52 protein-coding genes, 1 tRNA gene and 1 other RNA gene (1 of these 54 only partly in view) are annotated in these 57442 nt (G+C 59.0%); 27 read left to right on the forward strand and 27 right to left on the reverse strand.

Translation table 11 applies throughout. The features are described 5' to 3' along the window. The 3 genes from FB593_RS08890 to FB593_RS08900 form a co-directional block, all read left to right on the forward strand. Positions 1–447 carry the end of an adenosine deaminase gene (locus FB593_RS08890; RefSeq protein WP_145166468.1) on the forward strand. It extends 531 nt beyond the left edge of the window, so only the last 447 of its 978 coding nucleotides appear in the window; the start codon falls outside the window, past its left edge; it ends in the stop codon at positions 445–447. A gap of 96 nt (positions 448–543) precedes the next feature. Next, on the forward strand, positions 544–1173 hold the full coding sequence (gene upp / locus FB593_RS08895) for a uracil phosphoribosyltransferase (protein ID WP_003493096.1): 630 nt from the start codon (positions 544–546) through the stop codon (positions 1171–1173). 134 nt (positions 1174–1307) lie between these two features. Continuing rightward, positions 1308–1829 (forward strand): TIGR02281 family clan AA aspartic protease, encoded by a 522-nt coding sequence (locus FB593_RS08900; protein ID WP_013635250.1) that lies wholly within the window; start codon positions 1308–1310, stop codon positions 1827–1829. On the opposite strand, the gene deoA is transcribed toward FB593_RS08900, so the two are convergent. The 10 genes from deoA to FB593_RS08950 form a co-directional block, all read right to left on the reverse strand. After that, positions 1822–3138, reverse strand: coding sequence for a thymidine phosphorylase (gene deoA / locus FB593_RS08905; RefSeq protein WP_145166469.1), 1317 nt, complete (start codon positions 3136–3138; stop codon positions 1822–1824). The genes FB593_RS08900 and deoA overlap by 8 nt on opposite strands. Next, positions 3135–3908 carry a deoxyribose-phosphate aldolase gene (deoC, locus tag FB593_RS08910; protein WP_145166470.1) on the reverse strand — a complete coding sequence of 258 codons (774 nt, stop codon included), beginning with the start codon at positions 3906–3908 and terminating at the stop codon, positions 3135–3137. The genes deoA and deoC overlap by 4 nt, the downstream gene beginning before the upstream one ends. Before the next feature lie 2 nt (positions 3909–3910). After that, positions 3911–4711: a purine-nucleoside phosphorylase gene (locus tag FB593_RS08915; protein WP_003514406.1), complete on the reverse strand. Its 801-nt coding sequence runs from the start codon at positions 4709–4711 to the stop codon at positions 3911–3913. Beyond that, positions 4711–5100 (reverse strand): cytidine deaminase, encoded by a 390-nt coding sequence (locus FB593_RS08920; RefSeq protein ID WP_019564546.1) that lies wholly within the window; start codon positions 5098–5100, stop codon positions 4711–4713. Before FB593_RS08920 ends, FB593_RS08915 begins: the two co-directional genes overlap by 1 nt. 19 nt (positions 5101–5119) lie before the next feature. Next, positions 5120–6091, reverse strand: a complete 972-nt coding sequence (locus FB593_RS08925) for an ABC transporter permease (RefSeq protein ID WP_003514401.1) — start codon at positions 6089–6091, stop codon at positions 5120–5122. Positions 6092–6097: 6 nt separating this feature from the next. Next, a complete protein-coding gene (locus tag FB593_RS08930) occupies positions 6098–7201 on the reverse strand; it encodes an ABC transporter permease (RefSeq protein WP_003514397.1) in 1104 nt (367 codons plus the stop codon). Positions 7202–7208: 7 nt separating this feature from the next. Continuing rightward, positions 7209–8714: an ABC transporter ATP-binding protein gene (locus FB593_RS08935; RefSeq protein ID WP_003514394.1), complete on the reverse strand. Its 1506-nt coding sequence runs from the start codon at positions 8712–8714 to the stop codon at positions 7209–7211. A gap of 83 nt (positions 8715–8797) precedes the next feature. Beyond that, a complete protein-coding gene (locus FB593_RS08940; protein ID WP_003514392.1) occupies positions 8798–9790 on the reverse strand; it encodes a BMP family lipoprotein in 993 nt (330 codons plus the stop codon). Positions 9791–10004: 214 nt separating this feature from the next. Beyond that, positions 10005–10655 carry a peptide-methionine (S)-S-oxide reductase MsrA gene (gene msrA, locus FB593_RS08945; RefSeq protein ID WP_065659749.1) on the reverse strand — a complete coding sequence of 217 codons (651 nt, stop codon included), beginning with the start codon at positions 10653–10655 and terminating at the stop codon, positions 10005–10007. 77 nt (positions 10656–10732) lie between these two features. Next, positions 10733–11050 (reverse strand): hypothetical protein, encoded by a 318-nt coding sequence (locus FB593_RS08950; protein ID WP_013635245.1) that lies wholly within the window; start codon positions 11048–11050, stop codon positions 10733–10735. 220 nt (positions 11051–11270) lie between these two features. On the opposite strand from FB593_RS08950, the gene FB593_RS08955 reads away from it, so the two are divergent. From FB593_RS08955 to dnaJ, 3 genes are all read left to right on the forward strand, one after another. Further along, positions 11271–11360: transfer RNA gene (locus tag FB593_RS08955), tRNA-Ser, on the forward strand. Positions 11361–11647: 287 nt separating this feature from the next. Beyond that, on the forward strand, positions 11648–13549 hold the full coding sequence (gene dnaK / locus FB593_RS08960; protein ID WP_003514373.1) for a molecular chaperone DnaK: 1902 nt from the start codon (positions 11648–11650) through the stop codon (positions 13547–13549). A gap of 90 nt (positions 13550–13639) precedes the next feature. After that, positions 13640–14773: a molecular chaperone DnaJ gene (gene dnaJ / locus FB593_RS08965; protein ID WP_003514371.1), complete on the forward strand. Its 1134-nt coding sequence runs from the start codon at positions 13640–13642 to the stop codon at positions 14771–14773. Positions 14774–14841: 68 nt separating this feature from the next. On the opposite strand, the gene FB593_RS08970 is transcribed toward dnaJ, so the two are convergent. The 10 genes from FB593_RS08970 to polA form a co-directional block, all read right to left on the reverse strand. Continuing rightward, positions 14842–15393 carry a DUF924 family protein gene (locus tag FB593_RS08970; protein ID WP_145166471.1) on the reverse strand — a complete coding sequence of 184 codons (552 nt, stop codon included), beginning with the start codon at positions 15391–15393 and terminating at the stop codon, positions 14842–14844. Between the two features lie 13 nt (positions 15394–15406). Beyond that, entirely contained in the window at positions 15407–15619 is a 213-nt protein-coding gene (locus FB593_RS08975) for a SlyX family protein (RefSeq protein WP_013635242.1), read from the reverse strand. A gap of 153 nt (positions 15620–15772) precedes the next feature. Next, positions 15773–17278, reverse strand: a complete 1506-nt coding sequence (locus FB593_RS08980) for a tripartite tricarboxylate transporter permease (protein ID WP_003514356.1) — start codon at positions 17276–17278, stop codon at positions 15773–15775. A 9-nt stretch (positions 17279–17287) separates the two neighbouring features. After that, entirely contained in the window at positions 17288–17749 is a 462-nt protein-coding gene (locus tag FB593_RS08985; RefSeq protein WP_003514354.1) for a tripartite tricarboxylate transporter TctB family protein, read from the reverse strand. A gap of 100 nt (positions 17750–17849) precedes the next feature. Continuing rightward, entirely contained in the window at positions 17850–18833 is a 984-nt protein-coding gene (locus FB593_RS08990) for a tripartite tricarboxylate transporter substrate-binding protein (protein ID WP_145166472.1), read from the reverse strand. 197 nt (positions 18834–19030) lie between these two features. Then, positions 19031–20377, reverse strand: a complete 1347-nt coding sequence (locus FB593_RS09000; protein ID WP_038489372.1) for a sigma-54-dependent transcriptional regulator — start codon at positions 20375–20377, stop codon at positions 19031–19033. Then, positions 20374–22227: a sensor histidine kinase gene (locus tag FB593_RS09005; RefSeq protein WP_083211587.1), complete on the reverse strand. Its 1854-nt coding sequence runs from the start codon at positions 22225–22227 to the stop codon at positions 20374–20376. The genes FB593_RS09000 and FB593_RS09005 overlap by 4 nt, the downstream gene beginning before the upstream one ends. Positions 22228–22361: 134 nt before the next feature. Then, positions 22362–22547 carry a 50S ribosomal protein L32 gene (gene rpmF, locus FB593_RS09010; protein WP_003514347.1) on the reverse strand — a complete coding sequence of 62 codons (186 nt, stop codon included), beginning with the start codon at positions 22545–22547 and terminating at the stop codon, positions 22362–22364. Positions 22548–22740: 193 nt separating this feature from the next. Then, positions 22741–23460: a DUF1868 domain-containing protein gene (locus FB593_RS09015; RefSeq protein ID WP_145166473.1), complete on the reverse strand. Its 720-nt coding sequence runs from the start codon at positions 23458–23460 to the stop codon at positions 22741–22743. A gap of 85 nt (positions 23461–23545) precedes the next feature. After that, on the reverse strand, positions 23546–26533 hold the full coding sequence (gene polA / locus FB593_RS09020; RefSeq protein ID WP_145166474.1) for a DNA polymerase I: 2988 nt from the start codon (positions 26531–26533) through the stop codon (positions 23546–23548). A gap of 414 nt (positions 26534–26947) precedes the next feature. On the opposite strand from polA, the gene FB593_RS09025 reads away from it, so the two are divergent. Next, a complete protein-coding gene (locus tag FB593_RS09025; RefSeq protein WP_003514340.1) occupies positions 26948–27382 on the forward strand; it encodes a MarR family winged helix-turn-helix transcriptional regulator in 435 nt (144 codons plus the stop codon). A 239-nt stretch (positions 27383–27621) separates the two neighbouring features. Then, entirely contained in the window at positions 27622–29013 is a 1392-nt protein-coding gene (locus FB593_RS09030; RefSeq protein WP_112291073.1) for a dipeptidase, read from the forward strand. Positions 29014–29428: 415 nt separating this feature from the next. Here FB593_RS09030 and FB593_RS09035 read toward each other — a convergent pair whose 3' ends face one another. Beyond that, a complete protein-coding gene (locus FB593_RS09035; RefSeq protein ID WP_003514335.1) occupies positions 29429–29638 on the reverse strand; it encodes a cold-shock protein in 210 nt (69 codons plus the stop codon). Between the two features lie 480 nt (positions 29639–30118). Here FB593_RS09035 and FB593_RS09045 point away from each other — a divergent pair, with 480 nt between their 5' ends. From FB593_RS09045 to FB593_RS09055, 3 genes are all read left to right on the forward strand, one after another. Continuing rightward, on the forward strand, positions 30119–30577 hold the full coding sequence (locus FB593_RS09045; RefSeq protein ID WP_112291076.1) for a YbaK/EbsC family protein: 459 nt from the start codon (positions 30119–30121) through the stop codon (positions 30575–30577). A 138-nt stretch (positions 30578–30715) separates the two neighbouring features. Beyond that, positions 30716–33019 (forward strand): transglycosylase domain-containing protein, encoded by a 2304-nt coding sequence (locus FB593_RS09050; protein ID WP_025592033.1) that lies wholly within the window; start codon positions 30716–30718, stop codon positions 33017–33019. Between the two features lie 302 nt (positions 33020–33321). After that, on the forward strand, positions 33322–34050 hold the full coding sequence (locus FB593_RS09055) for a sugar transferase (protein WP_065661518.1): 729 nt from the start codon (positions 33322–33324) through the stop codon (positions 34048–34050). Positions 34051–34128: 78 nt separating this feature from the next. Here FB593_RS09055 and FB593_RS09060 read toward each other — a convergent pair whose 3' ends face one another. Further along, positions 34129–34701, reverse strand: a complete 573-nt coding sequence (locus FB593_RS09060) for a c-type cytochrome (protein WP_003514328.1) — start codon at positions 34699–34701, stop codon at positions 34129–34131. A 150-nt stretch (positions 34702–34851) separates the two neighbouring features. Here FB593_RS09060 and FB593_RS09065 point away from each other — a divergent pair, with 150 nt between their 5' ends. Both FB593_RS09065 and FB593_RS09070 read left to right on the forward strand, forming a co-directional pair. After that, positions 34852–35607, forward strand: a complete 756-nt coding sequence (locus FB593_RS09065) for a 3-deoxy-manno-octulosonate cytidylyltransferase (RefSeq protein WP_065661519.1) — start codon at positions 34852–34854, stop codon at positions 35605–35607. A gap of 11 nt (positions 35608–35618) precedes the next feature. Beyond that, on the forward strand, positions 35619–36494 hold the full coding sequence (locus tag FB593_RS09070) for a prephenate dehydratase (RefSeq protein ID WP_025592029.1): 876 nt from the start codon (positions 35619–35621) through the stop codon (positions 36492–36494). Positions 36495–36509: 15 nt separating this feature from the next. Here FB593_RS09070 and nudC read toward each other — a convergent pair whose 3' ends face one another. Next, positions 36510–37472: an NAD(+) diphosphatase gene (nudC, locus tag FB593_RS09075; protein ID WP_145166475.1), complete on the reverse strand. Its 963-nt coding sequence runs from the start codon at positions 37470–37472 to the stop codon at positions 36510–36512. Continuing rightward, the gene (locus tag FB593_RS09080; protein ID WP_162760790.1) at positions 37472–37900 is read right to left on the reverse strand and encodes an HIT domain-containing protein; all 429 of its coding nucleotides are present in this window, start codon (positions 37898–37900) and stop codon (positions 37472–37474) included. Before FB593_RS09080 ends, nudC begins: the two co-directional genes overlap by 1 nt. Before the next feature lie 65 nt (positions 37901–37965). On the opposite strand from FB593_RS09080, the gene ffs reads away from it, so the two are divergent. From ffs to FB593_RS09095, 3 genes are all read left to right on the forward strand, one after another. Then, positions 37966–38062, forward strand: an RNA gene (gene ffs, locus FB593_RS09085) — signal recognition particle sRNA small type. Positions 38063–38224: 162 nt separating this feature from the next. Next, complete coding sequence (locus FB593_RS09090) at positions 38225–40102, forward strand: DNA polymerase III subunit gamma/tau (RefSeq protein ID WP_113472985.1); 1878 nt, start codon at positions 38225–38227, stop codon at positions 40100–40102. Positions 40103–40129: 27 nt separating this feature from the next. Further along, on the forward strand, positions 40130–40453 hold the full coding sequence (locus FB593_RS09095; RefSeq protein ID WP_003514318.1) for a YbaB/EbfC family nucleoid-associated protein: 324 nt from the start codon (positions 40130–40132) through the stop codon (positions 40451–40453). A gap of 13 nt (positions 40454–40466) precedes the next feature. Here FB593_RS09095 and FB593_RS09100 read toward each other — a convergent pair whose 3' ends face one another. Continuing rightward, positions 40467–41102, reverse strand: a complete 636-nt coding sequence (locus FB593_RS09100; protein ID WP_186447900.1) for an MOSC domain-containing protein — start codon at positions 41100–41102, stop codon at positions 40467–40469. A 37-nt stretch (positions 41103–41139) separates the two neighbouring features. Here FB593_RS09100 and recR point away from each other — a divergent pair, with 37 nt between their 5' ends. After that, on the forward strand, positions 41140–41745 hold the full coding sequence (gene recR, locus FB593_RS09105; RefSeq protein ID WP_003514308.1) for a recombination mediator RecR: 606 nt from the start codon (positions 41140–41142) through the stop codon (positions 41743–41745). 123 nt (positions 41746–41868) lie between these two features. Further along, positions 41869–43107, forward strand: a complete 1239-nt coding sequence (locus FB593_RS09110) for a lytic murein transglycosylase (protein WP_414896258.1) — start codon at positions 41869–41871, stop codon at positions 43105–43107. Positions 43108–43197: 90 nt separating this feature from the next. Here the strand turns inward: FB593_RS09110 and FB593_RS09115 are convergent, their stop codons facing one another. Next, a complete protein-coding gene (locus FB593_RS09115; protein WP_076843882.1) occupies positions 43198–44826 on the reverse strand; it encodes an MFS transporter in 1629 nt (542 codons plus the stop codon). 287 nt (positions 44827–45113) lie between these two features. On the opposite strand from FB593_RS09115, the gene rimP reads away from it, so the two are divergent. The 9 genes from rimP (at position 45114) to FB593_RS09160 (ending at position 56326) form a co-directional block, all read left to right on the forward strand. Then, positions 45114–45710 (forward strand): ribosome maturation factor RimP, encoded by a 597-nt coding sequence (gene rimP, locus FB593_RS09120; RefSeq protein ID WP_003514299.1) that lies wholly within the window; start codon positions 45114–45116, stop codon positions 45708–45710. Between the two features lie 64 nt (positions 45711–45774). After that, on the forward strand, positions 45775–47391 hold the full coding sequence (nusA, locus tag FB593_RS09125; protein ID WP_003514298.1) for a transcription termination factor NusA: 1617 nt from the start codon (positions 45775–45777) through the stop codon (positions 47389–47391). After that, positions 47388–48089, forward strand: a complete 702-nt coding sequence (locus FB593_RS09130; RefSeq protein ID WP_003514297.1) for an RNA-binding protein — start codon at positions 47388–47390, stop codon at positions 48087–48089. Before nusA ends, FB593_RS09130 begins: the two co-directional genes overlap by 4 nt. A 102-nt stretch (positions 48090–48191) precedes the next feature. After that, the gene (infB, locus tag FB593_RS09135) at positions 48192–50939 is read left to right on the forward strand and encodes a translation initiation factor IF-2 (RefSeq protein ID WP_065688455.1); all 2748 of its coding nucleotides are present in this window, start codon (positions 48192–48194) and stop codon (positions 50937–50939) included. 75 nt (positions 50940–51014) lie between these two features. Then, positions 51015–51431, forward strand: coding sequence for a 30S ribosome-binding factor RbfA (gene rbfA, locus FB593_RS09140; protein WP_003507167.1), 417 nt, complete (start codon positions 51015–51017; stop codon positions 51429–51431). A 3-nt stretch (positions 51432–51434) separates the two neighbouring features. Then, positions 51435–52382 (forward strand): tRNA pseudouridine(55) synthase TruB, encoded by a 948-nt coding sequence (gene truB, locus FB593_RS09145; RefSeq protein ID WP_038489324.1) that lies wholly within the window; start codon positions 51435–51437, stop codon positions 52380–52382. Positions 52383–52545: 163 nt separating this feature from the next. Further along, the gene (gene rpsO, locus FB593_RS09150; RefSeq protein WP_003514294.1) at positions 52546–52815 is read left to right on the forward strand and encodes a 30S ribosomal protein S15; all 270 of its coding nucleotides are present in this window, start codon (positions 52546–52548) and stop codon (positions 52813–52815) included. Positions 52816–53086: 271 nt separating this feature from the next. Beyond that, the gene (gene pnp, locus FB593_RS09155; RefSeq protein WP_145166477.1) at positions 53087–55234 is read left to right on the forward strand and encodes a polyribonucleotide nucleotidyltransferase; all 2148 of its coding nucleotides are present in this window, start codon (positions 53087–53089) and stop codon (positions 55232–55234) included. A 75-nt stretch (positions 55235–55309) separates the two neighbouring features. Next, positions 55310–56326, forward strand: a complete 1017-nt coding sequence (locus FB593_RS09160) for a class I SAM-dependent methyltransferase (protein WP_003514275.1) — start codon at positions 55310–55312, stop codon at positions 56324–56326. Positions 56327–56341: 15 nt separating this feature from the next. Here FB593_RS09160 and FB593_RS09165 read toward each other — a convergent pair whose 3' ends face one another. Next, a complete protein-coding gene (locus FB593_RS09165; RefSeq protein ID WP_112291079.1) occupies positions 56342–57286 on the reverse strand; it encodes an AEC family transporter in 945 nt (314 codons plus the stop codon). Positions 57287–57442 lie beyond the last annotated feature (156 nt).

Consider the following 57442-nt stretch of genomic DNA (forward strand, 5'->3'; position numbering starts at 1 on the left):
ATTGCCCGCGATGCCGGCCTTGGGCTGACAATCCATGCGGGTGAGGTCTGCGGACCGGAAAGCGTCGTCGATGCGCTCGATCTCGTAAAGCCGTCGCGCATCGGCCATGGCGTGCGCGCCATCGAAGACGCCGCTCTCGTCGATCGGCTGGTTGAGGCGGGAACAGTGCTTGAGGTCTGCCCCGGATCAAATATCGCGCTCAACGTTTATCCCGATTTCGGCAGCCATCCGCTGAGGGCGTTGCACGATGCCGGGGTGCGCGTCTGCATCAGTTCCGACGATCCGCCATTCTTCTTTACCTCGCTTGCCCGGGAATATGCGCTGGCTGCGGATGCTTTTGGTTTCAGCGATGCCGAGATTAACCGCATGACCCGAACCGCACTGGAAGGCGCCTTTGTGGATGAAGTCACACGCGCCCGGCTGCTTGCAAAACTCGATAGCCACTAGGCATCGGTTGGCGGGGTAAAACCGCGAAGAAGGCTTGCGAAAAGCCTGCTTTCGGTGAATTACAGGGGCACAGGATAAAAAAGGAAGGCCAGTTTCATGGACGGCGTTACAGTCATCGAACATCCGCTGGTGCGGCACAAACTTACCATCATGCGCAAGAAGGAAACCTCGACAGCCGGCTTCCGCCGCCTGCTCAGGGAAATCTCGACGCTGCTCTGCTATGAAGTGACGCGCGACCTTGAAATGACCATGGAAACCATCGATACGCCGCTCGAAACCATCGAGGCTCCGGTGCTGGAGGGCAAGAAGCTGGTTTTCGCCTCCATCCTGCGTGCCGGCAACGGCCTTCTGGAAGGCATGCTCGAACTCGTGCCTTCGGCGCGTGTTGCGCATATCGGTGTGTATCGCGATCACGATACGCTGGAGGCGGTCGAATATTACTTCAAGGCTCCTGAAAGCCTCGATGCCCGCCTTATCATCGTCGTCGATCCAATGCTGGCGACCGGCAATTCCTCCATCGCTGCGGTTGAAAAGCTGAAAGAGCGGGGCGCGAAGAACATCCGCTTCCTGTGTCTGCTGGCTGCACCCGAAGGCATCAAGAATTTCCGTGAAGCGCATCCCGACGTGCCGATCTATACTGCCGCAATCGACAAGCAGCTGAATGAAAAGGGTTACATCGTTCCCGGCCTCGGCGATGCGGGCGACCGCATGTACGGCACGAAATAACACCGTTCATCATCGCTTAACCGTTTGAGCCATTCGCCGACCAATAAGCGGCGAATGGCTTTTTCTTTTAAGATTTCAGCACGTTTTGCGTCTATTCTGCATAGGGATAACCCTGCCTTCTCAGGAGCGACGACTTGCTGGCGCGTACGATTTTTCTGCTTATCGGTCTTTCGGTCAGCGCCACGCAGATTCCGGCGCTGGTGGAAAAATTTCAGCCGCGCCCGGAAGCCAAGGTGGAAAAAGCGGAAGTCAAATCGGAAGCCGTCAAACCGGAACCCGTTTCGCTTGGTGGCGTCAATCTGAAAGCGGACGCACGCGGCCACTTCAACGCCGCCTTCCGTATCAACGGCAAATCTTTCGACGGGCTTGTCGATACCGGCGCCTCCATGGTTGCCATCAATGAGACGATCGCCCGGCGGCTCGGTTTCGGCGTCAACAGCCTCGATTTCAAATATCCGATCTCAACCGCCAACGGCCAGACCATGGCGGCCTATCTGAAGCTCGACCGGGTGGAAATCGGCACGATCCGCGTTCAGAATGTCGACGCCATGGTGCTGAAAGATAATGCGTTGAGCAACATGCTTGTTGGCATGAGCTTCCTGAAACAACTATCGTCATTCAAGGTATCGGGTGGCGAAATGAGGCTGGTCAGGTAATTCGCTCGAGGACCACAGTGCTGGTTTCCATCGCAGTGTCAGCAACCCCATAGCAGGCCGTAATCCTTTTGACGGCAAGTTCCGCTTCTTGCTTAGAGGCCGCATGGACGCAGGCGATTGGTTCGCCTTTTTCCACTTTTGTGCCGAGCGGCAGGATATCGGAGATTCCAACCGAAGGATCGATCTTGTCTGACGGCATTCTTCTGCCGCCGCCAAGCTCGACAACGACCATGCCGAGATCGCGCGTCGCACAGGATGCCAGCCAGCCGCTGCGCTCAGCCGAAACCGGGAGAATAACCGGCGTCGATGGCAGGTAACGCGATGGATGATCGACAAAGTCCGCAGGCCCGCCAAGTGCCGCGACCATTTTCGCAAAGACTTCCATGGCACGCCCGGAGGAAAGGGCGGCCTCAGCCAGCGCCTCGCCTTCATCCAGAGTGGCCGCGCTGCCCGCTTGCACCAGCATTTCCGCAGCGAAGGCAAGAACCACCTTTTCGAGACGTGTTCCCGCCTTGCGGCCAGCCAGAAAGTCCAGGCAATTGACGATTTCGACCGCATTGCCTGCGGCATCGCCAAGCGGCTGGTTCATGTCGGTTATAAGAGCCGTCGTCGGCAGGCCTGCGCCATTTGCCACATCGACCAGCGCGACGGCGAGATTACGGGCATCCTCCACACTCTGCATGAAAGCGCCGTTGCCGACCTTCACATCCAGAACCAGCGTCTGAAGTCCGGCCGCAAGCTTCTTAGACAGAATGGAGGCGGTGATCAACGGGATGGAATCCACCGTCGCGGTCACGTCCCTGATAGCATAGAGGCGCTTGTCTGCGGGGGCGAGATCGCCCGTCTGGCCGATGATGGCACAGCCGACCGTCTTGACCGTCCGGCGGAACAGGGCTTCGTCCGGCATCACATCGTAACCGGGGATCGCTTCCAGCTTGTCTAGCGTGCCGCCGGTATGGCCAAGACCCCTGCCGGAAATCATCGGCACCGCAAGACCGCAGGCGGCAACGATCGGGGCGAGCATCAGGGAGACGTTGTCGCCGACGCCGCCGGTCGAGTGCTTGTCCGCCACCGGCCTGCCAATATCGTTCCAGGACAGGACATCGCCGCTGTCGCGCATGGCGAGTGTCAGCGCCACCATCTCGTCGCGGTTCATACCCCGGAAAAATACCGCCATGGCAAAGGCAGCGGCCTGGCCTTCCGATATGCCGTCCTTGGACAGCGCCTCGATAAAAGCGGCAATCTCCTGCGGCGCAAGAGACAGGCCATCACGTTTGCGGCGGATGATTTCCTGCGGGATCAAGCTCAATACCCGCTGGCGGCCTTGGCCGGTTCGCCACCGGCCAGCACGTTCAGGACATCATCGAGAACGCCGGAAGCGCCGAAGCGGAACGTGGACGGCATGGCCCAGTCGGGCGCCATGATGGTTTCCGCCAGCCGCAGATAAAGCGTGGCGTCTTCCACCGTGCCGACACCGCCGGCAGGCTTGAAGCCCACCTTCTGCCTGCTATCGCGGATCGCCTGCAACATGATATCGGCGGCTTCCAGCGTGGCGTTGATGGCGACCTTGCCTGTTGAGGTCTTGATGAAATCGGCCCCTTCGGCAATGGCGAGTTCGGAAGCACGACGAATGAGAGACTTGTCCTTCAGCTCGCCGGTTTCGAGAATGACCTTGAGAAGAACGGGTGCGACGCAGACCTTGCGTACGGCAGCCACCATCTCGGAAACAGCCGTTTCATCGCCTGCTATGAACTTACGATAGGGGATGACCAGATCGATTTCGTCGGCACCGTCGCGGATAGCCGCCTCGGTCTCCGCCACCACGGTCGCAACATCCAGATCGCCCGAAGGAAAATTGACGACCGTGGCGATACGGATCGCATGGTCTTTTCCGAAAGCGGCACGCGCCTGGGCGACGAAACGCGGCCAGATGCAGATCGCGGCCGTATTGCCGTATTCGGTATGAGCCCTCTGGCACAAAGCAGCAATCTGCTCGGGCGTGCAGTCTTCTTTGAGGTTGGTCAGGTCCAGCAAGGATAGTGTCAGGGCAGCCGCTTCGCGCGGACGCTGGAGTTCCATGGTCACGCTCCTCCTGCGATCATTTCTTTCAAGATGGCGGCAAGCCTCTTGCCGCCTACCGGGGCCATGTCCTTGGTTTCCTCATGGCTCAGTTCAGCGCCAGTCATGCCGGCACCGTAATTGGTAATAACCGATGCGGCGGCAACGCGCATCCCGAAAAAGCGGGCGAGGATGACTTCCGGCACGGTGGACATGCCGACGGCATCCGCACCCAGCAGCCGCGCCATGCGGATTTCCGCCGGCGTTTCGAAGCTCGGGCCGGAAAACCACATATAGACGCCGCCGAACAAGGGCACCGTCGCGCGGATCGCGGCATTACGCATCGCGAGCATCAGGTCCGGATCATAAGCCGTGGTCATGCCGACGAAGCGGTTGTCGCTCTCTTCGCCAATCAGCGGGTTCATGCCGGAATAATTGATATGATCGGTGATCTGCATGACCGAGCCGGGCGGTATGTCCTGCCTGACCGAGCCTGCCGAATTGGTGAGGATGAGCGACTGCACGCCAAGACCAGCGAGCGCCTCAATGACCGCGCGCATGGCGGCCGGATCGCCTTTTTCGTAATAGTGCACCCGGCCGGACAGCATCATCACCGGCTCGCCACCGAGATAACCGGCCACCAACTCGCCCGCATGGCCAGAAACGCCGCTTGCAGGGAAACCGGGAAGTTCGGCGTAGGGCACGCGGATCGCATCGCTGACCTCGTCCACCAGCGACCCCAGGCCTGAGCCCAGCACGATGGCGATGCGCGGCATCAGGCCATTCAGACGCTCCACCAGAATATCGATCAGCGTATCCGGCATCAGGGCAGCTCGGTCTTGAAGCTGAAGGGCAAAAGTTCATCCATGGTCATGACCTTCTGAACACCAGTTTCGTCACAGAGATAGACCTTGGTGTCTGGCGAGGCGAATTCGGCGATCTTCTGCCGGCAGCCGCCGCAGGGCGGGCAAAGAGCAAGCTTTTCCGCGATGACGGCGATCTCGCTTATCTTCTTTGCTCCACCCATGATCATGGCGCTGATGGCCGAAGGCTCGGCGCACCAGCCTTGTGGGAAGGAGAGGTTCTCGATATTGGCGCCCTTGTAGATCTTACCGTCTTCAGCGCGGATTGCCGCACCGACAGGGAATTTCGAATAGGGCGCATGGGCAAAGGCCATGGCCTCCACCGCTGCCTCGAACAACTGATGGGACATTGGTTCACGGGACATGGATTTAACGCTCCTTCGCATAGGCAACGCCACCGGCCTTGGGGGGCTTGGCGACGCCGATGAAACCGGCAAGCAGGATGCAGGTCAGAATATAGGGCATGGCCTGGAAAATCTGCACCGGCACTTCACCGATACCCGGCACGGATTTGCCCTGCATGAAGTTGGCGAAAGCATCCAGGAAACCGAAGAGCAGGCATGCGAACATGACCGGCACCGGCTTCCATTTGGCGAAGATCAGCGCGGCGAGTGCGATATAGCCCTTGCCGGCCGACATGTTGGCGATGAAGGCCGCCGATTGCGCAACGGCGAGATAGGCGCCCGAAAAACCGCAGAGGAAGCCGGCAACTATGACGGCGCGGTAACGCATCCATGTCACCGAAATGCCCGCCGTATCGACCGCGCCCGGATTTTCACCCACCGCGCGCAGGCGAAGGCCGAAACGGGTGCGGTAAAGCACCCACCAGGACAGCGGCACCGCCAGAAAGGCGAGATAGGTCAGGATGTTGTTGCCGGAAATGACATTGGCGTAGAGCGGGCCGATGAAAGGCACTTCGCGCATCGCATCCGCACCGGGCAGGATGATCGGTGCGAAACGGCCTTCGCCCGGCAATTGCGGTGTGCGCCCGCCCTGCCCAAACCACGCCTGCCCCAGAACCACCGTCAGACCGGCGGCAATGAAGTTGAGCGCCACGCCCGAAACGATCTGGTTGCCGCGATTTGTGATGACGGCAAAGCCGTGGATCAGCGAAAACAGGATGGAGACGGCAATGCCCGCAAGCAGGCCGGCCCAGGGATTTGCGGTGAGATAGGCGACACAAGCCGAAGCAAAGGCTGCGGCCAGCATCTTGCCTTCAAGGCCGATATCGAACACGCCCGCGCGTTCGGAAAACAGCCCGGCAAGCGCCGTGAACAGAAGCGGGATGGTGAGACGGACGGTCGAGCCGAGAATGCTGACCAGCATATCGAAGAAATCCATATCAGCTCACCCCTTTGCCAAGCGCTGGTAGATGCGGACGATCGCCGGCCGGTACATGTATTCGAGCGCGCCGGCAAACAGGATAACCAGACCCTGGATGACGACGATCATCTCACGGGTAATATTCGGCATCTCGAAAGAGAGGTCTGCACCACCCTGATAGAGAATGCCGAACAGCAGCGCCGAAAACAGGATGCCGAGCGGGTGGCTTCGCCCCATCAGCGAGACGGCGATGCCGACGAAACCCGCACCGCCGACAAATTCCACCTGCAGGCGGGCGGAAGCGCCCATGACCGGGTTCAGCGCCATCATACCTGCCAGACCGCCGGAAATGAGCATGGCAATGATGACGGTGCGCGCATAGGGAATGCCGGCATAGACGGCGGCCGAGGGGCTGACGCCGAGCGTGCGCATCTCATAACCGAGCTTGGTGCGCCAGATCAGCACCCAGACGAGAAAACACATGACCAGTGCGATGATGAAGGAGACGTTGAACGGCGCCGGCCCGAGCTTCAGGCCGAACAGCGCCATCAGCCAGTCGAGCTTCGGCAATTGCCCACCTGGCAGAAAGGTGCGCGTTTCCGGCGCCATCTTGCCCGGCACGATCAGCACGTTCACCAGCAGATATACCATCAACGCCGCAGCGATGAAGTTGAACATGATGGTGGTTATGACGACGTGGCTACCGCGTTTTGCCTGCAGCCATGCCGGAATAAACGCCCAGGCCGCGCCGAAAACCGCAGCGCCGATGATGGCGAAGGGCATCGTCACATACCACGGCACATAACGGTCGAGCGCCAGCGCCACCAGCGCCGCGCCCAGTCCGCCAATATAGGCCTGACCTTCAGAGCCGATGTTGAACAGACCGGCATGGAAGGCGACCGCCACAGAGAGGCCGGTGAAGATGAAACTCGTCGTATAAAACAGCGTGAAGCCGATGGCATCGCCACGACCTAGCGCACCTTCGATGAGCAGGCGAAGCGCCGCGAGCGGATTTTCACCGATCGACCAGACGACGAGGCCGGAAATCAGAAATGCGGTAACTACATTTAAAAACGGCAGGAGGCCGTAGGTGATCCAGTTTGGCAGGGGTACGGAAGCGGTGCTCATTCATGCCTCATGCGGCGATGCCGGCCATCATCAGGCCCAGCGTCTGTTCTTCGGCTTCCGCCGTTTTTTCTCCAACGACACGCCCGGCGAACATGACCATGATCCGGTCCGAAAGGGAACGGATTTCATCGAGTTCAACCGAAACCAGCAAGATCGCCTTGCCGGCATCGCGCATTTCGATGATGCGGCGATGGATGAATTCGATGGCGCCGATATCCACACCGCGGGTCGGCTGGCCGATGATCAGCATCTTGGGGTCACGCTCGATTTCGCGGGCGACGACGATCTTCTGCTGGTTGCCGCCGGAAAAATTAGCGGTCTTCAGCTGCGGGTTCGGCGGGCGGATATCGTATTTCTCGATCTTTTCGACCGCATCCTTGCGGATGGCCTCGGGGTTGAGGAAAGGGCCTTTGCCGTATCGCTCGTCATGGTGATAGCCGAGGATGGAATTTTCATATTCCTCGAATTTCAGCACCAGCCCCATATGGTGCCGGTCTTCCGGAATATGTGCGAGACCGAGTTCGCGCAGAATGGACGGATCGGGCCGATCAACCTTCTGCCCGGCCACCCATATCTCGCCCGAGTAAGGCTTGCGGATGCCTGCGATCGCTTCGAGGAGCTCAGACTGGCCATTGCCGGCCACACCGGCGATGCCGACGATTTCACCGGCGCGGACATCCAGCGAGACATCGTCGACCATGGTGACGCCGCGGCTGTCCTTGACGGTCAGATTACGGATGGAAAGGAGAACCTCGCCCGGCGTCGTCTCGCCTTTTTCCACCCGTAGCAGCACGCGACGGCCGACCATCAGTTCGGCCAGTTCCTCAACGCTGGTTTCGGAGGTTTTGCGGGTCGCCACCATTTCGCCGCGGCGCATGACGGAGACGGAATCCGTGATCGCCATGATCTCGCGCAGCTTGTGGGTGATGAGGATGACGGTTTTGCCCTGCTCACGCAGGACACCGAGGATCTTAAAAAGATGATCGGCTTCCGCAGGCGTGAGAACGCCGGTCGGCTCATCGAGGATCAGGATTTCGGCGCCACGATACATGGCTTTCAGGATTTCGACGCGCTGTTGCAGGCCGACCGGCAGTTCCTCGATCACAGCATCCGGATCGACTTCCAGCCCGTAGTCGTCTTCAAGGCGCTTCAACTCCTTGCGCGCAGCAGCCCTCCCCTTGGCAAGCGATGCGCCGCCTTCCGCACCCAGCATGACGTTTTCCAGCACGGTGAAATTTTCCACCAGCATGAAATGCTGATGGACCATGCCGATGCCCGCACTGATCGCAGCCTGGCTGTCGCGGATCGATACCGGCGCGCCGTTTACCCGGATTTCACCGGCATCAGCCTGGTAAAAACCGTAGAGGATCGACATCAGGGTCGATTTTCCGGCACCGTTTTCCCCGATGATGCCGTGGATCGTACCCTTGGCAACGGTCAGGTTGATATTCTTATTGGCGTGAACGGCACCGAATTTTTTATCGATGCCCACGAGTTCGATTGCTGGGTCCATACTCAAACCGAAACCTCTCCGAAGGCTGGATATGAAAAGGGCGCAAGGTGAAAAATCACCATGCGCCCCAGACACATATCATATCATTTCGGGCAGGAATTGTCCGCCATATAGTCATGAACCTTGATGGTGCCGGCAATGATGTCGGCCTTCGCCTTGTCCACGGCGGCGGTCATTTCCGGCGTGATCAGGGCCTTGTTGTTGTCGTCGAGAGCATAGGCAACGCCGTCTTCCTTGACGCCGAGAGCAACGATGCCGGGGGTGAACTTGTCGTCCTTGGCATCCTTGTAGGCGTTGTAGACGGCCAGATCGACGCGCTTGACCATCGAGGTCAGAACCGAGCCGGGGTGCAGGTGGTTCTGGTTGGAATCGACGCCGATCGAGAATTTCTTGTTGTCGGCAGCGGTCTGCAACACGCCGATACCGGTCGCACCAGCTGCCGCGTAGATCACGTCAGCGCCCTGGTCGATCTGGTTCTTGGTCAGTTCGCCACCGCGCACCGGATCGTTCCAGGCCGCACCGGTGGTGCCGGTCATGTTCTGGAAGACTTCGATCTTGTCGTTGGCAGCCTTGGCGCCCTGCGCATAACCACAGGCGAATTTACGGATCAGCGGAATATCCATGCCGCCGATGAAGCCGACCTTACCGGTCTTGGAGGCCATGCCTGCCAGAAGACCGACGAGATAAGAGCCTTCGTGCTCCTTGTAGACGACCGAGCGGACATTCGGCAGCTCGACGACGGAATCGACGATGACGAACTTGGTGTCAGGGAATTCGGCTGCAACCTTTTCCATGGCCGACGTCCAGGCGAAGGACACGGCAACAACCGGGTTAAAGCCCTTGCTGGCGAAGTTGCGGATAGCCTGCTCACCCTGCGTATCGCTGGTCGGTTCAAAATCGCGGAACTCGATGCCCGTTTCTGCCTTGAACTTTTCAGCGCCAGCCGCGGCGGCTTCGTTGAACGACTTGTCGAACTTGCCGCCCGTACCATAAACCAATGCCGGCTTGATATCGGCAGCAAGCGCGGAAGCCGACATGGCGGCGAGCGCAAAAAGCGTCAGAAGGGATTTTTTCATTGTGCAGCCCTGTTGTTGCAATTGATATTTTAAGGGTCCTCCCGCAAACCCGTTGACCGGGAATGTCTGCGGAACCGCCAGCCGTTATCCCGGCTGTGCTTGGCTCATATCCTTGCATGGCTCAATGAAAAATTCATCCGGTTTTTTTGACCCGGTGGAAAAACTTTATTCTGGCGTTTTTTTGGTCTTTCCACCTGGGCAACGTGCAAAAAATCTAGCCGATATTGCAGCTTACGCCGGTTCCCCTGAGGCCGCAGTAGCCGCCCGGATTCTTGGCAAGATATTGCTGGTGATAGTCTTCCGCGTAATAAAATGTTTCAAGCGGTCCAATTTCGGTGGTGATGGCGCGGCCATGCCCCGCCTCGTCCAAAGCCTGCTGAAAAGTGTCGCGCGCCTTCTGCGCCTGCTGCAACTGGCCTTCGGTATTGGCATAGATGGCGGAACGATAGGTCGTGCCGACGTCGTTGCCCTGCCGCATCCCTTGAGTCGGATCATGCTCCTCGAAGAATATCTTGAGCAGCCCTGACAGCGAGATGACGGCCGGATCGTAGACGACCTTAACCACTTCGGCGTGGCCCGTCTGGCCCGTCGTCGTCTCCTGATAGGTGGGATTGCGGGTAAAACCGCCGGCATAACCCACCGCCGTCACCCACACACCCGGCGTCTGCCAGAACAGGCGCTCCGCACCCCAGAAGCAACCCATACCCAGATAGATGATTTCCAAACCATCGGGATAAGGCCCCTTCAAGGGCCGGCCATTGACGAAATGGGTCTCGGGCACGGCAAGCGCCTCTTCACGGCCGGGCAAAGCCGTCTCTTCGGTCGGCATCGTCGTTTTTTTTGAAAGCGTATCGAAAAGGAACATTCGGTCCTCCGTGCGGCCGATTATGCCGCTTCTCAGGGTTCACATCTGCGGGGCGCGCGCGCTGTCAGTTGATAAATTCAGACTGACGAACGCCTCATCACTTTGCGCTTCCTGTAACCGGCCATCCAGCAAAGCAGGGATAGCGCGAGGAAAAAAGCAAATGCCGGCAGTCCCGACAGGGCATTTTCAATGAAGCGCCACGCTTCAGGGTGAATATAGTGAGCCAAGGCCGTTTCCACCATGGTGCGCGAGGCAGGAAGAAGATAGTTCCAGACGGACAGGATGCCGGTGATATTGACCGAGGATGTGGAAACCGAGCGGATCGAATCGAGTACGCCAAGAAAAACAGCTGCAATGAGAAGAAGAAAGCTCAAAAACCGCAAAAAAGCTTTCATCAGGATACCTCGGTTGCGGCCCGTCGTTTCGACAGCCATGTTTTGAAAGATATATTGCATCGATAAAGGCGGGAAAACCGGTTTGCAATCGCATCGGAAGGCAGGAAATTGCCGACAATTCAAAAAACTGTCAGATTCGTGTTGATCCCAGCGAATTCATCGGTATATATCGCGCCGTTCCAGTGATTTGCATTCCTCAAAACATGCAGATTTGAAAAAAGGACAGGTGGCCGAGTGGTTTAAGGCGCACGCCTGGAACGCGTGTGTGCGTGAAAGCGTACCGTGGGTTCGAATCCCACCCTGTCCGCCATTTCACCTCACCTCAATGACTTTATAAACGCGCCTCCGCATCGCCATGACCGTGGCAGTCAAAGTCACGTTTTTGCCCTTCTGCAAGCCTTGATGGCTATGCTTCTGCACAGACAGGGGTTTCATCCGCTTTTTTGCAGCGCTTCACCCTCTCTTGCGCCTTGCAGCAGGAAAAATCGCTCCTTATATACGCCGCATAACAGCAGCGAATACTGCAAATCCAAGTCAAGGAGTTGTCCATGGAATGCCTCACGGGGTTCCGACAGCTCGCTTCAAGGAGAGAAGAGCATGGCAAAAGTAATCGGTATCGACCTTGGCACAACCAATTCCTGCGTTGCAGTGATGGACGGCAAGGACACGAAAGTTATTGAAAACGCGGAAGGCGCGCGCACTACGCCATCCATGGTGGCATTTTCCGACGATGGCGAACGCCTTGTCGGCCAGCCGGCCAAGCGCCAGGCGGTCACCAACCCGACCAACACCCTGTTTGCGGTCAAGCGCCTCATCGGTCGCCGTTATGAAGACCCGACCGTCGAAAAGGACAAGGCTCTCGTTCCCTTTGAAATCGTCAAGGGCGACAATGGCGACGCATGGGTGAAGGCTCAGGACAAGAACTATTCCCCTTCGCAGATTTCCGCGATGATCCTTCAGAAGATGAAGGAAACGGCTGAATCCTATCTCGGCGAAAAGGTCGAGAAGGCCGTCATCACCGTTCCGGCATACTTTAACGACGCCCAGCGCCAGGCCACCAAGGATGCCGGCCGCATCGCCGGTCTGGACGTCCTGCGCATCATAAACGAGCCGACGGCAGCAGCCCTCGCTTACGGCCTCGACAAGAAGGACGGCAAGACCATCGCCGTTTACGACCTTGGCGGCGGCACCTTCGATATTTCCGTTCTGGAAATCGGCGACGGCGTTTTCGAAGTGAAGTCCACCAACGGCGATACCTTCCTCGGCGGTGAAGACTTCGACATGCGTCTGGTCGAATATCTGGCCGGCGAGTTCAAGAAGGATCAGGGCATCGACCTGAAGAACGACAAGCTCGCTCTGCAGCGCCTCAAGGAAGCTGCCGAAAAGGCCAAGATCGAACTTTCGTCCTCGCAGCAGACCGAAATCAACCTGCCGTTCATTACGGCTGATGCTTCCGGTCCGAAGCACCTGACGCTGAAGCTGACCCGCGCCAAGTTCGAAAGCCTGGTGGACGATCTGGTGCAGCGCACCGTCGCCCCTTGCAAGGCTGCCCTCAAGGATGCCGGCGTTACCGCTGCCGAGATCGATGAAGTCGTTCTCGTTGGTGGCATGAGCCGCATGCCGAAGGTACAGGAAGTCGTCAAGCAGCTGTTCGGCAAGGAGCCGCACAAGGGCGTGAACCCTGATGAAGTGGTTGCCATGGGCGCCGCCATTCAGGCCGGCGTTCTGCAGGGCGACGTCAAGGACGTTCTGCTTCTCGACGTGACGCCGCTGTCGCTCGGCATCGAAACGCTGGGTGGCGTCTTCACCCGTCTGATCGATCGCAACACGACGATCCCGACGAAGAAGAGCCAGACCTTCTCGACCGCCGAAGACAGCCAGTCGGCCGTGACGATCCGCGTCTCGCAGGGCGAGCGCGAAATGGCACAGGATAATAAGCTGCTCGGCCAGTTCGACCTCGTCGGCCTGCCGCCGGCACCCCGCGGCGTTCCGCAGATCGAAGTGACCTTCGATATCGACGCCAACGGCATCGTGCAGGTTTCGGCGAAAGACAAGGGCACCGGCAAGGAACAGCAGATCCGTATCCAGGCTTCCGGTGGTCTTTCCGACGCCGACATCGAGAAGATGGTCAAGGACGCTGAAGCCAATGCCGAAGCCGACAAGAAGCGTCGTGCGGGTGTCGAAGCCAAGAACCAAGCCGAAAGCCTCGTTCACTCCACCGAGAAATCGGTGAAGGAATATGGCGACAAGGTTTCCGAAACCGACCGCAAGGCTATCGAAGACGCCATTGCCAGCCTGAAGACGGCCGTTGAGGCTTCCGAACCGGATGCCGACGACATTCAGGCAAAGACCCAGACCCTCATGGAAGTTTCCATGAAGCTCGGTCAGGCCATCTACGAAGCGCAGCAGGCTGAAGCCGGCGCTAACGGAGAAGGCGGCAAGGACGACGTCGTCGACGCCGACTATGAGGAAATCAAGGACGACAAGAAGTCCGCATAATCGCGTGACTTCCCGTCTCCTGTCGATACATGCAAGACATCCGGCTGCCGAAGTGCAGCCGGAAATCCATTTGCGAGGCTTGTTATCTTAATGGCGAAAGCAGACTTTTACGAAACACTCGGCGTCAGCAAGACCGCGGACGAAAAAGAGCTGAAAAGCGCCTTCCGCAAACTCGCGATGAAATACCATCCGGACAAGAACCCGGATGATGCTGATTCCGAACGGAAGTTCAAGGAAATCAACGAAGCCTATGAAACGCTGAAGGACCCGCAAAAACGCGCGGCCTATGACCGTTTTGGCCACGCCGCCTTTGAAAATGGCGGCATGGGCGGCGGTGGTATGGGCGGCGGCGGTTTCGCCAATGGCGGCTTCTCGGATATCTTCGAAGACATCTTCGGCGAGATGATGGGCGGCGGACGCGCACGCCGCTCTTCCGGCGGTCGCGAGCGCGGCGCCGACCTTCGCTACAACATGGAAATCACGCTGGAAGAAGCCTTTGCCGGCAAGACGGCGCAGATCAGGGTTCCAACCTCGATAACCTGCGATGTCTGTTCCGGTTCCGGCGCAAAACCCGGCACGCAACCCAAAACCTGCGGCACCTGTCAGGGTTCCGGTCGCGTGCGCGCAGCCCAGGGCTTCTTCTCGGTAGAACGCACCTGCCCCACCTGCCACGGGCGCGGACAGACGATTTCCGATCCGTGCAGCAAGTGCCACGGCCAGGGCCGCGTGACGGAAGAGCGTTCGCTTTCGGTCAACATTCCCTCGGGTATCGAGGATGGCACCCGCATTCGCCTGCAGGGCGAAGGCGAAGCCGGTATGCGTGGCGGCCCGGCGGGTGATCTCTACATCTTCCTGTCCGTGCGTCCCCATGAGTTCTTCCAGCGCGACGGCGCCGATCTCTATTGCACCGTGCCGATCTCCATGACGACGGCCGCTCTTGGCGGCACCTTCGATGTGACGACGCTCGACGGCACGAAGTCTCGCGTCACGGTTCCGGAAGGCACCCAGCCAGGCAAGCAGTTCCGCCTGAAGGGTAAGGGCATGCCGGTGCTGCGTTCGGCGCAGACTGGCGATCTCTACATCCAGATCCAGATCGAGACACCGCAAAAGCTCAGCAAGCGCCAGCGCGAGCTGTTGCAGGAGTTCGAGCAACTCTCGTCCCAGGAGAATAATCCGGAATCGACCGGCTTCTTTGCCCGGATGAAGGAATTCTTCGACGGCTGATCTGCGGCCGTTACCCACCAAAAAAAAGCGCCGCCGTCTTTCGGGACTGGCGGCGTTTTTCGTTGATATCAGCCAGTAAAACCGCCCGCATCAAGATATTGCCGTTCCTCCGGCGTCGTTTCCCGCAGCAATATGTCGTTGCGATGCGGAAAGCGGCCAAAACGCGCGACGATATCGCGATGCTCTTCGGCATGGTGGAGATAAAGCCCGCCAAGCGGCCGGTTGAGCGTGCAGGCACGCTCCTGATCCTCGATGCTTTCCGAATGGGAAAAGGGCAGATAGAAAAAGACCCGCAAATCCTCGGTCACCGCCTGATCGTGGCCGCGACGGATGGCCTCGCTGGCGAACATGCGTGCCAGCGGATCGGTCGCATACATATGCGCTGTCTCGCGAAAGCAGTTACGCGGGAACTGATCCAGCAGAAGCATCAGCGCGAGGCTGCTTTCCGCACCGTCCAGCCAGCCATCCAATTCGCGCCTTGCAGCGGCAAAATGGGCATCGCGGAAACGGTCATGAAAGTGATCGTCGAAGGCGGCGTCCTTGTCGAACCATTTGTCCGGTCCTGCCTTCTTCCAGAAATCCACAATTTCGGCGGCAAGTGCGGCTGTATCGCTCGTCATGGGGTCTTCCTCATCAATAATGCGGCGGCCGGGTAATTGCGGGCGCGTCCAGCGACTGCTCCTCGAGGCTCAGGAACCTTTCCGTCAACCGGTCGAGCTTGGCGCGGGTCTGTTCCACCACCTTCCACTGTTCCGTCAGCTGGTCGGACAGTTCCTCTATAGTCTTGGCCTGATGCGCGATCGTTTCCTCAAGCGCAATGATCCGTTTTTCGGTTTCCGACGTCATATCGACCTCTCTTTCCCACCCTTCCTTGGCCCTAAAAAGCTTCAAGTCAACCATATGCCGCTTCGGTGAACCAGATTCCTCACAGCGATCCCATCAACGCAGAAACGCCGGCGACATTTCCATCACCGGCGTTCCGAATATTTCGAGACCTGCTCAATCTTCTTCTACGAAAACCTCTTCGCGCTTTTTCTTCACGCTGGGCAGGAAGACGATGATCAGCACGGCCAGAGCAATAAACAGCAGGGTAGCGCTGATCGGTCGGCTGACGAAGGTCGTCGGATCGCCACGTGACAGGATCATGGCGCGTCGCAGGTTTTCCTCCAGCAGCGGCCCAAGCACGAAGCCCAGCAGCAGCGGCGCCGGCTCGCAGCGCAGCTTCACGAGCACATAACCAATGAAGCCGAAGAAGGCGACGGCGTAGAGATCGAAGACGTTGGAATTAACGCTGTAAACCCCGATGGCGCAGAAGGCCATGATGATGGGGAAAAGCACGTAATAAGGCACCGTCAGCAGCTTCACCCAAAGCCCGATCAGGGGCAGGTTGAGGATGACGAGCATCAGATTGCCAATCCACATCGAGGCGATGATGCCCCAGAACAGCGCCGGCTGCTCGGTCGCAACGTTCGGACCGGGCACGATGCCCTGAATGATCATCGCACCGATCATCAGCGCCATCACCGGGTTTGCGGGAATGCCGAGCGTCAGAAGCGGGATGAACGAGGTCTGGGCACCGGCATTATTGGCGGATTCCGGACCGGCAACACCGGCGACCGCACCGTGTCCAAACTCCTCAGGATGCTTGGAGACGCGTTTCTCGACGGTGTAGGATGCGAAGGCAGCGAGAATTGCACCGCCGCCGGGCAGGATGCCCAGTGCCGAACCGATGACCGTACCGCGCAGCACCGGGCCGACCATGGCCTTGAAGTCTTCCTTTGACGGCATCAGGCTGCTGACCTTGGCGATCAGCACCGAGCGCGTGCGCTCGTTTTCGAGATTGCGCAGGATTTCGGCGATACCGAATACGCCCACGGCCACCGCAACGAAATTCAGCCCATCGGCATATTCACGGATGCCGAGAGTGAAGCGCGGCGCGCCGCTGTAGATATCCGTACCGACCAGACCAAGCAGCAGGCCAAGCACGACCATGGCCAGCGCCTTGACGATGGAACCATGGGCAAGCGCGATGGATGAGACGAGGCCGACGACCATCAGCGAGAAATATTCCGCCGCGCCGAATTCCAGCGCAATCGCCGTCAAAGGCGGCGCAAAGACTGCCACGAGAAAGGTGGAAACCGTGCCGGCGAAAAACGAGCCGATCGCGGCAATCGCAAGTGCGGCACCCGCCTTGCCCTTGCGCGCCATCTGGTAGCCGTCAATGGCGGTAACGGCGGATGAGGATTCCCCCGGCATGTTGATGAGAATCGCCGTGGTGGAGCCGCCATATTGCGCGCCGTAATAGATGCCTGCGAGCATGATGAGCGATGAGACGGGCTCAAGCTGAAAGGTGATCGGCAACAGCATGGCGATGGTTGCGGTTGCGCCGATGCCCGGCAGCACGCCAATCAGCGTGCCGAGCAGCACGCCAATCAGGCAGAAAAACAGGTTTGCCAGCGACGTGGCCGTGACGAAACCGAGAGCAAGATTATCAAGCAATTCCATTGCGGCACCTCAAAATTTAAGCCAGGGGCCGAAGCGCTGGAATGGCAGGCCGAGACCATAATTGAACACAGCAACGGAAAAGACCGTGATGGCGGCGGAAATAATGACGGCCATGAGCGGGCTCATCTTGTGCGAGGCGAAGGCTGCGATAAGGGCGCTGAAAAAAAGCGCCGGTACGAAACCAAGCCCCCGGACCGTGAAACCGAAAAAGATCGGCGCGGGCAGGATGAAAAAAATCCCCCGCCAGGCGATTGCACCGAGGGCATCGCCCTGCACGCGGGTGGCGCGAATGAATATTACCCCACCAAGCAGGATCAGCACGATTGCCAGAACAAGCGGAAAATAACCCGGCCCCATGCGGAAGGCGGTTCCGATATCCAGCCCGAAAGACTGCAACGCGAAAAAAGCGCCAAAACCGATGAAAATTGCCCCACAGGCTGCCTCGGCAGGGTCAATGAAAAACGACTTCATGAAAGATGCCCCTCCACTGCGGCCGGCTACACACCGTTCCGCGCGTTAAATTGACGGCAAGAAGCCGGCGGCAGGGTGCCGCCGGCAATTGCTTCAACCATCAGTCGGCATATTGGCCGGCGCCCTCGATCACAGGCTTCCAGCGGGCGATTTCGCTTTCAAGCTTAGTCTTGAGCGCTGCGGGCGTCGCATCGGCTTCCGGGGAAGGCGTGGTGCCGAGTTCGGCAAAACGGGCCGCTACGTTCTTGTCCTTCAGCGCGACCTGCAGCGACTTGGAGAGCTTTTCGTTGATCTCGGCCGGTGTACCCTTCGGCGTGTAGATACCGTGCCAGATACCCACCTCAAGCTTCGGCAGGCCCGATTCGGCAACTGTCGGTACGTCCGGCAGCACGTCGAGCCGTTTGGCCGAGGTTACGGCATAGGCTTTAACGGTCCCGCCCTGGATTTGCTTGGTGGTGTTGGTGGTCTGGTCGCACATGATATCGACCTGTCCGCCGAGCAGGTCAGTCATTGCCGGGCCTGTGCCCTTGTAGGGAACAGTGACCAACGGTGTCTCGATCGCGCTCATGAACAACATGCCGCAAAGATGCGAAGCAGCACCGATGCCGGCATTGGCAACGGTGACCTTGTCCTTGTTCGCCTTGGCGTAGTCGATCAGACCCTTGAGATCCTTGGTCTCGAGCGTCTTGCGCGACAGAATGGTCATCGGCACTTCCGTGACCAGACCGATATATTCGAAAGCGTTCAGGGTATCATAGGCGAGCTTGCGATAAAGCGTGGCGCTCGTCGCCATGCCGATGTGATGCAGCAGAACGGTGTAACCGTCTGGATCCGACGCCGCCACGCGGCCAGCGCCCAGCGTGCCACCAGCGCCGCCGACATTTTCGACGATGATCTGCTGGCCGAGATCCTTCGACATGGATTCAGCGACAAGACGCGCGACCGTATCTGTCGGGCCGCCGGCGGCAAAGGGCACGACCATGGTGATGTTGCGCTCGGGGTAGTTCTGAGCGGATGCAGAAAGCGCAAAAAGGGAAACGGCAGCGGCGGCAGCAAGGCCGGTAACTGTCTTCAGTATTTTCATCGATTCCTCCCGGATGAAAATGTTCGCCACTTCAGCCGCGCATGCTCCTCCATGGCGACCGGGGTGAGCCATTTGCGATCCGGGATTGCCGTTCAGCAACGGCGGTCTTGCGGCAAGGCGCGCTTTTATCGCCATCATGGGCAGCAATGGGTGGATTTCTACCCATACGGGCTCATCCATGGGTGGAAATCCACCCATCACACCTCGGTCATGTGCCGGTGCAGCTCGTATTTCTGCATTTTTTCGTAAAGCGTTTTGCGTGAAATGCCGAGGCTCTCATAGACGGATTTCAGATTTCCGCCGTGGGCGGCAATCGCGCGCGCAATAAGGCTTTTTTCATAAGCGGCGACCCTTGCGGCAAGCGCCGCCTTGCCATCGCCCTCAAATGGCAGCGAGGTTTCGGAGACATCGCTTTCCAGACCGAGAACGAAACGGTCCGCCGCATTGCGCAATTCCCGGACATTGCCCGGCCATTCACGCAGGGAAATGACTGAGAGCAGATGCTGCGGAACGTCCATATCTTCCCGACCGTAACGGGCAGCAGCCTCCCGCACCAGATGCAGGAAAAGCAGCGGTATGTCGGCACTGCGCTGCGAGAGGGACGGCACGAGAAGCGTCGCCACGTTCAGGCGGTATAGAAGATCGGCACGGAACCGCCCTGCCGCGACTTCCTGCTCCAGATCGACCTTGCTGGTGGCGATAAAGCGGACGTCGAGCTCGACTGTTTCATTGGAGCCGAGACGGGTGATCACCCGTTCCTGCAACACGCGCAGGAACCGGCCCTGCAATTCAAAGGGCATGGAGCCGATCTCGTCCAGCAATATGGTGCCGCCGCGGGCATGCTCGAACTTGCCGTAGCGCGGGCGCAGCGCGCCGGGAAAAGCGCCAGCCTCGTGGCCGAACAGCTCGCTTTCGATCAGCGTTTGCGGAAGGGCGGCACAATTGATGGCGACAAAGGGCCGGTTGGCTCTGGCGCTGATATCGTGAAGTGCGCGCGCCACCACTTCCTTGCCCGCACCGGTATCGCCGACAATGAGCGTATCGGCATCCGTCGCACCGATGGCGCGAATGCGGTAACGCAGATCGACCATGACCTGGGTTCTGCCGGGCAGACGCGTTTCGAGATCGTCATGCTTGCCCGCCACCGCCTTCAGGCGGCGGTTTTCCAGTACCAGTGCCCGCCGGTCGTTGGCTCTTTTTATGATGCCGGCGAGATATTGGGGGGTGAAGGGCTTTTCGATGAAGTCATAAGCACCGTTGCGCATGGCATTGACGGCAAGCTGCACATCGCCATGGCCCGTCATCAGGATGACAGGTATTTCCGGGTCAAGCTCCCGCACCTTCTGCAGCAGCGTCATGCCATCCATGCCGGGCATCCTGATATCGCTGACCACGACGCCATCGAAGCTGTAGCCGATGAGTTCAAGCGCATGTTCGGCGCTCGCCAGCATGGTGACCGCAAAACCGGAAAGTTCCAGCGCCTGCGCGGTGGAAAAGCGCAGTTCCTCCTCGTCATCAATCAACAGAACCCGCGACATGGTCATTCCGCCGCCACCTCCACACGATAGGCTGCTGCCGGTAATTCGATCTCGAATTCCGCGCCGCCGTCTTCATGGTTTCTGACACGCAGCTGGCCGCCAAAATCCTTGATGATGTTGTAGGTGATGGAAAGGCCGAGACCAAGGCCACGGCCCACGCCCTTGGTGGTGAAGAAGGGATCGAAGATGCGCTCCGAAATCGCCGGAGGAACGCCCGGACCTCGGTCACGAATGAAAATCGAAACCGTCTGACCGTGCAGCACGGCTTTCAAAGCGATGCGACGATCCTCGCGCCCTTCCACCGCATCGGCGGCATTGGAGATGATGTTGACCAGCACCTGCTGCAGCCGCACCGGCCCGGCCTTCACCGCAAGCGGCACCGGACCAAGATCAACATCCAGCACCGCATCGGCGGCCTTCAGCCGTGCTCCAACAATTTCCAGCGTATCGCGAAGGACGGCATCCAGCGCGACCGCAGCCATTTTCTCATTGGGTTTGCGGGCAAAATTTCTCAGATGCCTGCTGATAGAAGCCATGCGATCGATAAGGCCCGAAATACGCCTGAGGTTTTCCGTCACCTCTTCCAGACGTCCACGTTCCACGAGAAGAGAGGCGTTTTCCGCATAATTCTTGGCGGCTGCGAGCGGCTGGTTGAACTCGTGCGAAAGTGCTGCCGACATTTGCCCGAGCGCTGCAAGCTTGCCCGCCTGAACCAGGTCATTCTGCATCTTGCGCAATTGTTTCTCCGTCTGGCGGCGCTCGGCGATTTCGTGTTCGATCTCACGGTTCACCCGCGCGAGATCGGCTGTGCGCTCCTCCACCCGCCGCTCCAGCTCCGCCTGAGCTTCGGCCTGGTGGGTCAGGCGTTCGCGCAGGCGCCGCCGTCTTTGCAGCATGGCGGCGACCACGGCAGCCGCAAGACACAGGCAGAGGATGATCGCGATCATCGCCGTCTTGACCTGCGTCCTGAGTGAGCCGGTATCCATCAGCACGCTGACCGTCCAGCCCGCGTCGGGCATCGGCTGCGACAAGACGAGATATTCCCTGTCACCGTCGTTCTGGCTGATCGTCATCAACTGATGAGAGCCGAAATTGCCGTTTTTCAGCGGCAGTTCCTTCAGGTCGGCATTGGCGTAACGCCGGGATGCCGCCGTGCGCGCAAGCCTTTCCGGTGTCAGCGGCATCAGGCCGGAATAAAGCCACTGCGGCGTTCCGGTCATAAAGATGATGCCTTCCGGGTCCGATACGAGAATGCGGTTTTCACCATCGCCGAACGACGCCTCTATGCCTTCAATATCGACCTTGAAGACGATGACGCCCTTGATCTCCTCGTTGAAGAGAATAGGCGCGGAAAAATAATAACCGCGCTTGTGGGAGGTGGTGCCTAGCGCAAAGAAACGCGACGGGAAGCCCTTGGCGGCATCCTGAAAATAGGGACGGTAGCTGAAATTCTCACCGACGAAGCTCGTGGGTCCATCATAGTTACTGGCGGCGATGGTCACTCCGTCCAGCGTGATGATGTAGATGTCAGAGGATTCCAGCAATGTATTGATGGATTTGAGATAGATATTGGCGCGCTGGCGCATCGCCTCATCCTGTGGATGCGCGACAAGCTCCTCAATGTCGTCGTGATCGGCGATCAGGGCGGGCAGCGGCTCGAAACGGCTCAAAAGCCCGCCAAGAGCCGAGACGGCCAGCCTGAGGGTGGTGCGGCCCTGATCGGAGACTTCGCCGAAATAGCTTTCCGCAATGATGCCGCTGCCCTTGGTCACGGCGCCGTAACCGAGGCCGAGGCTGAGCAGCGTCAATAAAATCCAGCGATATTTCACCGAAGCGCCCCTCCCCGTTGCAGGCATCAGACCTGCTCTCCCGAACAGAGTGTAGGAGGAGTGATCGGATTTTCCAAGTAACCGAAAAAAGCAGCTAAACGACCTGAAAACAAAAAACCGGCCACGAGGGCCGGTTTTCCGTAAAGATTATTTCAGAAAGCTTATGCGCTTTCCTTCGGCGTCAGAACCTGACGACCGCGATACATACCGGTCTTCAGATCGATATGGTGCGGACGGCGCAGTTCGCCGGAGTTCTTGTCTTCAACGTAGGTCGAAGCCTTGAGACCGTCAGCCGAGCGGCGCATGCCGCGCTTGGACGGGCTTGTTTTTCTTTTTGGTACAGCCATTTTTGTTACTCCACTTTAGCGGCGAAACAACGTAACCGGCCATAACCAAAGGCCGAATGTCGGGTGTCTCGATATCGGAAATTTGGCGCTCTTATACATGCCCAAACGGGCTTTGACCAGCCCTGACGCGCATTTTTTCCGATTAAGCCGGTTTGCTGCGACGAGCGGGCGGCAGGCCTTTGCAAATCATGCTTCACTTCCTATCAAAAACCACGAGTTCCCTAAAGTGGTTCATGTCCCTGAATTCACAAAAAGCTGGCGCGCGCATCTCGATTATCGGCGCTGCCGCACGCAGTTTTTCCAGCTCTTCATCCAGCATCGCCTGCCATCGCGGCAGGCACTCCGGATCGAACCAGCGCGTGACATAAGCCAGCGTAATATGGAATTGATAGGTGTCGTGATCGGGATGCCGATAACCGAAAGCTTCGGCAAAGCTATCCCGCCACAGCGCAATGATCCGGTCGTCTTCGGCGCTGGCACCCTTCAGCACCAGCCCCGTCGGCTTGAGACCAGTCACCTGCATATTGAAACCAGGCAGGCCCGGAAAATCCGCCAGACGATCGCAATAATACTCCGTCATCGTGTCGATCGGAGTATCGAGTCGCATGTCTTCCGGCCAGTAGGGAAATGCACGGCGATATTCGATAATGCCCTGAAATACCGTCATATGCAGGCTGGAAACCGGTGTGCAGGCCAGCTGCGATGCCTCGGGCATATCCAGAAGACGCTGGCGTGTCCCGATGATCGCGCTTTCGGTTTTCGACCCTTCAACGAGATGGCAGACCACGGTATTGCCCGGCTCGAGCAGGAATTCACCATCCGTATTATAGCGGCGACCCAAATGGCGCGGCGGCTGATCGTGGCTGGCAGCGGAAAAAGATTCCAGATCTTTTGAAACGAGCGGGGCGTGCATGGGGAACTCCTTTTGAGACGTTTCCCCTAATCTGCGCACGCAACAAACCAATGACACCAATCGGTCAATGGCCGGTCAATTCCCGTCAATGCGCCTCGTCCCAGTTGTCGGCCGCGCGGGCATCCACCTTGAGCGGAACCCTCATGGAAATAGCCGGCATGGCTGCATTTTCCATCACCGAGACGACGATGGGCAGGGTCTTTTCGATTTCCCCTTCCTCGACTTCGAAGATGAGTTCGTCATGTACCTGCAGCAGCATGCGGGCGGAAAGCTTCTCCGCCTCCAGCACCGGCTCGATACGGACCATCGCACGGCGGATGATATCGGCTGCAGACCCCTGGATTGGTGCGTTGATGGCTGCACGCTCGTTGAAGGCCTTCATGGAAGGGTTGGAGGAGCGGATTTCCGGATAATGCGCGCGGCGGCCGAAAATCGTCTCGACATAGCCGTTCTCGCGGGCGAAAGCCTTGGTCGCTTCCATGTAATCGCGAATGCCAGGAAAACGCTCGAAATATTTCTTGATATATTCGCCCGCTTCGGAGCGCGCGATGCTGAGCTGGTTGGCAAGGCCGAAAGCGGAAATACCGTAGATGATGCCGAAGTTGATGGCCTTGGCACGTCGGCGCACTTCAGACGGCATGCCTTCCACCGGCACCCCGAACATTTCCGATGCGGTCATCGCATGAATGTCGATGCCGTTTTCGAATGCGCTGCGAAGCTGCGGAATGTCGGCGACATGGGCAAGCACACGTAGCTCGATCTGGCTGTAATCGGCGGAAAGAAGCTTGTGTCCGGGGGTGGAGATGAAGGCCGTGCGGATCTTGCGACCTTCCGCCGTGCGCACCGGAATGTTCTGAAGGTTCGGCTCCGAGGACGACAGGCGCCCCGTGGTGGTGGAGGCCAGCGCGTAGGACGTGTGAACCCGTTTCGTCTGCGGATGGACATATCCGGGAAGCGCATCCGTATAGGTCGATTTCAGCTTGGTCAGCTGCCGCCAGTCGACGATCTTTCGCGGTAATTCGGCACCTTCCGCCGCCAGATCTTCGAGAACCTGCGCCGATGTGGACCATTGGCCCGTCTTGGTCTTGGAGCCGCCAGGCAGGCCCATCCGGCCGAACAGGATATCGCCGAGCTGCTTCGGCGATCCGATGTTGAAACGCTCGCCTGCCAGTTGGTAGACTTCCTCTTCGAAAGCAGCCGCCTTCTGGGCGAGTTCACCGGAGAGACGCGACAGAATCTGTCGGTCCACGGTGATGCCACGCTCCTCCATATGCGCCAGTACAGGCACCAGAGGGCGCTCCAGCCGCTCATACACACTGGTCAGCCGCTCTGCGGCAAGCCGGGGCTTCAGCACCATCCACAGCCGCAGGGTGACATCCGCGTCTTCGGCGGCGTAAGCGGTCGCCTTGTCAATATCGACGAAATCGAAGGTGATGCTCGACTTGCCCGATCCCGCCACGTCCTTGTAGGCGATCGGCGTGTGGCCGAGCCAGCGTTCGGAAAGCGTATCCATGCCATGCGTGGTTTTTCCCGCCTCAAGAACGTAGGAAATCAGCATGGTATCGTCGAAACTCTGCATGACGACGCCGTGGCGCTTCATCAGCAGGTAGTCATATTTGAGGTTCTGCGCGATTTTCAGAACGGCTTCGTCCTCAAGAAGATCCTTTAAACGTGCCAGCGCCTCGGCAAACGGCACCTGTCCTTCAGCAAGCCTGATGCCATCGCTGAAAAGATCGCCACCGGAGCCGGTCTTGTGCGTCAATGGCACATAGGCAGCGCGGATATCGGTGCCTGAGGCATCCTTGCCGTTATCGGCAATCGCCAGCGAGAAACCGACGAGTTCCGCCTGCATGGGGTCGAGCGAGGTCGTTTCCGTGTCGAAGGCGACGACACCTGTTTCGCGGGCAGCGGCAACCCAACGATCCAGCTCCGCCAAATCCCTGATCGTCGTATAGGCGGTCGTGTCGATCTTGGCGGCGGAGAAAACCGTCTGCCGTGCCGTGGCGAGATCGGTGGGCGCACTGCCCTCCCCTGTCACCTTCCGTGCCGGAGCGGTGGTTGACGCTGGCGCAGCGGTCTTGTCATCAGCTGCGGTAACTGCAGGCGTGGCATCGAGGTCTGGTCCATGGGCATCAGTGCCCCATTGCACCGGCACATTGGCGGCTTCGATGGCCGAGGCATCGCTATCGGTGGCTTCAGCTACCCGGCGCGTCAGCGTCGTGAACTCCATCGCCTTGAGGAAAGCGATGAGTTTCGGCCCGTTCTGCGGTTCGAGCACCAGTTCTTCCAGAGACTGCTCCAGCGGCACATCGGTTCTGAGCGCCACAAGCTGTCTGGAAAGGCGGGCAAGATCGGCATTGGCGATGATATTCTCGCGGCGTTTCTGCTGCTTGATTTCTCCTGCCCGCGCCAGCAGCGTGTCGAGATCGCCGTATTCTTCCAGCAATTGCGCGGCCGTTTTCGGCCCGATACCAGGAATACCCGGAACATTATCGGTGGAATCGCCGGTCATCGCCTGAAGGTCGATCATCTTTTCCGGGGCTACACCCCATTTTTCGACGACATCGGGAACGCCGATCTGCTTGTCCTTCATGGCGTCGTACATATGCACATTGGCCGTGACGAGCTGCATCAGATCCTTGTCGGAAGAAATGATGGTGACATCGGCGCCAATCGCCTCCGCCTGACGGGCGTAAGTGGCGATGATGTCATCCGCCTCGAAGCCTTCCGTCTCGATGCAGGGAAGGTTGAAGGCCCGTGTCGCCTCGCGGATCAGGCCAAACTGCGGCACCAGATCTTCCGGCGGTGCGGTGCGGTTGGCCTTGTATAGATCGTACAGCTCGTTGCGGAAGGTTTTCGACGAATAGTCGAAAATCACGGCAAAATGCGTGGGCGTGACGCCGACATCAGTATTGCGCGCATCCTTCAGGAGCTTCCACAACATGTTGCAGAAGCCGGAAACGGCGTTGACCGGCAGCCCATCCGACTTGCGGTTCAGCGGGGGAATGGCATGGAACGCCCGGAAAATGAAACCGGAGCCGTCAACGAGGAAGAGATGATCGCCTTTTTTCATGGCGATATGGATAGCGCGGGGCCGTTTTGACGTCCACAGAAAGTTCAAACAACGCACCGCAAAGCGCACGGGGCTAAGCGGCTGGAGGCACCGGCGAAATTCGCGTGAACCTTACGAATTTGTAATAGATTTTCCCTTGAAAAGCCGCATTTGCACACACATTTCTTAGGGGACGGCGCCTGATCACGCCGTAGTCTGATTGTAGGCTCGTCCCCCGCCGCATCAGACCGGACAAAGGCCTTTCCCCCCTCTCCGGGCCTTTGTCCTCTTATATGACCGCCATGGCCGTCCCCTCCCGGCCATGGCGGTTTTTATTTGTGCCGGGTTTCTGACTGGCATAAACATATCATGCGATATATATCCCACTATCGAAATTGCGCGATTGCGCCGACCAGATGCCAGACGGATTGATGAATGGGTTTTTCCCGGGACGAATCGGCGATCTATCTCGCCGCAAAAATGGCGAGGGAATTCACCATGGCGCTCCAGAAGAGAGCTGCCGCGCTGGGGTTTTCTCCTGGACAATTCCCCATCCTCATCGAACTGTGGCATGAGGAGGGACTGACGCAACGGCAATTGCTGGATAGAATCGACGTGGAGCAGGCGACGCTTGCCAATACGCTGTCCCGCATGGAGCGCGACGGGCTGATCGTGCGCAAATCCCACCCAAGCGACCGCCGCGCGCAGATCATCGAACTTACCCAGCGCGGCAGGGATCTCGAGGCGAACGCCATTGCCGCTTCCGAAGCCACGGAAGATACGCTGCTGGCGGATTTCCGCCGTTTCGAAAAGCAGCTTCTGCTGGAATATATGCGCCGGGCGATCGACCGCGCCAAAAAAGCGAAATAGCATTTACAACTCGAAACGCTTTCTTTGCTCCTGGCTTCTATCGCCTGCAGCCTCCAAGGTTTTGTTTCCGCGCAGTTTAGGACGGAAAATCACTTCGCACTTTTCCTGAACTGCTCTATCGTTCCGGCGGCTGCGCGCTTGCCGATTCAACGACACGTCAGCCCCTTGTTCCCACGCGATGCGCGATACCAGGATGTTTCGTCCATCGCCGGGTTGCGACAGACATGACAGGATCAGCGATGACAGACGTTTCCCCCATTCTTTCCACGGCCGACGACAACCTCACCTCCAGCCTCGAGCGATTGTTCGAACTGGTGCGCATCCCGTCCATTTCCACGGACCCCGCCTACAAGGCGGAGTGCCGCAAGGCGGCGGAATGGCTGGTCAGAACGCTTGAATCACTGGGCTTTGCGGCTTCCGTTCGCGACACGGCCGGTCATCCAATGGTGGTGGCGCATCACGACGCCGCGACAAAAGACGCGCCGCATGTGCTTTTCTACGGCCATTACGATGTGCAGCCGGTCGATCCGCTCAATCTCTGGGAAAACGATCCGTTCGAACCCGCCGTGAAAGATATCGGCGGCGGCCGGCAGGTGATCACCGGGCGTGGAACGGCTGACGACAAGGGTCAGCTGATGACCTTCGTGGAAGCCTGCCGGGCCTATAAGGCAGTCAATGGCAGTCTGCCCGTGCGCGTCACCATTCTTTTCGAGGGCGAGGAAGAATCCGGTTCGCCCTCGCTGAAGCCGTTCCTCGACGCCAATGCCGATGAGCTGAAGGCCGATTATGCACTGGTATGCGATACCAGCATGTGGGACCGCGATACGCCCGCCATCGCCGCCGCCCTTCGCGGCCTGGTCGGCGAGGAAATCACAATCACTGCCGCCGACCGCGACCTGCATTCGGGCCTTTTCGGTGGTGCGGCCGCAAATCCCATTCACATCCTGACAGATATTCTCGCCGGCCTGCATGACGAGACCGGCCGCGTGACACTTGCCGGCTTCTATGACGGCGTGGAAGAAACCCCCGCCAACATCAAGGCTTCCTGGGAAACGTTGGGCCGCACCGCCGAAGCCTTCCTCGGCGAAGTCGGCCTCTCGATTCCATCGGGCGAAAAGGGCCGCTCCGTGCTGGAGCAGACCTGGGCTCGTCCAACGGCGGAAGTCAACGGCATCATCGGCGGCTATACCGGCGACGGCTTCAAGACAGTTATCGCCGCAAAGGCCTCTGCTAAAGTGTCCTTCCGTCTCGTCGGAGAGCAAGACCCGAAAGCGGTTCGCGAGAGCTTCCGGAACTATGTCCGCTCCAAAATTCCAGCCGATTGCTCGGTGGAATTTCACGAGCATGGTGCATCGCCGGCTATCCAGCTTTCCTATGATTCGCCAGTGCTAACGAAGGCGAAAAACGCGCTTTCGGAAGAGTGGCCCAAACCTGCCGTCGTGATCGGCATGGGGGGCTCGATCCCCATCGTCGGCGATTTCCAGAAGATGCTGGGCATGGATTCGCTGCTCGTCGGTTTCGGCCTTACCGATGACCGCATTCATTCGCCGAATGAAAAATATGACCTGCAGTCGTTCCACAAAGGTATCCGCTCCTGGATCCGCATTCTCGACGCCCTTTCCGCGAAGTAGTCAAAAAGAAAGGAGGCGCCGGTTACCCGATGCCTCCTCGTTCTCTTATATTTTGGTGGTTCAAAACAAAAAGGCCGGGCAAGCCCGACCTTTCCACCCGTTTTTCGTCAGTGCCAGTACATCCGTGGTCAAAGCGTTCAAACGGTCCGATGCTCCAGAGCGCGCCAACAAAGTCGACGCTGCTTTTCACGATCAGGATCGGCTGCTTTGGTTAATCTTTGGTTAACGCAACAACAGCGGCACTTTAAAAGCACCAGCCTGACAATTCCGTGCGGAGCACTGTTGAACCCTATATTGGTATGCACTCCAGCTTTTTCAAGAGCGGCCGGACCCGGTGCACCTTCCAAAAGAAAAAGGCCGGAAAAATCCGGCCTTTCATATTCATGCGAATGACCCGTTCAGGCCAAGCCGCTTATCAGGAAGCGACGAGCTCGCCTGCAGACATCTTGCCCGAGCGACGGTCCTGCGTCAGCTCGTAGGAGAGCTTCTGACCGTCGTTGAGGGAGGTCATACCAGCGCGCTCAACGGCGGAGATGTGAACGAATACGTCCTGCGAACCGTCGTCAGGCTGAATGAAGCCGTAGCCCTTGGTTGCGTTGAACCACTTTACTGTACCAGTCGCCATAACGATTTCCTTCCGTTGGCAAATTGTATTTGCACTGCGCGCAGTGCGGTCTTGGGTCGAATTTGAAGGAAAGATCGTCGTGTGCACCTAAAAAAGGCGCCGAAGCTCTGGTCGTCAAACAAATATCGATGCGCGAACACCTAGGTTGGAAGGGCCTGAAAGTCAAGTTTCTTTGAAAAAGCCCGGCGATTTTTGTGAAGCGTCGGCAAATGAAAGTCGCGGGAAACAAGGCCTTAAACAGCAAAAACCCGGCGCGGGAGGAGGTGCGCCGGGTTCTTGAAACTGACTGACAATTGGGAGGAGGAGTATTGTCAGTCCAATCGGGCGACGCTGGGAGGAGGAGTGCGTCGCTTCGATGATTTGAAGATACAGGATCTCCGCTCAAAAAACAGACGTTTCATCGCAGCGCAGCATTGCATAAAACGCATAGCTATTTCGCGACACCTTGAAGCCTCTTGGCATACCGCCTAATAAATACGCATGACCATCGAATCCGTCAGAGCCTTTTTTACCGAGAATTCCCCCGAAGTGACCGTTATCGAAACGGAAACGAGTTCGGCGACAGTTGCTTTGGCTGCCGAAGCGCACGGCGTCGATCCCGACCAGATTGCCAAAACGATCTGCCTGAAGGCGGGCGACACAATTCTTCTCGTCGTTGCCGCCGGCACGAAGCGGCTAGACAATCGTAAATTCCGCGATCATTTCGGCGCCAAGCCGCGCATGCTGGGGCCGGAAGAAGTCGTTACGGTGACCAGCCATCCCGTCGGCGGCGTGTGTCCTTTCGGATTGCCTTCGCCCCTTCCGGTGTTTTGCGACATATCCCTGAAAAACTATCCCGAGGTGGTTCCGGCAGCGGGTGCCACCAATGCGGCGGTAAGGATTTCGCCTGACGCGATGGCACGACTGACGGGAGCGGAATGGGTCGACGTCTGCCAATGACGCCGATTTGATCCGGCGAGGACTTAACCCCGCCTTAAATTGCCGCATTTAAACTCTTCATCCTGGATTAAGGATCGCGCAGGCATAGAAGCCTGAAGTGCGAACGGTTTCGCGAATATAAGGAGCGACTTCGGCTGGATGGCAGGCAAGGGTAAATCACGCGATCGGGTAGAGCCTTCCTTCGGGGATTTCCACGAATCCGGTGACGATCTGCGTCTTGATGCCAGCGAGCGCATTGGCGGAACCGCAAAGCAGCCCGCCAGAAAACCGAAGTCCACATCCGGCCGCGCCAAACCGCAAAAAAAGGAAAAGCGCACACGCAGTTCCGGCGGTGGCGCAACAGGCTTTATCCGGTCCCTCGTTTACTGGTGCATCGTGCTCGGCATCTGGGGCGGTATCGGCGTTGCCGGTCTTGTCCTTTATTACGGCGCGCGCATGCCGAGCGCCAGCAGTTGGACCATTCCCGAACGCCCTCCGAATGTGAAGATCGTTTCGGTGAACGGGAGCGTGCTTGCCAATCGCGGCACCACGGGTGGCGAGGCTCTCGCGCTTGAAGACATGTCGCCCTACCTTCCACAAGCGGTCATGGCGATCGAAGACCGGCGGTTCTATTCCCATTTCGGTGTGGATCCGCTCGGCCTGGCCCGCGCCATCGTGACGAATGTGATGACGGGACGAACAGTGCAGGGCGGCTCGACGCTGACGCAGCAGCTGGCAAAAAACCTGTTCCTCTCACAGGACCGGACGCTGGAGCGCAAGGTGCAGGAAGTGCTGCTGGCCTTCTGGCTGGAGCATAAATACACCAAGGACCAGATCCTCGCGATGTATCTCAACCGCGTTTATTTTGGTTCCAACGCCTTTGGCGTCGAAGCCGCTTCCAGACGCTACTTCAACAAGTCCGCGCGCGACGTCAATCTTGGCGAGGCGGCAACGCTTGCCGGGCTTCTCAAGGCCCCCTCGCGCCTTTCACCGGCGCGCGACCCGCAGGCGGCGGAGGAGCGGGCGCAGGTCGTTCTGAGATCCATGCGCGATGTCGGGTTCATCACCGATGACGAGATCAAGACCGCGATGTCGCAGCCGCCGACCAAGGCCAAACGTTTCTGGTCCGGTGCCGAACATTACGCTGCCGATATGGTGATGGAGGAAGTTCGTGGCCTGATTGGCGACGTCAAGCAGGACATCGTCGTCGATACGACCATCGACCCTAATCTTGAACGCGACGCCGAAAAAGCACTGACCCATGTTCTCCAGGGTGACGGTAAAAAGCAGGGCGCTTCGCAAGCGGCTCTCGTTTCCATCGATGGTACAGGCGCAATCCGGGCCGTGGTCGGCGGGGCGGATTATGCCGAAAGCCAGTTCAACCGGGCCGCCAAGGCGAAACGGCAACCCGGATCGGCGTTCAAACCCTTCGTATACGTCGCCGCGCTCGAATCGGGTCTGACCCCCAGTACCATTCGCAATGACGGGCCGGTCCGCATCGGAAACTGGACACCGGAAAATTACGAGAAGAAATATCGTGGCGAAGTGACGCTTGCCACTGCGCTTGCCAATTCTCTGAACACGATTGCTGCGCAGCTGGTGATGGAAGTCGGTCCTGAGCGGGTGACGCAGGTGGCGCATCGCATGGGTATCGAATCGGAGCTTCAGAACAACGCCTCCATCGCACTCGGCACCTCGGAAGTGTCACTGATGGAGCTGACCGCCTCCTACGCTCCCTTCATGAATGGCGGCTACAAGGCGACGCCGCATATCGTCAAACGCATCTCCGATGCCGACGGCAAGGTGCTTTATGAAAACAGATACGACAACCCGCCGCGCGTGCTGAGCGAGGAGATCGCCGCGACGATGAACGGCATGTTGTCGCGCGTCATCACCGAAGGAACAGGAAAAGCCGCCCGCCTCCAGGGTTGGCAGGCAGCGGGAAAATCCGGCACGACACAGTCTTTCCGCGACGCGCTTTTTGTCGGCTACACAAGCAACCTGACAACGGGCGTCTGGTTCGGCAATGACGACGGCACATCGATGAAAAAGGTCACCGGCGGCGGCTTGCCTGCGAAGGCCTGGAAAGATTTCATGACCGCCGCCCATTCCGGACTCTCGCCTTCGCCACTCTTCGGTCTCGGCGCAGGCGGCGTGCCGCCGCTTGGGGAAATACAGCAACCGGCGCCCGAGAGCGCGCCTTCCTCCATCGGCGACATCATTTCCAATGCTCTCGGCGGCGGCGGAACGACAAACACCCGAGCCTATCCCGAAGCGCCCGTCTCGCCAAACGCTGGTCAGCCGGGGGTCCCCATGCCGCCCGGAAACATCCCTTCCCGCGATATCGAACCCGGCTATTCAGCCGACAATGGGCCTGTGCCGCCAGCCGATATCGGCGGCCGGGCGCCGGCAACTTCCGGGCCGAAGCAGACGACCCTTCTTGATATTCTGATGGGAAATTAATTGCCTTTTGGGTAATCGGCTCACCGGTTACCCGGCAAGCGATGGGCCGGCAATGATCCTGTCGCCCTTCCCGCAAATACTCAATTTTCCAAAGACTTGATTACACCGAATGGGCAACCAACGCAGCCAAGAGCGGAGACCGCGCTTGTGTTTGCAACATATGCGTGCATCCACGTTAACCGTAGATTGCTATTTGCGCAAAAACGATTACATTTCGGATGACTTTTTACGGTAAATGAATTATTAATCGTTCATATAAATTAATTTTCTTGTTTCAAAATAACTTTTCAGGGCTTCATATTATGCTGGGTACTAAAAGCTCATCGCATGCCGTGTTTTACGGCGCCCCTTATCCTGCGGCTGTCACTTTCGACGCGGCGGAAACACAACCTTCCATTTCAGAAACCAACACGTCGGTGTTCCTGCGCAGCCAGTTAGTGCTCAAAAGAACGATCGACATTGCAGGGGCGTCCATCGCCCTTGTCGCACTCGCGCCCGTATTGCTGACCGTCGCGGCGCTGGTCAAACTCGACAGCAAAGGGCCGGTCCTGTTCTCACAAGTCCGTTGGGGCATGAACGGGCGAAAGATCAGGGTCTATAAATTTCGCTCGATGCGGACCGAACTGGGCGATGCCACCGGCGTGGCGCAAACGGTAAAGAACGATCCGAGGATAACCCGGATCGGCGCCGTGCTTCGCCGCACAAATGTCGACGAGCTGCCACAGCTCATCAACGTCTTGAAAGGCGACATGTCGCTGGTGGGTCCGCGCTGCCATGCGATCGGCATGCTGGCCGCCGGCCGTCTTTATGAGGAACTTGTTCCCCACTACCACCTGCGGCACCGGATGCGGCCAGGCATTACCGGTCTTGCCCAGATGCGGGGTTTGCGCGGCCCGACGGATCGCAGTGACAAGGCGCGTGCCCGCATCGTGTCCGATCTTTATTACGTCGACAATTTTTCCGTCTGGCTGGATATCAAGATCATGATCGGAACGGTCATTTCCGAATTGCGCGGCGGCAAGGGTTTCTGATCTTTCAGAAATCAGACAGATAGAATCAAAAAAGCCCGGCAGCGATGCCGGGCTTTTCTTATGAAATCACCATTTCCGTCAGTTTATCGGCACGGGAGCCGCAGCCGGATCCGGCAGCGGCGCCGGGTTTGCCGACAGCGTGCGCAGATAAGCGATGAGATCGGCGCGTTCCGTCTCCTTCTTCACACCCGCAAAGCCCATGGCCGTGCCGGGAACGTGTTTCTTGGGAGCTTCGATGAAGTAGCTGAGATGATCGTAATCCCAGTGCACGGAACCGCCCTTGGAGAAATCCTTCATTGCTGCGGAGTAGCTGAAACCCGCATGGCTGGCGATCGGCCGGTTGACGATATCGAAGAGATTGGGGCCGACCTTGTTTGCACCACCACTCTCTCCGGTATGACAGCTCGTACACTTCTTGAAGACCGCCTCACCCTTGGCAGCATCCGCGCTGGCGAGCAATTTCGCGATCGGGGTTGCTGCTGCTGCGGGTTCGCCTGCAGCCTCACCGCCGCTCGCTTCCGCGACGATGGCGTAACCTTCCTTTTCCGGGGTGGGCGCATGAAAAATGCCCTCAGACGCAATTGACACCGACATCAGAACGAAAACCGTGCCCAGCAACGCCCCAACGCCCATATTTACATAAGAATTCATCTATATGCGCTCCCTCGCATCCGCTCCATATAACCGGGCATCTTGAAATTATTCAAAAGCTATGGCTTTTGCACAGCCTGCGCAACTTGAATAATATTCCCCACTCCGTGACGTTTTGACACTTTTCGGTTGGGATTTGAAGGGTGTCGGATGAAGAATCGGGATTTCGAGAAAGCTGTCGTCCTTATACCGGCGCGGATGGCATCGACACGGCTTCCGGGCAAGCCTCTCGCGGATATTGGCGGCAAACCGATGATTGTGCAGGTTGCACTCAGGGCGCGTGAAGCTGGCGCGACGCGCATCGTCGTTGCAGTCGATGACGAACAGGTATTTTCAGCCGTAAAAAATGCCGGTTTCGACGTAATGATGACGCGAGATGATCACCAATCCGGTTCGGACCGCATTTTCGAGGCGCTGCAGAAGGCCGACCCCTATGGCAACGCCGAATATGTCATCAATGTTCAGGGCGACCTTCCGACCATCGAAGCTGAAACGATCCGCGCCTCGTTGCGCCCGTTGGAAAATGCCGCCGTCGACATTGCCACACTGACGGTGGAGATCACCGACGAGGAAGAAAAGACCAATCCGAACGTGGTGAAAGTGGTTGGCAGCCCGCTTTCCGAGACGCGATTGCGCGCGCTTTATTTTACCCGCGCGACAGCGCCCTATGGCGACGGACCGCTTTATCATCACATCGGCCTTTATACCTATCGCCGCGCCGCCCTCGAAACGTTCGTGAGGCTTCAGCCTTCGCCACTCGAGAAGCGCGAAAGGCTGGAACAATTGCGCGCGCTGGAAGCGGGCATGCGTATTGATGCCGAAATCGTTCACTCCGTGCCGCTTGGCGTTGATACGCCGCACGATCTCGAAAAAGCCCGCACTATTCTCGCAAACCGAACCCTCTGATGGATAATTCCATGACCTTGAGCACAAACCGCATTGCCTTTCAGGGCGAATTTGGCGCGAATTCCGACATGGCATGCCGCGACATGTTCCCGGATATGGAGCCTTTGCCGTGCCCGACATTCGAGGATGCTTTCAATGCCGTCGAAAACGGCGAAGCCGATCTCGGCATGATCCCGATCGAAAACACGCTGGCCGGTCGCGTTGCAGATATCCATCATCTTCTGCCGGAATCACGCCTTCACATCATCGGTGAATATTTCATGCCGATCCGCTTCCAGCTGATGGTTATACCGGGCGTGAAGAAAGACGAGATCCGCACCGTTCACAGCCACATCCACGCGCTTGGCCAGTGCCGCAAGATCATCCGTTCCAACGGCTGGAAGCCCGTCGTTGCCGGCGATACGGCCGGAGCGGCGAGACTGGTTTCTGAAAAGGGTGATCGCAGCATGGCGGCGCTTGCACCGCGTCTTGCCGCCGGTCTCTACGGCCTTGATATCATGGCTGAAAATGTCGAGGATTCAGAAAACAACATCACCCGTTTCGTAATTCTTTCGCGCGATGAGAACTGGGCCAAACGCCAGTCCCAAGGCGAAGCACCGGATGAAACCATCGTCACGACCTTCGTGTTCAATGTCCGCAACATTCCGGCGGCGCTTTATAAGGCAATGGGCGGTTTCGCGACGAATGGCATCAACATGACGAAGCTGGAAAGCTACCAGCTCGGCGGAAGGTTCGTGGCAACCCAGTTCTATGCCGATATCGAAGGCCATCCGGATGACGAGCCGGTGCGGCACGCGCTGGACGAGCTGCGCTTCTTTTCCGAGAAGGTCCGAATTCTCGGCGTCTACAAGGGTCATGCGATGCGCGGCAAGCTCAACCAGAGCTGAGCCTGCCGCAAATCTTCATTTCGTCCATTCCACCCAGTCGCGCATCAGCCGGTGCGCGATGGCACCGCCCGGAGGCGCGGAAAAGCCCTCGCCCGCAGCAGCCTCCAGCATCGTGGCCACCTCCGCCCGCGTGAACCAGCGGCAATCCTCCAGCTCGATCTCATCGCGGGAAATATCGAACGAGAGAGCCTCGGCATAACAGCCGATCATCAGCGTGTGCGGCATCGGCCAGGGCTGGGAAGCGTGATAGCGCACGCGGCCGATTTCGACACCGGATTCTTCATGTGTCTCGCGGCGCACGGCCTGCTCGATCGTTTCGCCCGGCTCCACGAAACCGGCGAGGCAGGAATACATGCCCGGCGCAAAATGCGCGCCGCGTCCGAGCAGGCAAAGATCGCGCTCGATATCGATCGTCATCATGATGACAACGGGATCGGTTCGGGGAAAAATAGTGTGATTGCAGGCGGCGCAGATGCGCTTGTAGCCGCCGATACGCAATTCCATCGTGCCGCCGCACCGTCCGCAGAAGCGGTTGTCGGCATTCCAGTGCGTAAGGCTGACGGCCTGGGCAACCTCGCTCAGCAATTCCTCATCGAGAAGATGATCGCGATAAAGGGTGCGGGCATCGGCCAGCTTGTAGTAGCTCGCCAGCGTGTCTTCCGTGACGGCCACCGGCACCGCAATTCTCGGTTCGCCGGTTTCGCGGTATCCAAGCAGAACGGCATTGTCGAAATCCGGCTGCAATTCCGCCAGCTCATAGGCGGAAAACAGGGGATCTATGACCTGTTCGTCATGTTTCAGGACAAGCCGGTTGCCGGAGAAGGCAAAAATATGGGTGCCATCGACTTTCAGCGCATCGGCAACGCAGTCTTCTGTCCGCTTTTCGGCGAATCGGTTGAGGGCGTTCTTGGAAAAGGCTGTCAGCAGGCTTGCTTCGGGGTGGGGAGCAGTGGTTTCGAAAATAGTCATTGATATCATCAGAGCGCGCCGGATATTTTTTTCATCAAGGATTCCTTTTCGCCCGGGCCATAGGGCACTGGCGTCCCGTGACCCCAGATTGGGCCGGGCCAGCAGGTGTCGCCTTCGTGGCGGGCGATAATATGGACGTGAAGTTGCCGGACGATATTGCCCAGCGCGCCGACATTGATCTTGGTGGCCCCGGTAACGTCCTTCAGCGCGGAGGCGACGAGATTGGTCTCGAACGTCAGCACGGCCTGATCGAGCGGAGTAAGATCGAACAGCTCGCTGGCGCCGCCTCTCTGTGGCACCAGCACCAGCCAGGGCCAGCGGCTGTCGTTCTGCAAACGCAGCTCGCATAGTCCCAAACGCATTACAAGCGCACTGTCGCGCGCCAGCCTGTCGTCCAGCCGGAATGTCTCCAAGGCGTCCTCCATGTTTGTTTTCATTGTGATAGCAGTTTTTTGAAGGCTTGGCTTGCATTTGCTTTCGATATTGCCGATATGTGGCCCCGGGAGGTTGGTGGTGGACGAGCCACTCGCCAACCGGGTCAGGTCCGGAAGGAAGCAGCCCTAACGAGCCAGGCACGGGTCGCCGTGCCAGCCTCCCACCCTTTTTAAATTCCGCTCAGCTTTCGCCGGGCCGGTTCAGCCTGAAAGCGGCCCCTGCGTATCGGCATGATGTGCAGACTTTAGAGGAATAGAGCGTGCCTGATGCGTCCAATGGGACGCACGGCGCTCTAGGACAAACTGGCAAAATAAACTGGCGAGGCGATGAGCGACACCTTACCCACCACATCAAGCGAATCCCAGGGCGGGACCGGCTACCGGGTACTGGCACGCAAATATCGTCCGAAGGATTTTTCCGATCTGATGGTTGGCCAGGAGCCGATGGTCCGCACGCTGACGAATGCGTTCGAGACCGGCCGCATCGCGCAGGCCTATATGCTGACCGGCGTTCGCGGTGTGGGCAAGACGACCACCGCGCGTATTCTTGCCCGTGCGCTGAACTACAAGACCGACACCATCGACAAACCGACCATCGACCTGCGTATCCCCGGCGAACATTGTCAGGCGATCATGGAAGGCCGTCATGTCGACGTGATCGAGATGGACGCCGCCTCCCATACCGGTATTGACGACATTCGCGAGATCATCGAGCAGGTGCGTTACCGCCCGGTTTCGGCGCGCTATAAAGTCTATATCATCGACGAAGTGCACATGCTCTCGACGCAGGCCTTCAACGGTCTTCTGAAGACGTTGGAAGAGCCGCCGGAGCATGTGAAATTCATCTTCGCAACCACTGAAATCCGCAAGGTTCCGATCACCGTGCTGTCGCGGTGCCAGCGCTTCGACCTGCGCCGCATCAGCGCCGCCGATCTCGTCGGCCTGTTCACTGCCATTGCCGGCAAGGAAGGTTTCGAGGCCGAACCGCAGGCGCTCTCAATGATTGCACGCGCGGCTGAGGGTTCCGCCCGTGACGGTCTTTCCCTGCTCGATCAGGCGATCGCCCATGGCGGCGGACGCGTGGAAGCCGAGGCGGTGCGCGGCATGCTGGGTCTTGCCGACCGGGCGCGCATCGTCGATCTTTTCCAGCACATCATTAAAGGTGATGTCGCGGCGGCACTTTCGGAATTCAACGGTCAATACGAGGCAGGCGCCAACCCCGTCGTCGTGCTGAACGACCTTGCCGATTTCACTCACCTCGTCACCCGCATGAAATATGTGCCGGATGCGTCGGAAGATCCCTCGCTGTCCGAGATCGAACGCGTGCGTGGCGCGGAATTTGCCGAGACAATCGCCGTGACTGCGCTGTCGCGTATCTGGCAGATGCTGCTCAAGGGTATTCCGGAAACTGAAAATGCCTCACGTCCTGCGGGTGCGGCCGAAATGGTGTTGATCCGCCTTTCGCACGCCGCCAATCTTCCGGCACCGGAAGACGCGGCGCGACGCCTGCTCGAACTTTCCAACAGCGATGGCGGCTATTCCAATGGCGCGCCTTCGGGTGGCGGCAATGGCGGCGGCACTCGCGCCTATTCCTCAGGACAGACAGTGGCCGCAGGAAGACCTGTGGAGCTTTCCGCCCAGAGGCCGGCAAGCTCGCAGCCTTCGACCATGCTGCGCGCCGTGCCTGACAGCCGCCCGCAGGAAATGCAGGTCGCGGCACCAAAAACCGAAGAACGGCCGGAGCCGAAGGTTCCCGTCAACTCTCTTCAGGACATTGCCGACCTGTGCCAGAAAAATCGCGATCCCGTCATGCGGGCGAAGGTTCGCAACTTCGTGCGGCTGGTGCGGCTGGAGCCGGGCCGGCTCGACATGCGCCTCGGCGATGGCGCACCCGGATCGCTCCCCGGCGAACTTGGTGTAAAGCTGAAAGAGTGGACCGGTATCCACTGGATCGTCAGCCTTAGCAAGGAACAGGGTCAGCCGACGCTGGTTGAAGCAGAGGGCAGTGCGCGCGACGCCCGCCTCGTGGATGCGAGGCAGGACCCTGACGTTGCAGCCATTCTTCAACAGTTTCCAGGTGCAAAAATCACCGACGTGCGCATTCGCGTCACCCAGCAGGACGAGCCGGACGAGATCGCCCCGCCGCCTTCGGTTGCCGAATCGAGCGAGGGCGACATCCTTCCCGGCGACGATATCGAATTTTAATACATAACAAAAACAGGAGTTTGGCACATGCGCGACATCATGGGCATGATGGGCAAGGTCAAGGAAATGCAGGCCAAGATGGAAAAGATGCAGGCTGATATCGCCGCGCTTGAAGTCGAAGGCAAGTCCGGTGGCGGTCTCGTCACCGTGAAGCTGAATGGCAAGGGCAGCCTGCTGGGCCTGAAGATCGATCCGTCTCTCTTCAAGGAAGACGACGTCGAAATTCTCGAAGACCTGATCGTCGCCGCCCACAATGACGCCAAGGAGCGCGCCGAGGCCATCACCGCTGAAAAGACCAAGGAAATCACGGCTGGCCTGCCGATCCCGCCCGGCATGAAGCTGCCGTTCTGATATTCTTACGAATTCAGACTTCCAGCATGGCGCGGAACCGGCTCGCAAGCGGGGTGCCGAGATATGCGGCACGTTCGTCCCTGGTAAGCTGCATGGGGCGGAAGCGCTGGAGAATGACCGGTATGGGCAGTTTCGTTCCCTGATAGGGTTCGAAAGCGATGCCTTCACCGGCGCTGAGCATTCGACCTTTCAGAACCCGGCAATAAAAGCCCGGCTGACCCGCCTGCCGAAAACGCGGCGCGAAGCCGGGATCGCCGAGCCGGGTTGACAGGGTGGCGCAGGGAATGCGGGCGGCGGTCACTTCCAGCACCACTTCCTCGGCTGAAAACCTGTCGCCGACATGCAGTTTTGCACTATCGACACCTTCCAGAACCAGATTTTCGCCGAAAAATCCTGGCTCAACCACAAAACCCAGCGCACGCGACCAGAAATCGAGATCCGCGGAGCCCATGGCGTAGATCGCCTGATCCGGCCCGCCGTGATGTTTACGATTGCAGACAGCGTCGCTGACGATGCCTTGCGCATCGACCATCACCGCGCCCTGCACGGCATGTTTGAAAATACCCGTCTTCGCCGTCTTTCCCGGCAAGGCCTTCGCCTCGCCCCGGCACACTGCCCGTATTTTCATGGACTGCCCTTCGCGCTTCATGATTCCCGTTTCCCGATTTATGCAGTAGAAAGCGCTCATGGCAAAACGAGTCACCGGTCCCGAAATCGAAAAACTGATCCAGCTGCTTGCAAAAGTGCCGGGGCTTGGGCCCCGCTCGGCGCGGCGGGCGGCGCTGCATCTCATCAAGAAGAAGGAACAGCTGCTTGGACCGCTGGGCCACGCGATGGGTGAAGCCTATGACAAGGTGAAGATCTGCTCGTGCTGCGGCAATGTCGATACCATCGATCCCTGCACGGTCTGCGCCGATGATAGACGTGACCAGTCGGTCATCATCGTGGTGGAAGACGTGTCGGATCTGTGGGCGCTGGAGCGAGCAGGCGCCATGAATACCGCCTATCATGTGCTTGGTGGCACGCTGTCGCCGCTCGATGGCGTCGGGCCGGAAGATCTGAACATCAAGGGACTGATCGATCGCGTCAGCGCCGGCGGTATTCGCGAGCTCATCATCGCCGTCAATGCGACGGTGGAGGGACAGGCAACAGCCCATTACATCACCGATCGCCTGGCCGATCTCGGCATCAAGATCACCCGGCTTGCGCATGGCGTGCCTGTTGGCGGCGAGCTGGACTATCTCGACGAGGGCACATTGACGGCGGCGCTGCGCGCTCGCACAACGATCTGACGCCTTCTTTCCCTGTCCGTCACTCGAAGAGGAGACCGAATGCGAAACCGATTTGATTCTTTGTTTTGGCGCATTTCCAGACGGAAAACCGGCCTCCACTTTTCCTGGAAAAGCCTCAAGGCATTGGCCGCCATTCTTTCCGTTTTTTCAGCAACGGACGCTCTGGCGCAATCCGCGCCGACAGGTGCCGCTGCTGCCCGGTACGATGCCGATTTCAATGCATGGCTGAAAAAGGAAATCTGGCCGGAAGCGCGCAAGGCGGGAATTTCGCAAAAGACGCTGGAGGCTGCGCTGAGCGGCCTTTCCATCAACTGGAGTCTGCCTGATCTCGTCATCCCCGGCCAGAAGCCGCCGAAGGAACAGAGCCAGAGCCAGGCCGAATTTTCATCGCCCGGCGCTTATTTCTCCGAAAAACGATTGCAGGGGCTTGCCGCCACCGGCCGCTCTCTGGCCGCGACGCATGCCGCCACCCTTCGCCGGATCGAAGCCAAATATGGCGTGCCCGGCGATGTCGTCGTGGCGATCTGGGGCCGCGAATCCGGTTTCGGCCGTGCGAAACTGCCGCATTCGGTTGTCGATGTGCTGGCGACGAAAGCCTATATGTCGACCCGCAAGGAGATGTTCCGCACCGAGCTGATCGATGCGCTGAAGATCGTCGAAAGCGGCGATATTGCGGCCTCGCGCATGATGGGGTCCTGGGCAGGCGCGCTCGGTCAGCCGCAATTCATGCCGTCGAGCTATCTCAAATATGCCGTTGATTTCGATGGCGACGGCCACCGCGATATCTGGAACTCCGTGCCGGACGCATTGGCATCCATAGCGAACTATCTTTCGCAGCGCGGCTGGCAGAGGAATCGCGACTGGGGCTTCGAAGTGTCTATACCCGGCAACGTCTCCTGCGCCCAGGAAGGCCCGGATCTTGCCCGGCCGGTGAGTGCGTGGGCGAAGATGGGGATCACCCGCATTTCCGGAAAGGCCTTTCCATCCAACGACCTCTCCGCCGACGGCATGATGCTTGTGCCGGCCGGGCGGCACGGGCCGGAATTCGTGGTGACGCCGAATTTCTACGTCATTAAGGAATACAATAACTCCGATCTCTACGCGCTGTTTATCGGCAATCTCGCCGACCGCATCTCCCATGGGGCGGGGCCGTTCAAGGGCGAATGGGGCAATGTCGGATCGATGTTGCGCTCCGACGTTCTTGCCATGCAGAAGGCACTGGTCGCCAAGGGCTATGATGTCGGCAAGGCGGACGGGCTGGCCGGCTTCAAGACACGCCGGTCACTGGGCGACTGGCAGGCGAAAAACGGTCTGTCACCGACCTGCTTTCCCGATGCTACGCTGAAAGCGAAGCTGAAATAGCAGCTTACTGGCGACGTGTGAAAACATCTCCTCCGTCATGCGCGGGCTTTTCCCGAGCATGACGTCACCACTACTTAGCCCTATCGTCTCTCAATGCTGGTCCGTATGCGGCTTGTGGAAGATATCGTCGGTCGGCGGAATGGTTTGCCGCTCGATCATCCGGTGCACGCGGGGCCGTGTCTTGCCGCGATGAAGGGCCAGCAGCCGGTCCCAGGCTTCCGCATCCGCCTGAGTGCGGCGGTGGTTGTGGCGGACATATTCCACCCATGTCAGTACATGGTAGCTTTCCGTCCAGATATCTGGATTTTCCAGATCACGCATCAGGTTCCAGTTGCGCGCGCCATCGCGCAGACGGATGCGGCGACGCTCGGCCATCAACGGCAGGAATTCGCCGAGATCCTCGTCATGAATTTCATAGTCTATGAGAATGGCAATCGGCCCGCTGCGCGGCTTGATATCGAGCCTTAGCGGCGGTTCGACGAAACGGTTGAGCGGATCGAGATTGAGTGAAGCAAAAGCGGGCATGGCGAGTTTGAGGCCGACGACGACGCCCAGCAGCATCAGCACGCACGAACCGAGAAGCGAATAGGAAATACCGTAATCTTCCGCCAGCTCGCCCCACAGCCAACTGCCGACGGCAATGCCGCCGAAGGTCAGCGTCTGGTAAAGCGACAGCGCCCGGCCCACCACCCAGCGCGGGGCAGAAAGCTGGACGATGGTATTGAACAGGGAAAGCGCCAGAACCCAGCAGGCACCGGCAATAGTCAAAACAAGCGAGGTTACGATCGCGTTCGTGCTGACCGCCGTCACGCCGGAACTGAAGGCGAAGCCCAAAAAGGCGACACGTACGATCCATTCGCTGGACAGAACCTCGCGAAGTCTGGCGCTGACGAGCGCGCCGCCGATAGCGCCGACGCCGAACGCACCCAGCATGACGCCGTAGGTCAGCGGGCCACCCTCGACCAGATCGCGGGCAACGATCGGCATCAGCGCCAGGATGGCGCTGGCGGAAAGGCCGAAGAGAAAGCCACGCACCAGAACCTTGCCGATATTCGGCGACATCGCCACATAACGCATCCCGGCCGATATGGCGGCAAGAAGCTGCTCGCGCGGCAAGGTCGAAGCATATTTGGGCGGCTGCCAGCGAACCAGCGCGTAGATGAGGGCAAAATAGCTGAGCGCGTTCACGAAAAACGCGGCCGCGGCGCCGGCGGCAGCGACGATGATGCCGCCGATGGCAGGACCGACGCTGCGGGTGATGTTGAAGCCCACGCTGTTCAGTGTCACGGCAGCGGGCAAATCTTCTCGCGGCACCATTTCTCCGACGGACGCCTGCCAGGACGGATTGTTGAGCGCCGTGCCACAGCCGATCATGAAGGTGAAGAAGAGCAGCAACCACGGAGTGAGCCAGCCGGACCAAGCAAAAACCGTCAGCAGCACGGAAGCCGTCAGCATCAGGATCTGAGCGGAAATCATGATGCGGCGGCGGTCGAAACTATCGGCCAGTGCGCCTGAAATCAGCGAAAACATCATGATCGGCAGCGAGGTGGAGGCCTGTACCAGCGCGATCATGTTTTCGGAACTCGACAGCGAGGTCATCATCCACGCGGCGCCAACCGCCTGGATCAGACCGCCGAAATTCGAGGCAAGGCTCGCGATCCAGATTCGTCTGTAAGTCAAATGCCTTAAAGGCGCGAGTGGCGATTTACGGTCAGGCACGATCAGTCCACTTGATGCAACTGCGATTTGTCAAACGGCAACTATAGACAGTGCCGGAAATCATGCCACCCTTTCCGACACGGTGACGGTGAAAATGTGGCCGAAGCCGTGACTGAAGCGCCCTGCCCGCGAAAACCTTGCAATCCTGCCCTGATGGGTCTATATGACCTTTGAAATTCTTGATCGCTTGATGAAGAGTGGGGCCGCAAGGCTCCGCTCTTTTTCGTTAGGCGAACCGGAAACCACGGGCTGAGCGCCCGGTGAAAATCTAAAGACCGGAAGGCCAGATGGCAGACACCGTACATGAACCGCGACTGATAACCGAAACGGGAATCGACCAGCGCATCGCCGAAATCATCGAGCCTGTTTTGACGGGCATGGGATATCTTCTGGTGCGCGTGCGGCTCTCCAACCAGAACGGCATGACCCTGCAGGTGATGGCCGAGCGGGAAGACGGCACCATGACCGTCGAGGGCTGCGAAGCCGTGTCAATGGCGATTTCACCGGTTCTTGATGTGGAAGATCCGGTCGATAAGGCGTATCATCTCGAAGTTTCCTCGCCCGGCATCGACCGGCCGATGGTTCGCAAGTCGGATTTCACCCGTTGGCAGGGCCATCTGGTGAAGGCCGAAACCTCCATTCTGGTCGAAAACCGCAAGCGGTTTCGCGGCAAGATCGTCGAGGTGGATGCGGACGGCTTCAAGCTGGAACGCGACCAGATCGCCTATGGCGACGAACCGACAGTCACCATTCCGTTCAGCGCGCTTTCAGATGCGAAGCTCATTCTGACGGACGACCTTATTCGTGATGCGCTGCGGGCAGACAAGGCGGCAAAGGCCGCCGCCGCAAACCAGAACGACGAAAACGAAGCAGACGAAGACTAATTCCAACGTAAAAGCCCGGAAAACGGGTGATCCCCGCAATTATGCGACTTACGGAGACAAAAAAATGGCAGTGAGTGCTAACCGGCTTGAGCTTCTGCAGATCGCCGACGCTGTGGCGCGCGAAAAGGTCATCGACCGCGAAATCGTGCTTGCCGCAATGGCCGACGCTATCCAGAAAGCCGCCCGCTCGCGCTATGGTTCGGAAACCAACATTCGCGCCGACATCAACTCCAAGACCGGCGAAATCCGCCTGCAGCGTCTTCTGGAAGTGGTAGAGACGGCCGAAGACTATTCGACCCAGATTCCGCTCGAACTTGCCCGCGACCGCAACCCGGACGCCAAGCTCGGCGATTTCATCGCCGATCCGCTGCCGCCGATGGATTTCGGCCGTATCGCCGCACAGTCCGCCAAGCAGGTCATCGTTCAGAAGGTGCGCGAAGCAGAACGCGACCGTCAGTATGACGAGTTCAAGGATCGCATCGGCGAAATCGTCAACGGCACCGTCAAGCGCGTCGAGTACGGCAATGTCATCGTCGATCTGGGCCGTGGCGAAGGCATCATCCGTCGCGACGAGATGATTCCGCGGGAAAACATGCGTTATGGCGACCGTGTACGCGCTTACGTCTACGACGTTCGCCGCGAGCAGCGTGGCCCGCAGATTTTCCTGTCGCGTACACATCCGCAGTTCATGGTGAAGCTGTTCACCATGGAAGTTCCTGAAATCTACGACGGCATCATCCAGATCAAGTCGGTTGCCCGTGACCCCGGTTCCCGCGCCAAGATCGCCGTCATCTCGAACGACTCGTCGATCGATCCGGTCGGCGCCTGCGTCGGTATGCGCGGTTCGCGCGTTCAGGCCGTTGTCGGCGAATTGCAGGGCGAAAAGATCGACATCATTCCGTGGAGCCAGGAGCCGGCATCCTTCATCGTCAACGCCCTGCAGCCCGCCGAAGTGGCCAAGGTCGTTCTGGACGAAGAATCCGAACGCATCGAAGTTGTGGTTCCCGACGAGCAGCTTTCGCTCGCCATCGGCCGCCGCGGCCAGAACGTACGTCTGGCATCGCAGCTGACCGGCTGGGATATCGACATCATGACCGAGCAGGAAGAATCCGAGCGTCGCCAGAAGGAATTCAACGAGCGCACGGCACTCTTCATGGACGCCCTCGATGTTGACGAGATGGTTGGTCAGGTTCTGGCTTCCGAAGGCTTCGCGCAGGTTGAAGAACTTGCCTATGTCGATCTTGGCGAAATTTCCTCGATCGACGGCTTCGACGATGACACCGCCGATGAAATCCAGACCCGCGCCCGCGAATATCTGGAACGCCTGGAAGCCGAAATGGACGCCAAGCGCAAGGAACTCGGCGTTGCCGACGAGCTGCGCCAGATCGAAGGCCTGACCTCGCAGATGATGGTCGCCCTTGGTGAAGACGGTATCAAGACCATCGAGGACTTTGCCGGTTGCGCCGCAGACGATCTGGTCGGCTGGAGCGAACGCAAGGACGGCGAGACGAAGAAGTTCGAAGGCATCTTCTCCAAGCTCGACGTATCGCGCGTCGAAGCTGAGAACATGGTTGTGCAGGCCCGTCTTCTGGCAGGCTGGATCACGGCCGAGGATCTGGCTTCCGAAGAGGAAGTCGATGCGGAAGCTACTGAGGAGGCGGATACCGCCGAACAGGAATGACATCGCAGGTGCATGAGCCGGACGAGCTGCCCGAAACCGATGAGGACGGGCGGCTGGAAGGCAACGTCAATGGACGTATGTGCATTGTGACAAGGCAGAGCGGATCTCCAGACGAGTTGATCCGCTTCGTCGCAGGGCCGGACGGCAACGTCGTTCCGGACCTGAAACGCCAATTGCCGGGGCGCGGATGCTGGGTAAAGCCGGAGCGCGCCCTGATAGAGAAAGCCATCGCGAAGAAGATCTTCGCACGGGCACTCAAACGCGACGTCAAGGCCGGGCCGGAGCTTCTCGCTCTTCTCGACCGGCTGATGTCGCAGCAGCTTGCCGGAATGATGAACATGGCGCGCAAGGCGGGTCAGTTCATCAGCGGCGCGACGAAAGTCGATGCCGCCGTCCGTTCGGGGAATGCGATTGCCGTGTTCCACGCAACCGATGCCGCGGCAGACGGCGTGCGAAAACTGGACCAGGCCCGCAAGGCCTGGGAGCTCGGCAGCGATGCCGGCAATGAAATTCCGTCCTTCCGGCTCTTTAGCGAAGCCGAAATGGACGAGTTGATGGGCCAGAATGCTTTTATCCATGCTTGCGCGCTTGCGGGGCAGGCGGGTGAGGGTGTAGTGAAGCGCGCAAAGATGCTTAAGCAGTACCGCCTTGGCGGTCAGCCTGAGGCGGAACGCGACGCTGCCCGGACAGTACAATGACGCGGTTGCCAAACATGAACGGCCGCCGCGTTCCGATGCAGCAATTGAACGACGAGACCTGATGGATGTCATCCGGTTCTCGTCCGTAGGAACGGGAACGGAATGACCGACAACAACGACGACAAGACACTCAATGCGCCGGCCAAGAAGACTCTTACCCTGAAACCGGGCGGGATGAATCAGGGCACCGTGCGGCAGGACATGGGTCGAGGTCGCACCAACGCGGTTGTCGTGGAAACACGCAAGCGCCGCCCCCTGCGTCCCGAAGACGAGAAGCCGGTTCAGCCTGTCGTGGCGGCAGCTCCGGCGCCGAAGCCGGCAGCGCCTGCCCCTTCGGCACCGCGTCCGCAGGCCCCACAGCAACGCATTCAACAGCCGAGCAACCAACAGCAGCGTCCGGGTTCTTCCCATTCGCAGCAGCGCCCCGGCTCGTCCGCACCGCAGCAGCGTCAGCCTGACCGTCCGCGCGGCAACGTTCTGCACGACCTGTCCGCAGGCGAGATGGAAGCCCGCCGCCGTGCGCTGATAGAAGCGCAGGCTCGCGATGTTATCGAAGCCAAGCAGCGCGCCGAAGACGAAGCTCGCCGCAAGGTGGAAGAAGAACAACGCATCGCCGCTGAAAAAATCGAAGCCGAAAACCGCGCTGCCGAAGAGGCTGCTGCGGCAAAGATCGCTGCGAGCCAGCCTGTTACGGAAGCGAAATCCGATCTGTCCGGCGAAAAGCCGGCTGCGACCGCTGCGCCGGCGCCACGCGCTGACGCCCGTCCCCAGCCTGTTGCTCCCCGTTCCACTCCCGCCACGCCCGATGCCGCCGCTCCCCGCGGACGCCGCACCGGTGGTGACGACGAGGACGATCGCGGCGCAGTCCGTCGTGGCAGCAGCCTTCCGGCTCGTGGCAAGGTCGTGGCTCCGGTTCCGGCCAAGCCTGCAGCCCGCCTGAAGACCGAAGAAGAGCGCCGTCGTGGCAAGCTGACCGTGACCGCCGCCAATCTGGAAGAAGATGGTACGCCGCGTGGCCGCTCGATGGCATCCATGCGCCGCCGCCAGGAGAAATTCCGTCGCAGCCAGATGCAGGAAACCCGCGAAAAGGTTCTGCGCGAAGTCATCCTGCCGGAAACCATCACCATTCAGGAACTGTCGCAGCGTATGTCCGAGCGCGCCGTTGACGTCATCAAGTTCCTGATGAAGGAAGGCCAGATGCTGAAGCCGGGCGACGTGATCGACGCCGATCTGGCGGAACTGATCGCGGTCGAATTCGGCCATACGGTCAAGCGCGTTTCCGAATCCGACGTTGAAGAGGGTCTCTTCAACAAGGCTGACGATGAAGGCGAGATGGTTTCCCGTCCGCCGGTCGTGACCATCATGGGCCACGTCGACCACGGCAAGACCTCGCTGCTCGACGCTATCCGTCAGGCGAATGTCGTTGCTGGCGAAGCCGGTGGCATCACCCAGCATATCGGCGCCTATCAGGTCGAAAAGAACGGTCAGAAGATCACCTTCATCGACACCCCCGGCCACGCCGCCTTTACGGCAATGCGTGCCCGTGGTGCGCAGGCAACCGACATCGCCGTGCTGGTTGTTGCAGCCGACGACAGCGTGATGCCGCAGACGATCGAGTCGATTAACCATGCGAAGGCGGCCGGTGTTCCGATCGTCGTTGCGATCAACAAGATCGACAAGCACGAGGCAAACCCTGAAAAGGTTCGCCAGCAGCTGCTGCAGCACGAAGTGTTCGTGGAATCGATGGGTGGTGAAGTTCTTGATGTCGAAGTGTCGGCCAAGAACAAGCTCAACCTCGACAAGCTGCTCGAAGCGATCCTGCTTCAGGCAGAAATCCTCGATCTCAAGGCGGATCCAAGCCGCACTGCGGAAGGCACGGTCATCGAAGCCGAGCTGGACCGTGGACGTGGTGCCGTCGCGACCGTTCTCGTGCAGAAGGGTACACTGAAGCCCGGCCAGATCATCGTTGCCGGCGATCAGTGGGGCCGTGTGCGCGCGCTCGTCAACGACAAGGGCGACCACGTAAAGGAAGCCGGTCCGGCCATGCCGGTCGAAATCCTCGGCCTTTCCGGTACGCCGTCGGCCGGTGACCGTTTTGCGGTTGTCGAAAACGAAGGTCGTGCTCGCGAGATCTCCGAATACCGCCAGCGTCTGGCTCGCGACAAGGCTGTTGCCCGTCAGACCGGTCAGCGCGGCTCGCTGGAACAGATGATGAGCCAGTTGCAGACTTCGGGATTGAAGGAATTCCCGCTGGTCATCAAGGCGGACGTGCAAGGTTCGGTCGAAGCCATTATCGCTTCGCTCGACAAGCTCGGCACAGACGAAGTCCGCGCTCGTGTCGTTCACTCTGGTGCTGGTGCCATCACGGAATCGGATATCTCGCTTGCCGAGGCATCGAACGCCGCGATCATCGGCTTCAACGTTCGCGCCAACGCACAGGCACGTACGGCGTCCGAACGCGCCGGTATCGAAATCCGCTACTACAACATCATCTACGATCTGGTGGATGACGTGAAGGCGGCGATGTCGGGTCTGCTTTCGCCGGAACGTCGCGAGACCTTCCTCGGCAATGCCGAAATCCTCGAGGTGTTCAACATCACCAAGGTCGGTAAGGTCGCGGGTTGCCGCGTCGTCGAGGGCAAGGTGGAACGTGGTGCGGGTGTGCGTCTGGTGCGCGACAACGTCGTTATCCACGAAGGCAAGCTCAAGACCCTCAAGCGCTTCAAGGACGAAGTCAACGAAGTGCCTGTTGGTCAGGAGTGCGGTATGGCCTTCGAGAATTACGAAGACATTCGCGCCGGCGACACCATCGAGTGCTTCCGCGTCGAACACATCACGAGAACGCTCTAAGCGTCTCGCCGCAAAACAGGACTTTTCTGTCGGGCGCCGGCTTCACCGGCGCTCGCTCCGTTTGAGGCATTACCCATGGCAAAAGCAACATCATCGGCCCCTTCGCAACGCATGCTGCGTGTTGGCGAACAGGTGCGCGCCGCACTGACCCAAATTCTCCAGCGCGGCGAAGTCCGCGACGATCTGATCGAAGGCACCGTCATTTCCATTTCGGAAGTGCGCATGTCCCCCGATCTCAAGATCGCGACCGCTTACGTGACGCCGCTTGGCGTTGCCGATCACACCGACATCATCACGGCGCTCAACCGCCATGCCAAGTTCATGCGCGGCCGCCTCGGCCCGCAGCTGCGGCAGATGAAATACATGCCGGAACTGCGTTTCCGCGACGATACGAGTTTCGACAACTACCAGAAGATCGACGCACTCCTGCGGTCACCGGAGGTGCAGCGCGATCTGGGACCTTCGAACGAAAAAGACGACGAACAGAACTGAAGCATGTCCAAACCACGCAAACAGCAGAACCGCAAACCCAAGGGCCGCCCGATTTCGGGCTGGCTCATTCTCGACAAGCCGCTCGATTTCGGCTCAACCGAAGCCGTTTCCAAGATCAAATGGCTGTTCAACGCCCAGAAGGCAGGTCACGCCGGAACACTCGACCCCTTGGCGTCCGGCATGCTGCCGATTGCCCTCGGTGACGCCACAAAGACCGTTCCTTACGTCATGGACGGCCGGAAAATCTACGAGTTTACCGTCACCTGGGGTGAAGAACGCGCAACCGACGATCTGGAAGGCGAGGTAGTCAACTCCTCCGACCAGCGCCCGGACGAACAGGCGATCCGCGATATTCTGCCCAATTATACCGGCGTGATCATGCAGACGCCGCCGCAGTTTTCCGCCATCAAGATTGCCGGTGAGCGGGCCTATGATCTGGCGCGTGAAGGCGAAACGGTGGAGATTCCCGCGCGCGAGGTGGAAATTCACCGCCTGACGCTGCTCGCCTGCCCCGACGCCAGCACAGCGCATTTCGAAGTGGAATGCGGCAAGGGTACCTATGTGCGGGCGCTTGCGCGCGACATGGGCCGGGATCTCGGCTGTTTCGGTCATATTTCGCAATTGCGCCGTACAATGGTCGCGCCATTCGGCGAGGACATGATGGTACCGCTCGAAACCTTGACGGCGCTCGAAGCCATCGAAGACCGCGACGAGCGGCTTGAAGCGCTCGATGCTTTTCTGATCGACACGGCGGAAGCGCTTTCATCCCTTCCCCACCTCATCATCAATGATGATCAGGCACACCGGCTGAAGATGGGCAACCCGATCCTGCTGCGCGGGCGTGATGCGCCGGCCAATCACCCGGAGGCCTATGCCACTGCGCATGGCAAGCTCATTGCCATCGGCGAGATCGGCGAGGGCGAATTCCGGCCGAAGCGCGTTTTCGGTTGAGACGAGCCTTGAGGGGCGGCGTCAATCGCCTCTTTCAATTGTACCCGGAATAGTTTATAGGCAGCGCCAGCTTGGGCTTTGCCTATGCTGCCGAATGGCCAGAGCTGGACGACATCCCGGCTCTAGGCGTCCCATTTTTCCTTAAAATAGAAAGGATCGTCCGATGTCGATTACTGCAGAGCGCAAAGCCGCCCTCATCAAGGAATATGCAACGAACGAAGGCGACACCGGTTCTCCGGAAGTTCAGGTCGCTATTCTGACCGAGCGGATCAACAACCTGACCGGTCACTTCAAGGACCACAAGAAGGACAACCACTCCCGTCGTGGCCTTCTGACGCTGGTTTCGAGCCGCCGTTCGCTTCTCGACTATCTGAAGAAGAAGGACGAAGCCCGTTACAGCAAGCTGATCGGTGCTCTCGGCATTCGCCGCTAAAACCTTATCCGGCGGGTTTCGCAACGATACCCGCCGGTTTTTATATCTGGCCTTTTGAAGGTCATCTTCAATTTCCGGGCGTTCGCCATAGATGTGGCCCCCGGACGATAAGGCAGCCCCGGATGGGCCGGTGCAGCCTTTTCAACCGCAGACCTGTCATGGGGCAGGATTGCCGGATGCTTGCACCTTGAAAAGCCTCCGGCTGTCTTGCCCGTGATTGCGTCGTTCGTTGCCCCCTCGCAAGGCGGGCATACACAAACAAGGACAAGATATGTTCAATAAACACTCCGTGGAAATCGAATGGGCTGGCCGCCCGCTGAAGCTCGAGACAGGCAAGGTTGCCCGTCAGGCTGACGGCGCCGTCATCGCAACCTACGGCGAGACGATGGTTCTTGCGACGGTGGTTTCCGCAAAGTCTCCGAAGCCGGGACAGGACTTCTTCCCGCTCACCGTGAACTACCAGGAAAAGACCTACGCAGCCGGCAAGATCCCCGGCGGCTATTTCAAGCGCGAAGGCCGTCCGTCGGAAAAGGAAACGCTGGTTTCCCGCCTGATCGACCGTCCGATCCGCCCGCTGTTTCCTGAAGGCTACAAGAACGACACGCAGGTTGTCGTAACGGTCATTCAGCACGACCTCGAAAATGACCCGGACGTTCTGTCGATGGTTGCCGCATCCGCTGCGCTCACACTGTCTGGCATTCCTTTCATGGGCCCGGTCGGCGGCGCGCGCGTTGGTTACATCAACGGCGAATATGTTCTGAACCCGCATCTTGATGAGATGGATGAATCGGTTCTGGATCTGGTTGTTGCCGGCACGCAGGACGCCGTCCTGATGGTGGAGTCGGAAGCCAAGGAACTCAACGAAGACGTCATGCTCGGCGCCGTCATGTTCGGCCATCGCGGCTTCCAGCCGGTTATCGACGCGATCATCAAGCTCGCTGAAGTTGCCGCCAAGGAACCGCGCGAGTTCGAACCGGAAGATTTCTCCGCGCTCGAAAACGAAATGCTCGGCCTTGCCGAAACCGAACTGCGCACCGCCTACAAGATCACCGAAAAGGCTGCCCGTTACGCCGCCGTCGACGCCGTAAAGGCGAAGGTCAAGGCTCACTTCCTGCCGGGAGAAGGCGAAGCGAAGTATAGCCCTGAAGAAATCGGCGCTGTCTTCAAGCACCTTCAGGCGAAGATCGTTCGCTGGAACGTTCTCGACACCAAGAGCCGCATCGATGGCCGCGACCTGTCGACCGTTCGTCCGATCGTTTCGGAAGTTGGCATCCTGCCGCGTACGCACGGCTCGGCGCTGTTCACCCGTGGTGAAACCCAAGCGATCGTTGTTGCGACGCTCGGCACCGGCGAAGACGAACAGTATGTCGACAGCCTGACCGGCATGTACAAGGAACGTTTCCTTCTGCATTACAACTTCCCGCCCTACTCGGTCGGTGAAACGGGCCGTATGGGCTCCCCGGGCCGTCGCGAAATCGGTCACGGCAAGCTCGCATGGCGCGCTATCCGTCCGATGCTGCCGACTGCGGAACAGTTCCCCTACACGCTGCGCGTCGTTTCCGAAATCACCGAGTCCAACGGCTCTTCGTCGATGGCAACGGTTTGCGGCACCTCGCTTGCACTGATGGACGCTGGCGTACCGTTGGCCAAGCCAGTTGCCGGTATCGCCATGGGCCTTATCCTCGAAGGCGAGCGCTTTGCGGTTCTCTCCGACATCCTGGGTGACGAAGATCACCTCGGCGATATGGACTTCAAGGTTGCAGGTACTGCCGACGGCATCACCTCGCTGCAGATGGACATCAAGATCGCCGGTATCACCGAAGAGATCATGAAGATCGCTCTGGAGCAGGCACAGGGTGGCCGCAAGCACATCCTCGGCGAAATGGCGAATGCCATCACCGAGAGCCGCGGCCAGCTTGGCGAATTCGCACCGCGCATCGAAGTGATGAACATTCCGGTCGACAAGATCCGTGAAGTCATCGGTTCGGGCGGCAAGGTCATCCGCGAAATCGTCGAAAAGACCGGCGCCAAGATCAACATCGAAGACGACGGCACCGTCAAGATCGCTTCTGCTTCCGGCAAGGAAATCGAAGCGGCCCGCAAGTGGATCCATTCGATCGTTGCAGAACCGGAAGTCGGCCAGATCTACGAAGGTACGGTCGTCAAGACCGCTGACTTCGGCGCTTTCGTCAACTTCTTCGGCGCCCGCGACGGCCTCGTTCACATCTCGCAGCTCGCTTCCGAGCGTGTCGCAAAGACCTCCGACGTCGTCAAGGAAGGCGACAAGGTCTGGGTCAAGCTGATGGGCTTCGACGAGCGTGGCAAGGTTCGCCTGTCCATGAAGGTTGTCGACCAGGCAACCGGCAAGGAAGTTGCCGCAGACAAGAAGAAGGAAGATGGCGAAGCCGCTGCCGAGTAAGGCAGCCTCGCCAGACCCTATCGAGGCGCGGGTTTTGCCCGCGCCTTTTTTCTATTCCATCTTGAGGACGCTCCAATGAGCCGTGATGCTGTTAAAACCCTTTTCCATCCCTTTGCCGCAGAGATGCTCGACTTACCGAAAGAGGGCGAGCGCGTTCTGTTTCTGGGAGCGGAAGCCGGCCCGCGGCTAGACGGTTTTAACGCTGACATCGTCTCGGTTCAGAATTTTCGACCGCTTTACCGGGCTCTTCAGGCGCAGAACGCAGAGGTCACGCCGGATATTTCCGGCGAGGACTACGATGCGGCGTTGCTGCTTTGCGGCAAACATCGCGGCGAGAACGAAAACCGCGTCGCTGAAGCGCTCTCTCGCGTCAAGGCGGGTGGGTTGATCGTGGCGGCGGGATCGAAAGAAGACGGCATTCTGACGCTGCGCAAGACGCTGGCAAAGCTTGGCATCGAGGCGGAATCGACGCCGAAGTACCACGGCGTCGCCCTCTGGTTCAAACGGCCGGAAGACGTTGCATCTGCCGTGTCGAAACTCGCGCAACATTCCGTTACGGTTGCTGGCCGTTTCACCGCCATGCCCGGGATGTTCTCGCATGACCGCGTGGACGATGGCTCGGAGCTGCTCGCCTCGCGCCTGCCGACCGACTTTGACGGCAACGCCGCCGATTTCGGCGCAGGCTGGGGTTATCTCTCGGTCATGCTGGCGGAAAAATCGCCGCGCACGGCGCGTATCGATCTTTTCGAAGCGGACTGGAACGCGCTCGAATTCGCCAAGACCAATCTTCTTGAAAACAATCCGCGACTGACGGCGCGCTTCTTCTGGCAGGACCTTGCAAACGAGCCGCCGAAAGAAAAATACGACCTCATCATCATGAACCCGCCTTTCCACGCGGCAGGACAGGCGGCAGAACCCGCTCTCGGTCAGGCCTTTATCAAGACGGCTGCCGGCGCGCTTCGCAACGGTGGAAAGCTGCTGATGGTCGCCAATCGCGGCATGCCCTATGAGCCGGTGCTGGCGGCGGAATTCCGCACCAGCGCCGAGGTATGCCGCAACGCGCGCTTCAAGATCCTGAGCGCCCAGAAGTAAGCAATTCGAGCATCATCAGCTCAACAGCCATGCCCACAGCGACACGGAGAGAACACCGGTCGCCGTGGAAATGCTGATGGTGGAGGCCGCAACGCTGTGGCCGATGCCGAAGCGGTTGGCGATCAGCCATGCATTCACCCCTGTCGGCACCGACGAGGTGAGCACGAGGGCAGCTGTCCATTCCCGGCTGAGACCGAGAGCATGGCCCATGGCCCACACGCAGGCGGGCAGAAGCAGCAGTTTGAAAACCGTCATGGTGACAGCAATCCCCAGATTACCGCGAATGGTGTATTTCGTCAGCGCCATGCCGAGCGAGATGAGCGCTGCCGGTCCCGCCATGGACGCGATCTGATCAACCACGGTCTTGAGGATGGGCGTGAGCGTCACGCCTGAAACATTGGTCGAAAGCCCGATGAAAAGTCCGATCACCAGCGGATTTGTGATGAGGTTGCGGCCGACCTGCCTGAAGACAGAAGCCATGCTGCGCTTTTCGCCGCCCACCGCCTTATGCGTGGCGTTCTCCATCAGGATGGTACCGGCAATCATCATGACCGGCAGATGGATGGCCAGCAGAATGGAGAGGGCGACCAGCCCCTCATCCCCGATGGACCGCCCGACGAGCGGCAGGCCGATGAAGATATTGTTGGCAAAGGCCGAGGATATGCCGGCTATGACGGCGATGCGACTATCCTGCTTGAAGATGTACCGCGTGACGATATGCCCAACCGTCCAGGTTACGGCCACGCCGGCGAAATAGGTCAGCCACAGCCGGAAGGGCGATGCGCCATGAAAATTCGCCTCCGCAAGAGTGCGGAAGATCAAAGTCGGCACGGCGATCTTGAATACAAAATCGCTGAGAATCTCACCGGCATCAGCCCTGAACAAGGCGGCCTTGACGGTGAGCCAGCCGATCAGGATAAGAATGAAAATCGGAGCGACGTTCGCGGCAACGGCAGACATGGAGGGAGAGCTTTCGCGGCTTTTGCGGGAGATACTCCGCTTTAGAGCCTTTTCCAAGGGAATGGAATCGCGAAAACGCTGCACCCGGATGTTTCATTCAATACGCGACGTAGCTCCGTCAGGTATTTTTGCAGAAAGCCCCTCAAAACCGGTCAC

Origin of the sequence: Rhizobium sp. SJZ105 (genome assembly GCF_007828365.1) — a bacterium.
Taxonomy (GTDB): domain Bacteria; phylum Pseudomonadota; class Alphaproteobacteria; order Rhizobiales; family Rhizobiaceae; genus Agrobacterium; species Agrobacterium tumefaciens.

Excerpts from the sequence above, each read along its gene's own strand:
- FB593_RS09070 (WP_025592029.1), top strand. The coding sequence starts at position 35,619 with ATGACCTTGAGCACAAACCGCATTGCCTTTCAGGGCGAATTTGGCGCG.
- FB593_RS09160 (WP_003514275.1), top strand. The coding sequence starts at position 55,310 with ATGAGCCGTGATGCTGTTAAAACCCTTTTCCATCCCTTTGCCGCAGAG.
- rimP (WP_003514299.1), top strand. The coding sequence starts at position 45,114 with ATGGCAGACACCGTACATGAACCGCGACTGATAACCGAAACGGGAATC.
- FB593_RS08930 (WP_003514397.1), bottom strand. The coding sequence starts at position 7,201 with ATGAGCACCGCTTCCGTACCCCTGCCAAACTGGATCACCTACGGCCTC.
- dnaK (WP_003514373.1), top strand. The coding sequence starts at position 11,648 with ATGGCAAAAGTAATCGGTATCGACCTTGGCACAACCAATTCCTGCGTT.
- FB593_RS09035 (WP_003514335.1), bottom strand. The coding sequence starts at position 29,638 with ATGGCGACTGGTACAGTAAAGTGGTTCAACGCAACCAAGGGCTACGGC.
- FB593_RS08975 (WP_013635242.1), bottom strand. The coding sequence starts at position 15,619 with ATGACGTCGGAAACCGAAAAACGGATCATTGCGCTTGAGGAAACGATC.
- rbfA (WP_003507167.1), top strand. The coding sequence starts at position 51,015 with ATGGCAAAAGCAACATCATCGGCCCCTTCGCAACGCATGCTGCGTGTT.
- nudC (WP_145166475.1), bottom strand. The coding sequence starts at position 37,472 with ATGATATCAATGACTATTTTCGAAACCACTGCTCCCCACCCCGAAGCA.
- FB593_RS08985 (WP_003514354.1), bottom strand. The coding sequence starts at position 17,749 with ATGAAGTCGTTTTTCATTGACCCTGCCGAGGCAGCCTGTGGGGCAATT.
- FB593_RS09050 (WP_025592033.1), top strand. The coding sequence starts at position 30,716 with ATGGCAGGCAAGGGTAAATCACGCGATCGGGTAGAGCCTTCCTTCGGG.
- FB593_RS08935 (WP_003514394.1), bottom strand. The coding sequence starts at position 8,714 with ATGGACCCAGCAATCGAACTCGTGGGCATCGATAAAAAATTCGGTGCC.
- FB593_RS08920 (WP_019564546.1), bottom strand. The coding sequence starts at position 5,100 with ATGTCCCATCAGTTGTTCGAGGCAGCGGTGGAGGCCATGGCCTTTGCC.
- FB593_RS09045 (WP_112291076.1), top strand. The coding sequence starts at position 30,119 with ATGACCATCGAATCCGTCAGAGCCTTTTTTACCGAGAATTCCCCCGAA.
- pnp (WP_145166477.1), top strand. The coding sequence starts at position 53,087 with ATGTTCAATAAACACTCCGTGGAAATCGAATGGGCTGGCCGCCCGCTG.
- FB593_RS09060 (WP_003514328.1), bottom strand. The coding sequence starts at position 34,701 with ATGAATTCTTATGTAAATATGGGCGTTGGGGCGTTGCTGGGCACGGTT.
- FB593_RS08970 (WP_145166471.1), bottom strand. The coding sequence starts at position 15,393 with ATGACGAGCGATACAGCCGCACTTGCCGCCGAAATTGTGGATTTCTGG.
- FB593_RS08940 (WP_003514392.1), bottom strand. The coding sequence starts at position 9,790 with ATGAAAAAATCCCTTCTGACGCTTTTTGCGCTCGCCGCCATGTCGGCT.
- FB593_RS08915 (WP_003514406.1), bottom strand. The coding sequence starts at position 4,711 with ATGCCGGATACGCTGATCGATATTCTGGTGGAGCGTCTGAATGGCCTG.
- FB593_RS09025 (WP_003514340.1), top strand. The coding sequence starts at position 26,948 with ATGGGTTTTTCCCGGGACGAATCGGCGATCTATCTCGCCGCAAAAATG.
- FB593_RS09090 (WP_113472985.1), top strand. The coding sequence starts at position 38,225 with ATGAGCGACACCTTACCCACCACATCAAGCGAATCCCAGGGCGGGACC.
- FB593_RS09000 (WP_038489372.1), bottom strand. The coding sequence starts at position 20,377 with ATGACCATGTCGCGGGTTCTGTTGATTGATGACGAGGAGGAACTGCGC.
- FB593_RS09130 (WP_003514297.1), top strand. The coding sequence starts at position 47,388 with ATGACATCGCAGGTGCATGAGCCGGACGAGCTGCCCGAAACCGATGAG.
- FB593_RS09005 (WP_083211587.1), bottom strand. The coding sequence starts at position 22,227 with ATGCCTGCAACGGGGAGGGGCGCTTCGGTGAAATATCGCTGGATTTTA.
- rpsO (WP_003514294.1), top strand. The coding sequence starts at position 52,546 with ATGTCGATTACTGCAGAGCGCAAAGCCGCCCTCATCAAGGAATATGCA.
- recR (WP_003514308.1), top strand. The coding sequence starts at position 41,140 with ATGGCAAAACGAGTCACCGGTCCCGAAATCGAAAAACTGATCCAGCTG.
- dnaJ (WP_003514371.1), top strand. The coding sequence starts at position 13,640 with ATGGCGAAAGCAGACTTTTACGAAACACTCGGCGTCAGCAAGACCGCG.
- rpmF (WP_003514347.1), bottom strand. The coding sequence starts at position 22,547 with ATGGCTGTACCAAAAAGAAAAACAAGCCCGTCCAAGCGCGGCATGCGC.
- FB593_RS09165 (WP_112291079.1), bottom strand. The coding sequence starts at position 57,286 with ATGTCTGCCGTTGCCGCGAACGTCGCTCCGATTTTCATTCTTATCCTG.
- FB593_RS09080 (WP_162760790.1), bottom strand. The coding sequence starts at position 37,900 with ATGAAAACAAACATGGAGGACGCCTTGGAGACATTCCGGCTGGACGAC.
- FB593_RS08950 (WP_013635245.1), bottom strand. The coding sequence starts at position 11,050 with ATGAAAGCTTTTTTGCGGTTTTTGAGCTTTCTTCTTCTCATTGCAGCT.
- deoC (WP_145166470.1), bottom strand. The coding sequence starts at position 3,908 with ATGGAACTCCAGCGTCCGCGCGAAGCGGCTGCCCTGACACTATCCTTG.
- upp (WP_003493096.1), top strand. The coding sequence starts at position 544 with ATGGACGGCGTTACAGTCATCGAACATCCGCTGGTGCGGCACAAACTT.
- FB593_RS08990 (WP_145166472.1), bottom strand. The coding sequence starts at position 18,833 with ATGAAAATACTGAAGACAGTTACCGGCCTTGCTGCCGCCGCTGCCGTT.
- FB593_RS09100 (WP_186447900.1), bottom strand. The coding sequence starts at position 41,102 with ATGAAGCGCGAAGGGCAGTCCATGAAAATACGGGCAGTGTGCCGGGGC.
- FB593_RS09065 (WP_065661519.1), top strand. The coding sequence starts at position 34,852 with ATGAAGAATCGGGATTTCGAGAAAGCTGTCGTCCTTATACCGGCGCGG.
- polA (WP_145166474.1), bottom strand. The coding sequence starts at position 26,533 with ATGAAAAAAGGCGATCATCTCTTCCTCGTTGACGGCTCCGGTTTCATT.
- FB593_RS09015 (WP_145166473.1), bottom strand. The coding sequence starts at position 23,460 with ATGCACGCCCCGCTCGTTTCAAAAGATCTGGAATCTTTTTCCGCTGCC.
- FB593_RS09030 (WP_112291073.1), top strand. The coding sequence starts at position 27,622 with ATGACAGACGTTTCCCCCATTCTTTCCACGGCCGACGACAACCTCACC.
- nusA (WP_003514298.1), top strand. The coding sequence starts at position 45,775 with ATGGCAGTGAGTGCTAACCGGCTTGAGCTTCTGCAGATCGCCGACGCT.
- FB593_RS09055 (WP_065661518.1), top strand. The coding sequence starts at position 33,322 with ATGCTGGGTACTAAAAGCTCATCGCATGCCGTGTTTTACGGCGCCCCT.
- msrA (WP_065659749.1), bottom strand. The coding sequence starts at position 10,655 with ATGTTCCTTTTCGATACGCTTTCAAAAAAAACGACGATGCCGACCGAA.
- FB593_RS08980 (WP_003514356.1), bottom strand. The coding sequence starts at position 17,278 with ATGGAATTGCTTGATAATCTTGCTCTCGGTTTCGTCACGGCCACGTCG.
- infB (WP_065688455.1), top strand. The coding sequence starts at position 48,192 with ATGACCGACAACAACGACGACAAGACACTCAATGCGCCGGCCAAGAAG.
- truB (WP_038489324.1), top strand. The coding sequence starts at position 51,435 with ATGTCCAAACCACGCAAACAGCAGAACCGCAAACCCAAGGGCCGCCCG.
- FB593_RS09095 (WP_003514318.1), top strand. The coding sequence starts at position 40,130 with ATGCGCGACATCATGGGCATGATGGGCAAGGTCAAGGAAATGCAGGCC.
- FB593_RS08925 (WP_003514401.1), bottom strand. The coding sequence starts at position 6,091 with ATGGATTTCTTCGATATGCTGGTCAGCATTCTCGGCTCGACCGTCCGT.